Origin of the sequence: Amycolatopsis sp. NPDC098790 (genome assembly GCF_044759945.1) — a bacterium.
Classification (GTDB): domain Bacteria; phylum Actinomycetota; class Actinomycetes; order Mycobacteriales; family Pseudonocardiaceae; genus Amycolatopsis.
Genome location: NZ_JBIWAI010000006.1, coordinates 624,371 through 677,748, shown reverse-complemented (window position 1 = coordinate 677,748; position 53,378 = coordinate 624,371). Strand labels below are relative to the sequence as shown.

General features: G+C 71.9%; 65 protein-coding genes (2 of these 65 running past the window's edge). 29 read left to right on the top strand and 36 right to left on the bottom strand.

The annotated features are described in order from the left end of the window. The 3 genes from ACIQWX_RS40315 to ACIQWX_RS40305 all read right to left on the bottom strand — a co-directional run. On the bottom strand, positions 1 to 818 hold the start of the coding sequence (locus ACIQWX_RS40315; RefSeq protein WP_400882872.1) for an amino acid adenylation domain-containing protein. It extends 3,598 nt beyond the left edge of the window; 818 of the gene's 4,416 nt are visible here — the first part of the coding sequence; its start codon is at positions 816 to 818; its stop codon lies beyond the left edge, outside the window. 57 nt (positions 819 to 875) lie between these two features. Then, positions 876 to 2,648 (bottom strand): amino acid adenylation domain-containing protein, encoded by a 1,773-nt coding sequence (locus ACIQWX_RS40310; protein ID WP_400882869.1) that lies wholly within the window; start codon positions 2,646 to 2,648, stop codon positions 876 to 878. Between the two features lie 430 nt (positions 2,649 to 3,078). After that, on the bottom strand, positions 3,079 to 3,561 hold the full coding sequence (locus tag ACIQWX_RS40305; RefSeq protein WP_400882866.1) for a MarR family winged helix-turn-helix transcriptional regulator: 483 nt from the start codon (positions 3,559 to 3,561) through the stop codon (positions 3,079 to 3,081). Between the two features lie 211 nt (positions 3,562 to 3,772). On the opposite strand from ACIQWX_RS40305, the gene ACIQWX_RS40300 reads away from it, so the two are divergent. The 5 genes from ACIQWX_RS40300 (at position 3,773) to ACIQWX_RS40280 (ending at position 10,388) form a co-directional block, all read left to right on the top strand. Next, the gene (locus tag ACIQWX_RS40300; protein WP_400882864.1) at positions 3,773 to 6,058 is read left to right on the top strand and encodes an ATP-binding cassette domain-containing protein; all 2,286 of its coding nucleotides are present in this window, start codon (positions 3,773 to 3,775) and stop codon (positions 6,056 to 6,058) included. A gap of 179 nt (positions 6,059 to 6,237) precedes the next feature. Then, entirely contained in the window at positions 6,238 to 7,413 is a 1,176-nt protein-coding gene (locus tag ACIQWX_RS40295) for an LLM class flavin-dependent oxidoreductase (protein ID WP_400882861.1), read from the top strand. Further along, the gene (locus tag ACIQWX_RS40290; protein WP_400882858.1) at positions 7,410 to 8,855 is read left to right on the top strand and encodes a flavin monoamine oxidase family protein; all 1,446 of its coding nucleotides are present in this window, start codon (positions 7,410 to 7,412) and stop codon (positions 8,853 to 8,855) included. The genes ACIQWX_RS40295 and ACIQWX_RS40290 overlap by 4 nt, the downstream gene beginning before the upstream one ends. 90 nt (positions 8,856 to 8,945) lie before the next feature. Next, a complete protein-coding gene (locus tag ACIQWX_RS40285; protein ID WP_400882855.1) occupies positions 8,946 to 9,443 on the top strand; it encodes a hypothetical protein in 498 nt (165 codons plus the stop codon). A gap of 6 nt (positions 9,444 to 9,449) precedes the next feature. Beyond that, positions 9,450 to 10,388: a hypothetical protein gene (locus ACIQWX_RS40280; protein ID WP_400882853.1), complete on the top strand. Its 939-nt coding sequence runs from the start codon at positions 9,450 to 9,452 to the stop codon at positions 10,386 to 10,388. 3 nt (positions 10,389 to 10,391) lie between these two features. Here ACIQWX_RS40280 and ACIQWX_RS40275 read toward each other — a convergent pair whose 3' ends face one another. From ACIQWX_RS40275 to ACIQWX_RS40250, 6 genes are all read right to left on the bottom strand, one after another. After that, positions 10,392 to 11,165 (bottom strand): maleylpyruvate isomerase family mycothiol-dependent enzyme, encoded by a 774-nt coding sequence (locus tag ACIQWX_RS40275; protein WP_400882850.1) that lies wholly within the window; start codon positions 11,163 to 11,165, stop codon positions 10,392 to 10,394. Positions 11,166 to 11,205: 40 nt separating this feature from the next. Beyond that, positions 11,206 to 12,027 (bottom strand): serine hydrolase, encoded by an 822-nt coding sequence (locus ACIQWX_RS40270; protein WP_400882848.1) that lies wholly within the window; start codon positions 12,025 to 12,027, stop codon positions 11,206 to 11,208. Between the two features lie 31 nt (positions 12,028 to 12,058). Beyond that, positions 12,059 to 12,943 carry a hypothetical protein gene (locus ACIQWX_RS40265; RefSeq protein WP_400882846.1) on the bottom strand — a complete coding sequence of 295 codons (885 nt, stop codon included), beginning with the start codon at positions 12,941 to 12,943 and terminating at the stop codon, positions 12,059 to 12,061. Next, positions 12,943 to 13,437: a SigE family RNA polymerase sigma factor gene (locus tag ACIQWX_RS40260; RefSeq protein WP_400882843.1), complete on the bottom strand. Its 495-nt coding sequence runs from the start codon at positions 13,435 to 13,437 to the stop codon at positions 12,943 to 12,945. Before ACIQWX_RS40260 ends, ACIQWX_RS40265 begins: the two co-directional genes overlap by 1 nt. 332 nt (positions 13,438 to 13,769) lie before the next feature. Continuing rightward, positions 13,770 to 14,594: an alpha/beta fold hydrolase gene (locus ACIQWX_RS40255; RefSeq protein WP_400882840.1), complete on the bottom strand. Its 825-nt coding sequence runs from the start codon at positions 14,592 to 14,594 to the stop codon at positions 13,770 to 13,772. Between the two features lie 111 nt (positions 14,595 to 14,705). Further along, complete coding sequence (locus ACIQWX_RS40250; RefSeq protein WP_400882838.1) at positions 14,706 to 15,608, bottom strand: cupin domain-containing protein; 903 nt, start codon at positions 15,606 to 15,608, stop codon at positions 14,706 to 14,708. A gap of 114 nt (positions 15,609 to 15,722) precedes the next feature. On the opposite strand from ACIQWX_RS40250, the gene ACIQWX_RS40245 reads away from it, so the two are divergent. From ACIQWX_RS40245 to ACIQWX_RS40230, 4 genes are all read left to right on the top strand, one after another. Continuing rightward, on the top strand, positions 15,723 to 16,430 hold the full coding sequence (locus tag ACIQWX_RS40245; protein ID WP_400882836.1) for a dihydrofolate reductase family protein: 708 nt from the start codon (positions 15,723 to 15,725) through the stop codon (positions 16,428 to 16,430). A gap of 23 nt (positions 16,431 to 16,453) precedes the next feature. Then, positions 16,454 to 16,807: a YciI family protein gene (locus ACIQWX_RS40240; protein WP_400883129.1), complete on the top strand. Its 354-nt coding sequence runs from the start codon at positions 16,454 to 16,456 to the stop codon at positions 16,805 to 16,807. After that, positions 16,804 to 18,006 (top strand): RNA polymerase sigma factor, encoded by a 1,203-nt coding sequence (locus ACIQWX_RS40235; protein ID WP_400882833.1) that lies wholly within the window; start codon positions 16,804 to 16,806, stop codon positions 18,004 to 18,006. The genes ACIQWX_RS40240 and ACIQWX_RS40235 overlap by 4 nt, the downstream gene beginning before the upstream one ends. A gap of 62 nt (positions 18,007 to 18,068) precedes the next feature. Next, positions 18,069 to 18,467, top strand: coding sequence for a hypothetical protein (locus tag ACIQWX_RS40230; RefSeq protein ID WP_400882830.1), 399 nt, complete (start codon positions 18,069 to 18,071; stop codon positions 18,465 to 18,467). Positions 18,468 to 18,522: 55 nt separating this feature from the next. On the opposite strand, the gene ACIQWX_RS40225 is transcribed toward ACIQWX_RS40230, so the two are convergent. From ACIQWX_RS40225 to ACIQWX_RS40210, 4 genes are all read right to left on the bottom strand, one after another. After that, positions 18,523 to 19,275: a D-Ala-D-Ala carboxypeptidase family metallohydrolase gene (locus ACIQWX_RS40225; RefSeq protein ID WP_400882827.1), complete on the bottom strand. Its 753-nt coding sequence runs from the start codon at positions 19,273 to 19,275 to the stop codon at positions 18,523 to 18,525. Between the two features lie 115 nt (positions 19,276 to 19,390). Further along, entirely contained in the window at positions 19,391 to 20,368 is a 978-nt protein-coding gene (locus tag ACIQWX_RS40220) for an NAD-dependent epimerase/dehydratase family protein (RefSeq protein ID WP_400882824.1), read from the bottom strand. Between the two features lie 16 nt (positions 20,369 to 20,384). Beyond that, a complete protein-coding gene (locus tag ACIQWX_RS40215; RefSeq protein ID WP_400882821.1) occupies positions 20,385 to 20,834 on the bottom strand; it encodes a MerR family transcriptional regulator in 450 nt (149 codons plus the stop codon). Between the two features lie 19 nt (positions 20,835 to 20,853). Next, positions 20,854 to 21,435, bottom strand: coding sequence for a TetR/AcrR family transcriptional regulator (locus ACIQWX_RS40210; RefSeq protein WP_400882818.1), 582 nt, complete (start codon positions 21,433 to 21,435; stop codon positions 20,854 to 20,856). An 86-nt stretch (positions 21,436 to 21,521) separates the two neighbouring features. Here ACIQWX_RS40210 and ACIQWX_RS40205 point away from each other — a divergent pair, with 86 nt between their 5' ends. From ACIQWX_RS40205 to ACIQWX_RS40195, 3 genes are read left to right on the top strand one after another with little or no spacing between them, the layout of a single operon-like run. Next, positions 21,522 to 22,406, top strand: a complete 885-nt coding sequence (locus ACIQWX_RS40205) for an alpha/beta fold hydrolase (RefSeq protein WP_400882815.1) — start codon at positions 21,522 to 21,524, stop codon at positions 22,404 to 22,406. Then, positions 22,403 to 22,996: a VC0807 family protein gene (locus tag ACIQWX_RS40200; RefSeq protein ID WP_400882813.1), complete on the top strand. Its 594-nt coding sequence runs from the start codon at positions 22,403 to 22,405 to the stop codon at positions 22,994 to 22,996. The genes ACIQWX_RS40205 and ACIQWX_RS40200 overlap by 4 nt, the downstream gene beginning before the upstream one ends. Beyond that, positions 22,993 to 23,916 (top strand): aminoglycoside phosphotransferase family protein, encoded by a 924-nt coding sequence (locus ACIQWX_RS40195; RefSeq protein ID WP_400882810.1) that lies wholly within the window; start codon positions 22,993 to 22,995, stop codon positions 23,914 to 23,916. The genes ACIQWX_RS40200 and ACIQWX_RS40195 overlap by 4 nt, the downstream gene beginning before the upstream one ends. 119 nt (positions 23,917 to 24,035) lie before the next feature. Here ACIQWX_RS40195 and ACIQWX_RS40190 read toward each other — a convergent pair whose 3' ends face one another. From ACIQWX_RS40190 to ACIQWX_RS40180, 3 genes are read right to left on the bottom strand one after another with little or no spacing between them, the layout of a single operon-like run. Continuing rightward, positions 24,036 to 24,311: a DinB family protein gene (locus ACIQWX_RS40190; RefSeq protein ID WP_400882807.1), complete on the bottom strand. Its 276-nt coding sequence runs from the start codon at positions 24,309 to 24,311 to the stop codon at positions 24,036 to 24,038. Between the two features lie 54 nt (positions 24,312 to 24,365). After that, complete coding sequence (locus ACIQWX_RS40185; RefSeq protein ID WP_400882804.1) at positions 24,366 to 24,782, bottom strand: VOC family protein; 417 nt, start codon at positions 24,780 to 24,782, stop codon at positions 24,366 to 24,368. Positions 24,783 to 24,830: 48 nt separating this feature from the next. Continuing rightward, positions 24,831 to 25,169: a helix-turn-helix domain-containing protein gene (locus tag ACIQWX_RS40180; protein ID WP_400883126.1), complete on the bottom strand. Its 339-nt coding sequence runs from the start codon at positions 25,167 to 25,169 to the stop codon at positions 24,831 to 24,833. A gap of 163 nt (positions 25,170 to 25,332) precedes the next feature. Between ACIQWX_RS40180 and ACIQWX_RS40175 the strand changes: the two genes are divergently transcribed. The 3 genes from ACIQWX_RS40175 (at position 25,333) to ACIQWX_RS40165 (ending at position 27,161) form a co-directional block, all read left to right on the top strand. Then, entirely contained in the window at positions 25,333 to 26,403 is a 1,071-nt protein-coding gene (locus tag ACIQWX_RS40175) for a hypothetical protein (RefSeq protein ID WP_400882801.1), read from the top strand. An 85-nt stretch (positions 26,404 to 26,488) separates the two neighbouring features. Then, on the top strand, positions 26,489 to 26,902 hold the full coding sequence (locus tag ACIQWX_RS40170) for an ATP-binding protein (RefSeq protein WP_400882799.1): 414 nt from the start codon (positions 26,489 to 26,491) through the stop codon (positions 26,900 to 26,902). 103 nt (positions 26,903 to 27,005) lie between these two features. Beyond that, on the top strand, positions 27,006 to 27,161 hold the full coding sequence (locus ACIQWX_RS40165; RefSeq protein WP_310975985.1) for a hypothetical protein: 156 nt from the start codon (positions 27,006 to 27,008) through the stop codon (positions 27,159 to 27,161). A 48-nt stretch (positions 27,162 to 27,209) separates the two neighbouring features. Here ACIQWX_RS40165 and ACIQWX_RS40160 read toward each other — a convergent pair whose 3' ends face one another. Beyond that, entirely contained in the window at positions 27,210 to 27,533 is a 324-nt protein-coding gene (locus tag ACIQWX_RS40160; protein ID WP_400882796.1) for a DUF6204 family protein, read from the bottom strand. Between the two features lie 114 nt (positions 27,534 to 27,647). Here ACIQWX_RS40160 and ACIQWX_RS40155 point away from each other — a divergent pair, with 114 nt between their 5' ends. Further along, positions 27,648 to 28,412 carry a DUF1206 domain-containing protein gene (locus tag ACIQWX_RS40155; protein WP_400882793.1) on the top strand — a complete coding sequence of 255 codons (765 nt, stop codon included), beginning with the start codon at positions 27,648 to 27,650 and terminating at the stop codon, positions 28,410 to 28,412. Positions 28,413 to 28,419: 7 nt separating this feature from the next. Here the strand turns inward: ACIQWX_RS40155 and ACIQWX_RS40150 are convergent, their stop codons facing one another. Further along, entirely contained in the window at positions 28,420 to 29,106 is a 687-nt protein-coding gene (locus ACIQWX_RS40150) for a class I SAM-dependent methyltransferase (RefSeq protein ID WP_400882790.1), read from the bottom strand. Between the two features lie 46 nt (positions 29,107 to 29,152). Here ACIQWX_RS40150 and ACIQWX_RS40145 point away from each other — a divergent pair, with 46 nt between their 5' ends. Beyond that, on the top strand, positions 29,153 to 29,599 hold the full coding sequence (locus ACIQWX_RS40145; protein WP_400882787.1) for a MarR family transcriptional regulator: 447 nt from the start codon (positions 29,153 to 29,155) through the stop codon (positions 29,597 to 29,599). Positions 29,600 to 29,621: 22 nt separating this feature from the next. On the opposite strand, the gene ACIQWX_RS40140 is transcribed toward ACIQWX_RS40145, so the two are convergent. From ACIQWX_RS40140 to ACIQWX_RS40125, 4 genes are all read right to left on the bottom strand, one after another. Beyond that, a complete protein-coding gene (locus tag ACIQWX_RS40140; protein ID WP_400882784.1) occupies positions 29,622 to 30,212 on the bottom strand; it encodes a DivIVA domain-containing protein in 591 nt (196 codons plus the stop codon). Between the two features lie 138 nt (positions 30,213 to 30,350). Next, on the bottom strand, positions 30,351 to 30,521 hold the full coding sequence (locus ACIQWX_RS40135) for a hypothetical protein (RefSeq protein WP_400882781.1): 171 nt from the start codon (positions 30,519 to 30,521) through the stop codon (positions 30,351 to 30,353). Then, positions 30,521 to 30,793, bottom strand: coding sequence for a hypothetical protein (locus ACIQWX_RS40130; protein ID WP_400882778.1), 273 nt, complete (start codon positions 30,791 to 30,793; stop codon positions 30,521 to 30,523). The genes ACIQWX_RS40135 and ACIQWX_RS40130 overlap by 1 nt, the downstream gene beginning before the upstream one ends. 81 nt (positions 30,794 to 30,874) lie before the next feature. Next, on the bottom strand, positions 30,875 to 32,398 hold the full coding sequence (locus ACIQWX_RS40125; RefSeq protein WP_400882776.1) for an arabinofuranosidase catalytic domain-containing protein: 1,524 nt from the start codon (positions 32,396 to 32,398) through the stop codon (positions 30,875 to 30,877). 361 nt (positions 32,399 to 32,759) lie between these two features. Here ACIQWX_RS40125 and ACIQWX_RS40120 point away from each other — a divergent pair, with 361 nt between their 5' ends. Next, positions 32,760 to 32,942: a YegP family protein gene (locus ACIQWX_RS40120; protein ID WP_400882773.1), complete on the top strand. Its 183-nt coding sequence runs from the start codon at positions 32,760 to 32,762 to the stop codon at positions 32,940 to 32,942. 72 nt (positions 32,943 to 33,014) lie between these two features. Here the strand turns inward: ACIQWX_RS40120 and ACIQWX_RS40115 are convergent, their stop codons facing one another. Beyond that, positions 33,015 to 35,999: a family 16 glycoside hydrolase gene (locus tag ACIQWX_RS40115; protein ID WP_400882770.1), complete on the bottom strand. Its 2,985-nt coding sequence runs from the start codon at positions 35,997 to 35,999 to the stop codon at positions 33,015 to 33,017. 256 nt (positions 36,000 to 36,255) lie between these two features. Here ACIQWX_RS40115 and ACIQWX_RS40110 point away from each other — a divergent pair, with 256 nt between their 5' ends. Next, positions 36,256 to 36,627: a DUF742 domain-containing protein gene (locus ACIQWX_RS40110; protein WP_400882768.1), complete on the top strand. Its 372-nt coding sequence runs from the start codon at positions 36,256 to 36,258 to the stop codon at positions 36,625 to 36,627. A 27-nt stretch (positions 36,628 to 36,654) separates the two neighbouring features. Here ACIQWX_RS40110 and ACIQWX_RS40105 read toward each other — a convergent pair whose 3' ends face one another. Next, positions 36,655 to 37,488, bottom strand: a complete 834-nt coding sequence (locus ACIQWX_RS40105) for a DeoR/GlpR family DNA-binding transcription regulator (RefSeq protein WP_400882765.1) — start codon at positions 37,486 to 37,488, stop codon at positions 36,655 to 36,657. Positions 37,489 to 37,671: 183 nt separating this feature from the next. On the opposite strand from ACIQWX_RS40105, the gene ACIQWX_RS40100 reads away from it, so the two are divergent. The 5 genes from ACIQWX_RS40100 to ACIQWX_RS40080 are packed head-to-tail and all read left to right on the top strand — an operon-like array spanning position 37,672 to position 42,462. Then, a complete protein-coding gene (locus tag ACIQWX_RS40100) occupies positions 37,672 to 38,796 on the top strand; it encodes an SIS domain-containing protein (RefSeq protein ID WP_400882762.1) in 1,125 nt (374 codons plus the stop codon). Between the two features lie 3 nt (positions 38,797 to 38,799). After that, on the top strand, positions 38,800 to 39,771 hold the full coding sequence (locus tag ACIQWX_RS40095) for an N-acetylglucosamine kinase (RefSeq protein ID WP_400882759.1): 972 nt from the start codon (positions 38,800 to 38,802) through the stop codon (positions 39,769 to 39,771). After that, complete coding sequence (locus tag ACIQWX_RS40090; protein ID WP_400882756.1) at positions 39,768 to 40,700, top strand: DMT family transporter; 933 nt, start codon at positions 39,768 to 39,770, stop codon at positions 40,698 to 40,700. The genes ACIQWX_RS40095 and ACIQWX_RS40090 overlap by 4 nt, the downstream gene beginning before the upstream one ends. Next, entirely contained in the window at positions 40,697 to 41,638 is a 942-nt protein-coding gene (locus ACIQWX_RS40085; RefSeq protein ID WP_400882753.1) for a 1-phosphofructokinase family hexose kinase, read from the top strand. The genes ACIQWX_RS40090 and ACIQWX_RS40085 overlap by 4 nt, the downstream gene beginning before the upstream one ends. Beyond that, the gene (locus ACIQWX_RS40080) at positions 41,635 to 42,462 is read left to right on the top strand and encodes a class II fructose-bisphosphate aldolase (RefSeq protein ID WP_400882750.1); all 828 of its coding nucleotides are present in this window, start codon (positions 41,635 to 41,637) and stop codon (positions 42,460 to 42,462) included. Before ACIQWX_RS40085 ends, ACIQWX_RS40080 begins: the two co-directional genes overlap by 4 nt. 374 nt (positions 42,463 to 42,836) lie before the next feature. On the opposite strand, the gene ACIQWX_RS40075 is transcribed toward ACIQWX_RS40080, so the two are convergent. Next, entirely contained in the window at positions 42,837 to 43,784 is a 948-nt protein-coding gene (locus tag ACIQWX_RS40075; protein WP_400882747.1) for a LysR family transcriptional regulator, read from the bottom strand. Positions 43,785 to 43,884: 100 nt separating this feature from the next. Here ACIQWX_RS40075 and ACIQWX_RS40070 point away from each other — a divergent pair, with 100 nt between their 5' ends. From ACIQWX_RS40070 to ACIQWX_RS40050, 5 genes are read left to right on the top strand one after another with little or no spacing between them, the layout of a single operon-like run. After that, positions 43,885 to 44,121: a hypothetical protein gene (locus ACIQWX_RS40070; protein WP_400882744.1), complete on the top strand. Its 237-nt coding sequence runs from the start codon at positions 43,885 to 43,887 to the stop codon at positions 44,119 to 44,121. After that, entirely contained in the window at positions 44,118 to 44,984 is an 867-nt protein-coding gene (locus tag ACIQWX_RS40065; protein ID WP_400882741.1) for an AAA family ATPase, read from the top strand. Before ACIQWX_RS40070 ends, ACIQWX_RS40065 begins: the two co-directional genes overlap by 4 nt. Then, positions 44,977 to 46,071 carry a VWA domain-containing protein gene (locus ACIQWX_RS40060; protein ID WP_400882738.1) on the top strand — a complete coding sequence of 365 codons (1,095 nt, stop codon included), beginning with the start codon at positions 44,977 to 44,979 and terminating at the stop codon, positions 46,069 to 46,071. The genes ACIQWX_RS40065 and ACIQWX_RS40060 overlap by 8 nt, the downstream gene beginning before the upstream one ends. A gap of 10 nt (positions 46,072 to 46,081) precedes the next feature. After that, the gene (locus ACIQWX_RS40055) at positions 46,082 to 46,351 is read left to right on the top strand and encodes a hypothetical protein (protein ID WP_400882735.1); all 270 of its coding nucleotides are present in this window, start codon (positions 46,082 to 46,084) and stop codon (positions 46,349 to 46,351) included. Beyond that, positions 46,348 to 46,737: a hypothetical protein gene (locus ACIQWX_RS40050; RefSeq protein ID WP_400882732.1), complete on the top strand. Its 390-nt coding sequence runs from the start codon at positions 46,348 to 46,350 to the stop codon at positions 46,735 to 46,737. Before ACIQWX_RS40055 ends, ACIQWX_RS40050 begins: the two co-directional genes overlap by 4 nt. On the opposite strand, the gene ACIQWX_RS40045 is transcribed toward ACIQWX_RS40050, so the two are convergent. The 11 genes in view from ACIQWX_RS40045 to ACIQWX_RS39995 are tightly spaced (at most 13 nt apart) and all read right to left on the bottom strand, a layout consistent with a single transcriptional unit that may run on beyond the window. Continuing rightward, positions 46,734 to 47,081 (bottom strand): hypothetical protein, encoded by a 348-nt coding sequence (locus ACIQWX_RS40045; RefSeq protein WP_400882729.1) that lies wholly within the window; start codon positions 47,079 to 47,081, stop codon positions 46,734 to 46,736. The genes ACIQWX_RS40050 and ACIQWX_RS40045 overlap by 4 nt on opposite strands. Continuing rightward, entirely contained in the window at positions 47,078 to 47,335 is a 258-nt protein-coding gene (locus ACIQWX_RS40040) for a hypothetical protein (RefSeq protein WP_400882726.1), read from the bottom strand. Before ACIQWX_RS40040 ends, ACIQWX_RS40045 begins: the two co-directional genes overlap by 4 nt. A gap of 1 nt (position 47,336) precedes the next feature. Further along, entirely contained in the window at positions 47,337 to 47,579 is a 243-nt protein-coding gene (locus tag ACIQWX_RS40035; RefSeq protein WP_400882724.1) for a hypothetical protein, read from the bottom strand. Between the two features lie 10 nt (positions 47,580 to 47,589). Further along, entirely contained in the window at positions 47,590 to 47,817 is a 228-nt protein-coding gene (locus ACIQWX_RS40030) for a hypothetical protein (RefSeq protein ID WP_400882721.1), read from the bottom strand. A 13-nt stretch (positions 47,818 to 47,830) separates the two neighbouring features. Then, entirely contained in the window at positions 47,831 to 48,085 is a 255-nt protein-coding gene (locus ACIQWX_RS40025; RefSeq protein WP_400882718.1) for a hypothetical protein, read from the bottom strand. Positions 48,086 to 48,095: 10 nt separating this feature from the next. Then, entirely contained in the window at positions 48,096 to 48,668 is a 573-nt protein-coding gene (locus ACIQWX_RS40020) for an SRPBCC family protein (RefSeq protein WP_400882715.1), read from the bottom strand. Further along, the gene (locus tag ACIQWX_RS40015) at positions 48,662 to 49,561 is read right to left on the bottom strand and encodes an XdhC family protein (protein WP_400882712.1); all 900 of its coding nucleotides are present in this window, start codon (positions 49,559 to 49,561) and stop codon (positions 48,662 to 48,664) included. The genes ACIQWX_RS40020 and ACIQWX_RS40015 overlap by 7 nt, the downstream gene beginning before the upstream one ends. 10 nt (positions 49,562 to 49,571) lie before the next feature. Then, entirely contained in the window at positions 49,572 to 51,962 is a 2,391-nt protein-coding gene (locus ACIQWX_RS40010) for an aerobic carbon-monoxide dehydrogenase large subunit (protein ID WP_400882709.1), read from the bottom strand. Between the two features lies 1 nt (position 51,963). Beyond that, positions 51,964 to 52,476 (bottom strand): (2Fe-2S)-binding protein, encoded by a 513-nt coding sequence (locus ACIQWX_RS40005; protein WP_400882706.1) that lies wholly within the window; start codon positions 52,474 to 52,476, stop codon positions 51,964 to 51,966. Positions 52,477 to 52,486: 10 nt separating this feature from the next. Next, the gene (locus tag ACIQWX_RS40000; RefSeq protein ID WP_400882703.1) at positions 52,487 to 53,344 is read right to left on the bottom strand and encodes an FAD binding domain-containing protein; all 858 of its coding nucleotides are present in this window, start codon (positions 53,342 to 53,344) and stop codon (positions 52,487 to 52,489) included. 11 nt (positions 53,345 to 53,355) lie between these two features. Next, positions 53,356 to 53,378, bottom strand: the final stretch of a protein-coding gene (locus tag ACIQWX_RS39995; RefSeq protein ID WP_400882700.1) for a hypothetical protein. Its footprint extends 208 nt past the window's final position; the window shows 23 of its 231 coding nt (coding positions 209–231); its start codon lies off the right edge, out of view; it ends in the stop codon at positions 53,356 to 53,358.

The window sequence follows — 53,378 nt, the reverse complement described above, 5'->3', positions numbered from 1 at the left end:
AGGGGCAGCGGCCCGGCGAGCCGGGTCTCCCAGTGCGCGAGCAGCTCTTCCAGGCGGTCGCCGCGGACGGTTTCCCGTTGCCGGCGGGCGAAGTCGCGGTACTGCGGGCGGGGTTCGCCTTCGTCGTAGGCGTCCCCGGCGAGCGCGGCGTGGTAGCGGGTGAACCACTCGGTGAGGAACACCCCGGCCGAAGCCGCGTCGAAGACGATGTGGTGGATGACGCACACGACGTGCGCCGGCCCGTCGGGCTCGACCGCGCAGACGACCTTGACCAGCGGCCCGCCGGCGAGGTCGAACTCGGTGTCGACCACCTCGGCGACGACGTCGTCCAGCGGCCGCGTGGCGCTCAGCTCGACCGTCGAGAAGTCGCACACGGGCTCGGCGCCGACGTGCTGCTGGACATCGCTGTCCTCGGCGGTGAACGTGGTGCGCAGGATTTCGTGGCGCGTCAGCAGCGCGCGGAGGCTGTCGTGCAGCACGCCGGTGTCGAGCGGGGTCTTGACGGTGAACACGAACGGTGCGTTGTAGGCCGCCGGGCGGGGCGAGTACTGGTCGATGAACCAGATGCCGCGCTGGCCGTAGGACGCCGGGGCGGGCCCGTCCGCCGCGGTCGCGGTCAGCCCGGGCGGGCCGCCCCGCAGGTCGTCGATGTGCCGGGCCAGGTCGGCGGGATCATCGTGGCGCCGGACGTCCTCGGCCCCCAGGGTGACCCCCAGCAGCGCACTGAGCAGCCCGGCGAACTGCTCGTGGCCCGCCGCACCGTCGGCGGTGACGCCGGAGCGGGTCCGGCGGATCACCGACTCGAGTGGGTTTTCCATGGTGTCAGTACCTCTCCGATCATCGCGGCCCCCCGTGCGTCGGTTCGGTCTGCCGGCTCAGCGCGCGGGGGCGCCCGCGCGCAGCGACTCGATGTGCTCGGCCAGCCCGCGGACGGTGCCGTGCCGGAACACGTCTTCGGGGCGCACTTCGACCGCGAAGACCGACTGCAGCCCGGAAGCGAACTTCACGAAGTGCAGGGAATTGCCGCCGTGCCCGACGAACGGGTCCGTGGCGGAGTAGTCGTCGGTGCCGATGGTGTCCCGCCACATCTGCAGGATGACCGTTTCGAGGGGGCTCGTCATGGGCTGCTCCTTTTCTTCACGGGACCGGGCGCGCGGGTCGTGCAACGCGGCCCGGTCGATCTTTCCGTTGAGGTTCGCCGGCATCGCGTCGAGGCGGTGGAAGTCCGACGGGATCATGTACTCCGGCAGCGAGTCGGCGAGCTGCGCGATCAGTTCGCCGGCGCCGATCCCCTGCCCGCTCCAGGTGGTGTAGAACGCGACGAGGCTCTTTTCGTTGGCCTCGTTGCCGAACGCCTTGACGACGGCGTGCTCGACGTCGTCGAACGACTTCAGGGCCAGCTCGACCGCGCTGGTCTCGACGCGGAACCCGCGGATCTTGACCAGGCTGTCCCCCCGGCCGACGAGCACGACGTCGCCGTCGGGCGTCAGCCGGGCCAGGTCGCCGGTGCGGTAGCGCGTGCCGCCGTTGACGAACTTCTCCGCCTGGACCTCCGGCAGGTCCAGGTAGCCGTTGGCGACGCCGAGGCCGCCGATGACCAGCTCGCCGACGTCGCCGGGCGGGCACGGCCTGGCGTCCTGGTCGAGCACGTCCATGGTGACGCCGGCCAGGGGCTTGCCGACCGGCACCCGGTCGAGGTCGCGGACCTCGGGCGTGATCGGGTACAGCGACGAGATGGCCGAGTTTTCGGTGCAGCCGTAGCCGTTGAAGATCGCGGCGGTGGTGTGCTCCGCGGCGGTCGCCAGGTGCGCCGGCGACGGGAAGTCGCCGCTCACCATGATCACGCGCAGTTCGCGCAGGACGTCCAGTTCGTTGTCCACCAAGAGGTTGAACAGTCCACAAGGCAGGCTCAGCACGCTGACCCCGCGCTTCGTGATGACGTCCCGAAGATCGGACAGCGAAGGCAGACCGGGCGGCAGCAGGACGAGCTCGGCGCCGTTGAGCAGGCTCAGCCAGAACTCGTTGCTCGAAGCGGCGAAGGAGAACGCGGCCAGCTGGACCAGGCAGTCGTCCGGGGTGATGGTCAGCTTCGGGTCGGCGACCGCCAGCCGGGCGAGGCCGCGGTGGGCCAGCCGGACGCCCTTGGGCCGCCCGGTGGACCCGGAGGTGAACAGGACGAACGCGTCGTCGCCGCCGGCCGGGGCCGCGGGGAGGTTGCCGTCCTCCTGTGAAGCGCTTTCCCCTGCCAGCTCCTCGACGTGCGCCTGCCGGACCGGGAGGTCCGCTTCGGCCAGCGACGGTTGTCCCTGGTGGACGACCGTCCGCAGGCCGGTCGCCTCGACGATGTGGCGGATCATCCGGGCCGGGTAGGCCGGGTTGAGCGGGACGACGCACCCGCCGGCCTTGAGGACCGCGAGCAGCGTGACCACCAGGTCGGTCGAGCGGTCCAGGTAGAGGCCCGCCGGTGCGCCGTCGCGGACCTGCATCATGCGCAGCGTCCGGGCGAGCCGGTTGGCGCGGGCGTTCAAGTCCGAATAGGACACTTCGGGGCCGTCGCCGCTCAGCGCGGTCCGATGTGGATGGTCGGCCGCGGCGCGCTCGAACAGCCTCGGGAGCACGAGATCGGCCGGATTTCCGTCCACGGGCATGGGATCCCCCTGTCCGGTTTGCACCGCACGCACGGCGGCAGCAATGATCAATTCAGGCGAGATGATTTCTATTCAGCAACCAGTATGCAAAGCGCCCCAGTAGCTGTCAACCCGCCGGTAAATCGTCGAATGCTCAAATAACCGAGGGTCGCGTTTATCGGCTGAAATCGATTACCTGAGAAAGTGGTGAATAGTCGTGAATTCGCGCGCGTACGGTACCGGCGGCGATCGGCGCCGCAACCCGGGCGCGGGGATCCGATGTGGATTGACGGCAGTCAGGGGTGCGGACTGCTCCGATCGGCGGAGAGCCGCCTGGGAACGGCCGGCGTGCACGCCGGGTGACATCGCGGCGGCCGCGTTTGGGCGCGCGGGTACCCGGGCACCCGCAACACGGCGTGCACGACTGGGGGCCAGGCGTGACCAGCGCGGCTCAGACGTCGCGGAGCGGGAAAGGCTGGGGTGTGGAGTGCAGCGAGTCGGCGACCTTCCGGCAGAGCTCGGCGAACAGGCTCGCCTCGCCCGCGGTGAGCGCCGCGCCGGCGACCTTCGCGGTCTCCCGGCGGCCCTGAGCTGCGCGCATGAGGAACTCTTCGCCCTCTTCGGTCAGCGACGTGGTCTGCTCGCGCCGGTCGGTGCCGCGCGAGGTCTGCTCGATGAGGAACTGGTCCTTGAGCACGCGCAGCAGCTTGGACGTGCTCTGCCGCGAGATGCCGAGGGACTCCCCGATCGCCGAGGGCGTCATCGGGCCGTGGATGCGCAGCGTCTCCAGCACGTCGTACTGGGGCCAGGTGACCTTCTCCGGCGTCGCGCGCGTGCGCCGCGCCACCAGCACGCACTGCAGGTAGGAGAGCGCGTTCTCCAGTTCGCCGGGACGGCCCGGCGGGGCGGTCGGGGAACCGTGGAACTTCGTCATTGCCCACCTCAGCTTTCGAGGGAAAGCGCACCGCAGTCGGAAGATCAGAGGATATCACTTCCCGTTCGCCCGCAGGTCACCCTCGCGGCACAACGCTCCTCGCGCGGCCGCGAAGGCCTCAGGCTGGTAAAGTGATTGCCTGACGGAAACCAATCGTCCGATCGACCCCGGCGCCGCACCCGTGCCGCCCCGGGACGAGGAGGCGCAGGTCATGGCGAACGGGCAGACCCGCCGCACCGGCGGCCACATCGTGCTCGAGGGTGCGTGCGAGAACAACCTGAAGAACGTCTCGCTCTGCATCCCCAAGGGCGAGATCACCGTGTTCACCGGCGTGTCGGGCTCGGGCAAGTCGTCGATCGTGTTCGACACGATCGCGGTCGAGTCGCAGCGGCAGCTCAGCGAGACGTTCAGCTGGTTCATCCGCAACCGGCTGCCCAAGCACGAGCGGCCGCGCGCGGAGCGGATGAGCAACCTGTCCACGGCGATCGTGGTGGACCAGAAGCCGATCGGCGGCAACGCCCGCTCGACCGTCGGCACGATGAGCGAGATCCACGCGATGCTGCGCGTGCTGTTCTCCCGGTACGGCAAGCCGAGCGCGGGGTCGTCGAACCTGTACTCGTTCAACGACCCGCAGGGCATGTGCGAGGAGTGCCAGGGCCTGGGCCGCACCACGAAGCTCGACCTGGACCTGCTGATCGACTACGACAAGACGCTCAACGAGGGCGCGCTGGACTCGCCGCTGTTCGCGATCGGCAGCTACATGTGGCAGCTCTACGCCCAATCCGGGTTGTTCGACCCGGACAAGCCGCTCAAGAAGTTCACGAAGAAGGAATGGGACCTGCTGCTGCACGGCGGCGGGTTCCGGGTGGACCGCTCGGGCAAGCGGCAGAACTACTCGAACGAATACGAGGGCGTCGTCGTCAAGCTGACCCGCCGCTACCTGAAGAACGGCCTCGACACGCTGAAGGAGCGCGACCGCCGCGAGGTGGAGAAGATCGTGGCGGAGGGCCCGTGTGCGGTCTGCAAGGGCGGCCGGCTGAACAAGGCCGCGCTGGCGTCGAAGATCCACGGCAAGAACATCGCCGACCACTGCGCGATGGAGGTCAGCGAGCTGATCGCCGAGCTGAAGTCGCTCGACGTCCCGGCGGCGAAGTCGGTGCTGGCCGGCGCGCTGGCGGCGCTCGAGCGCGTCGAAGCGATCGGGCTGGGGTACCTGAGCCTCGACCGCGAGACGTCGACGCTCTCCGGCGGTGAAGGCCAGCGGCTCAAGACGGTCAAGCACCTCGGCAGCAGCCTCACCGACCTGACGTACGTCTTCGACGAGCCGAGCGTCGGGTTGCACCCGCGGGACGTGCACCGGCTCAACGAGCTGCTGTGCGAGCTGCGGGACAAGGGCAACACGGTGCTGGTCGTCGAGCACGACCGGGACGTCATCGCCATCGCCGACCACGTCGTCGACATGGGTCCCGGCGCGGGCACGCACGGCGGCGAGGTCGTCTTCGAAGGCACGGTCAAGCAGCTGCGGCGCTCCTCGACGCTCACCGGCAAGTGCCTGACGCACATCCCGGGGCTCAAGGAGGAGTTCCGCGAACCGACCGGGCAGCTGCCGATCGAGAAGGCGGATCTGCACAACCTGCACGACGTGACGGTCGACGTGCCGACCGGCGTGCTCACCGTGGTGACCGGGGTGGCGGGCTCGGGCAAGAGCACCCTCGTCTCGGGGGCCCTGCGGAAGCAGCACCCGGACGCCGTGCTGATCGACCAGTCGGCGATCGGGGTGTCGACGCGCTCGACGCCGGCGACCTACCTGGACGTCATGGACGTCATCCGGAAGCTGTTCGCCGAAGCCAACAACGCGCAGCCGGGGCTGTTCAGCTTCAACTCCGAAGGCGGCTGCCCGGAGTGCAAGGGCCGCGGCGTGATCGAGACGGACCTGGCCTACATGGACCCGGTGACGACGATCTGCGAAGCGTGCGACGGGCAGCGTTACCGGCCCGAGGTGCTGGACAAGACGGTGCGGGGCAAGAACATCGTCGACGTCCTCGCCCTGACCGTCGAAGAGGCGCTGGGCTACTTCTCCGAAGAGGCGATCACGAAGAAGCTGGACCTGCTGGCCGAGGTCGGCCTGTCGTACCTGACGCTGGGGCAGCCGCTGTCGACGTTGTCCGGCGGCGAGCGGCAGCGGGTCAAGCTCGCGCACCGGCTGCGCGAGACCGGCAACGTCTACCTGTTCGACGAACCGACCACCGGCCTGCACATGGCCGACATCGGGCACCTGCTGGACCTGCTGGACCGCTTGGTGGACGGCGGCAACACGGTGGTGGTGATCGAGCACGACCTCGACGTCGTGAAGCACGCCGACTGGGTGATCGACCTGGGCCCGGAGGCCGGCCGCCACGGCGGGCGCGTGCTGTTCGAGGGGACGCCGGAGAAGCTGTTGAAGGACAAGAAGTCCTACACGGCCGAGTACTTGCGCGCGGACTTGAAGAACGCTTAGCGGGCACTCACGAGCCGGGGGCGGCGAGCCTGATGATTTCCCGTCGTATTCGTTGACTGTCCACATCGGACTCGCTAATTCGCGGATTTTACTTGATCCACAAGGGAAGCGGTTGACATCTCACCCGATAGCGTGATTACCATGGTTGCCAGAAAGCAACCATCGGATAGGAGATGCGCATGTCCCGTGGCACGACCAAGGACCGCCTCCCCGACGGGCAGCTGCGATTCGGCTTCATGTGGCTCAGCTCGCCGACGCCCACCGCGACGTCCAAAGCGGTCGCCGACCGCAACCCGGACTCGCTCGACCCGGCCACCCAGATGGACCTGGCCCGCCGCGTCGAAGACATCGGCATGGACTACGTCTTCTTCGCCGACGGCTACATCACCCACGGCGAGAACAGCGCCCGCATCGGGCACGCCCAGCCGCACATCTCGGCGCCGATCTACGCGCCCGTCGTGATGGCCGCGACGCAGCACATCGGCGTCGTCACCACCATGCACACCCGGTACCTCTCCCCCGGCGTCATCGCCCGCCTCGGCGCGAACCTGGACGCGCTCAGCGGCGGCCGCTGGGGCTGGAACATCGTGCCCGGGTGGAAAACGCCGGAGGCCGAGCTGCTCGGCGCGCCCACCGACACCGACCACGACCTCCGGTACAAGATCACCACCGAGGCCGTCGAAGCCGTCAAGACGCTGTGGGCTTCGCGCGGGGAGCACGTCGAGTTCCACGGCGAGTACCACGACCTGCGCGGCAGCCTGATCGGCCCGCACATCGAGCAGCAGCCGTGGCCGTGCCTGTTCAACGCCGGCGTCTCGGCCGCGGGTCAGCAGCTGATCGCCGAGACCTGCGACTTCGCGTTCACGCCGCTGCCCGACGACTACTCGAAGGTCCGCAAGACGGTCGACTCGCTGGCCGAGCGGACCGAGGCCGCCGGCCGGGATCCCCTCGACGTCAACATGGCCGGTGCCGTCGGCGTGCTGCTCGGCAAGACCGACACCGAGGCCCAGGAGAAGTTCTCGTGGGTGCGCGACTCGCTCGACATGGGCGCCGCCCGCGACATCGCGACCGAGCTGATGGGCGGCAGCGAGACCTACCAGGAGAACTACGAAGGCGAGTTCGACGACATCGCCCGGACGCTCGGCCTGGCGTGCGGCAGCAAGGTGCTGGTCGGGTCGCCGGAGACGGTCGCCGGGCAGTTGCTGGACCTGCACCGCGAGACCGGCGTGCGCGGGTTCATGTTCCTGCCGGTGATGTACGAAGCCGAGCAGATCGAGCTGATGGGCGAGGTCTTCCCGTACCTGGAGAAGGCGAACGTCTGGACGCCGCCCGCGGAGCGCGGCTGGAGCTGGTGACGGTGCCCGCCCTCACCCCGGCCGACCTGCGCCGGCACCTCGGGAACGACCTGCGCGGCCTGCGCCCGCCCCGGACGGCGATCGTCGTCGGGGCGGGGCTGGCCGGCCTCGCCGCCGCCCACGAGCTGCACCGGGCCGGCTGCGAAGTCACCGTCCTGGAAGCCACCGAACGCCCCGGCGGCCGGGCCCGCACGCTGCGGCAGCCGTTCGCGGACGGCCTGCGCGTCGAGGCCGGCGCGATGACCGTGACCCCGGAATGCCACTACGTCACCCACTACCGGGAGCGGCTGGGCGTCGGGCTGGACCGGTCGGACCTGCTCGACCAGGACTTCTCCTACTTCGTCGACGGCAAGTTCGTCCGCCCGGACGCGGATTCCCTCACCACGGCCGAGCTGCCACTGGCCGAGCACGAGCGCGGACTGGGCGTACCCGAGCTGATCGCCCGGTACGTCACGGCGGCGGCCGAGGAGCTGGGCGCCGACCTGACCGCACCTCATTGGGCGCCGTCGGCGGCACTCGAAGAACTCGACCAGTCCTCTGTGGACGAAGTGCTGCGCGCTCGCGGGGCTTCGCAGACGGCGATCGACCTGATGGAACCGATGTTCCTGGAAATGCGCGGCGGCGACCTGCTTTCGGCCTCGGCGTTGTCGTGGCTGCGTCATGAAAGCGGTTACCGCTCGCTGCTGACGTCCACCGAGGGCTGGGGGAAGATCGGCGGCGGCACCGACGAGCTGCCCCGCGCGTTCGCCCACGAGCTGCGCGACCGCATCCGCTACCGCGCGCCGGTCGTGCGGCTCGACCAGGACGACGATTCGGCCACGGTCACCTACCTCGACCACGGCCGGCTGGCGCGGCTCAGCGCCGACCGGGTCGTCGTCACGGTGCCGTTCAGCGCGATCCGCCACGTCGACGTCAGCCACGCGCGGCTGACGGCCGCCAAGATCGAGGCGATGCGCAAGCTGCGGTACGCGTCGATCGTCCGGGTCTACCTGCAGGTGCGCGAGCAGTTCTGGAAGGGGCACAACGTCTCGGTGTCGACGGACCTGCCGATCCGCTGGGTCCGCGACGCGACGGCGAACCAGCCCGGCCCGAGGCGGATCCTGGAGGTCCTGATGACGGGCTGGCGCGCCCGCGCGGTCGCGGCGATGACCGGCGAGGAGCGCGTCCGGTTCGTGCTGGACCACGTGGACACGATGTTCCCGGGCGCGCACGAGCAGTTCGAACTGGGGGTTTCGGTGGCGTGGGACCACGAGCCGTGGATCGAAGGGTCGTACGTCCTGCCCGAACGCGGTCACAGCAGGCTGATGCCGGCGATCCGGGCACCGGAGAACCGCATCCACTTCGCGGGTGAGCACACGAGTTTCGAACCGAATGGGGGCTCGATGAACTACGCGCTCGAATCGGGCGTCCGCGCTTTCGTCGAACTGAGCACGGCGGGCTGAATTCCGGCAGTCACCGGATCGGTGGTTGTATTTTTCCGCGGATCCGCGCCTCCTCTACCAGTAAGTCCAGGTGAGAGGGGGCGAACTCCCATGAAGGTGTGGTGGAGCGCGGCGGCCGCGGCCGCGGCCGCGGTGCTCGTGGCGGGGTGCGGCGGGACGTCCGCGCCCGGAAACCCGGCGGCGACACCCGGTGAATCGGCTCCGGTGACGTCCGGGACTTCGGCGGAGCCGTCCGGGCAACCGGAATCGGATCCGCCGCGGAGCTCGGATCCGCCCGGCGCGGTGGGCAGTCCGATCGAGTACGACAGCACGCAGGTCGGGTCGCGCGACCGCCCGGCCGAAAAGGTCCGGGCTTCCATCGAGGGGAGACTGGACGACGACACCCGGGGCCTGGGGTGCCCGCGACCGCGGTGCGGGATCACCGTCCGGATCGTCGGCAGCGAAACCGCGTGCGCCGTGTTGCTCACCCCGCCCAAGGAAGTCCGGCGCGGCGGGGTCATCACCATCCACACCGATGCGTGCCCGCCCTCCGACGAACCCGTTCCGCCGGCGGAAAGCACGTCGGACTCGCCTTCGGGAACACCGTAGGTGCCCGTGCCCGGTCGCCGTGTCCGCCGCACCGGCCTGCGGCGGCCCGAACCCGGCGACGGCGACGGCGACGGCGACGGCCGCACGAAGGCCGGGGCTTCGCAGGCGCTCAAGGTCGTCGCGTCGGTGGCGGCGAACCTCGCGCTGTTCAGCGCGTTGCTGTACTTCTTCGGTCTCGTCTACACGCAGCAGTTCTTCGGCTATTTCCGGGTGCACTACACCGTGCTGGACCAGACCGCGGAAGAGATCCTCGCGCGCGGCGCCTTCGGGCTGCACCTGCCGATCGGCGCCGCGGCGGCTATCGGGCTCGTCCTGTTCGCCGTCGTCCGGCTCGCGCGGTTCCTGCTGCCGGACCGGATCCGGGCCACGCTGGCCCGCGTCGGTCCCCCGTTCGCGACGGTCGCGGGCCTGGCCCTGGTCGGGGTCACCGTGCCCGACGTGCTCGGCGGGGAGCTGTTCGGCTTCTACGCCGGGTTGCCGGGGCTCGCGTTCGCGGCCGGCGTGGTCCTCGCGGTGGTCGGCTGGCGCCGGCTGGTGCCCGGCACGCACGCCCCGGCGTTCCTCGTCGCCGAATGGGTCACCACGTACCTGCTCGTGGCGTTCGGGCTGTTCTGGGCGGTCTCCGACTACTCGGCCCAGGTCGGGGTCCGCGAAGCCTTCACCACCGCGGCGCGGATACCCGCGATGCCGGCCGTGACCGTCTACAGCGAGCGCAGCCTCAGCCTCGAGGCCGACGGTGTCCTCCAAGTCGTTTGCGGCCAGCCGGAAGCCGCGTACAAGTACCGGTACACGGGGTTGAAGCTGCTGCTGCAGTCCGGCGGGCAGTACGTGTTCGTGACCGCGCGGTGGCGGGCGTCGAACGGCGTGTCGTTCGTCGTCCCCCGCTCCGAGGCGCTGCGCCTGGAGTTCGCCCCGCCCGGCGCGAGGCCGAGCGGGACGTGCTGATCCTCAGAAGCCCGGGAACACCCGGCGCAGGTCGTCGAGGGTCACGTTCCCCTCGACCGTGACGTCCTTGTCGTACGGGGCCTTGAGCCGGCCGCTGATCAGCCGGACGAACGCCTCCGCCGACCCGGTGAACGTCGCGGACGGCGCCTCGAGGTGGTCCACCGCCGTCACCGCGTCGTCGATCACCAGGCCCCCACCGGGGACCGCGACCGACACCGGGTCGGCGAGCTCGGCCGGCTTCGCGAGCCAGCCCAGCATGAACCCGACCGGCCCGCTCAGGAGGTCGACGAGCACCTCCGCCGAGCCGGCGTCCACGCCGGCCGCCGAGTCGAACGCCACCCGGACGTCCCACGAGTGGTTGGCGACCTCGCTGAGCCGCATGCCCACGGCGGTCACCAGCGGGACCGGCTCCGGCAGGAAGCCGAGGTCGACCTTCAGCGACGAACGCTGCTCCGGCGTGAGCGCCTCGACCGTTTCGAGCCAGCGGGCGTTGTGCTCCAGGAAGCCTTCGGCCTGCGCGCGCGGCGTCGAGGAGTCCCAGCGGGCCCAGATCGCCTGGTTGTCTTCGGCCTCGACGGTCTCCCCCGCGGCCCGGGCGATGGGCGCGCGGCCGATCTCCGCGCCGCTGCCCAGGTGGGAGACGACCTGGGCGACGGTCCATTCCGAAGCGCCGCTGGGCGCGGCCAGCTGCTCGTCGGTGACGGTGCGGACGAGGCCGGCGAGCACGTCGTGCTCGGCGCGCAGGGCGGTGATCGTGCGGTCCACGAGTTGGGTCATGCCCCCTCCAACTCGCCGGTGGACGCGGATGTTCCGCCGATCACGCCCCGGTGCGGCCGAACAGCTGCTGGGCGACGCTCCGGCACACGTCCGCCCCGTACCGGTGCCCGTCACCCCGCTCCGGGTAGTGCACCATGACCGCGAGCACCCACCGGTCCCAGACCGCCAGGCAGTTCACCGCCCACCAGGTGCCGTGCCGGGTCCAGCCGTTCTTGACCGCCGGGCGCAGGCCCGCCAACGCCGGCGCCTCCGGGATGCCGAACGCGTCGCCGGGGTCGACCGACCGCATGAGGTCCAGCAGCTCGTCGCGCCACCGCGGGCTCACGCCCGGGCCGCGGGCCACGCACCGGCCGAGCGTGGTCGCGTCGGCCGCGGACATCGTGGTCTTGGACCACCAGCCCGGGTGGATCGCCGTCTCCCCCAGTTCGCAGGTCCGGATCATCCGCGCGATCGAGGCGTCCCCGCCGAGCCGCAGGTACAGCGTCTGCGCGGCGCGGTCGTCACTGCTGCGGATCATCCGGCTCACCCGGGCCTCGTCCTCGGCCGACACCCGCGAGTCCCGCGAGGCGAGGTAGTCCACGGCGAGCCAGATCTTGATCATGGACTCGGTCGTGTTGCGCAGGGTCCCGGCGCCGACCACGACACCGGAGCCGAGCTCCCGCAACGACCACGACCACTCGCCGCGGACGTCGACGGTCACCTCGGCTTCCGCCGGCACCGGCACGACCGGGGCCGGCGACGGCGGTACGTACGACACCGGCCGTTCCACCGCGGCGGGCGCCTTCGCGGGACGAAGGCAGACCGCCGCGGTGAGCGCGCCGAAGACGAGGCCGGCCAGGACGACGAGCACGGAAACACGCATCGGAACCCCCTCGGCCGGGCGACGCCCCCGCTTATCGGTTGAGCCGCACGGAATCCAGCAGGGCCAGCGCGGCCGCTTTGTTGGGGTACGAGCTGTTCAGTTCGAGCGTGTACCCGCCGAGTTTCCGGCTCTGGTGCGCGGGCAACGGGTCCTTCGGATCGACCCCGCCGGTCGATTCACCGGTGCCGGTCAGGAACACGAACAGGGAGAAGCAGCCGGGGGCGAGCGGCGCCATGTCCGCCTCGAGGTCGGGGCAGAGCACCAGGGTGTTGGTCTCGGGTTCGCTGGTGAACGCCGCGACCTTCTGCCCGGCGGGGACCTGCAGCGACTTCAGCGGTGACGCGAGCACCGGCGGCGTCGTGCCGATCTTCGCCAGCAGGCCGGCCATTTCCGCGGCCGTCACCGGTTTGGTGGTCCGCACCCGGATCCACCGCTGCGGGCCGTCCTGCCACATGACCGTCTTCGGGTTCGGGAGCTGCCCGGCGGCCGTGGGTTTCGCGGGCAGGGCGCTTTCGGGGGCAGTGCCGTCCTGGACGTCGATTTCGAGCCCGTACCGGCTGTCCTGCCGGTAGTGGAGGCTGGCGAAGTGCGGGTGGACGGCCCAGAACACCAGGTCCCAGGACTTGTCTTCGAGACTGATCGCCGGCGCGGGCGGGGGCACCTTCGCGGCGTCCGGCGCCTCCGCGGACGACGCCGGGGTCGCGAGCGTGGCGGGCGGCGTCACGGCCGGGGCACCCCGGTTCAGCAGCCCGACGGCGCCGACGCCGAGGGCCGCCACGGTGAGCGTCACGGCGGCGACGCTCGTCGCCCGGCGCCGCCGGATCCGGCGGGTGGCGGTGGTGAGCACGGCCGCCGGATCGGGGGCCAGGGACTCCCGGTCGCGCAGCACGCGGCGCAGCTCGTCGAGGTCGGTCATCACACGCTCTCCTTGCCTTCTTCGATCCCGACGCGCAGCGAGCTGAGGCCGCGCGAGATGTGGCTGCGCACCGTCCCGGGCGCGCAGCCGAGCACCGCGGCGATCTCGTCGTCGTCGCGGTCCTCGTAGAACCGCAGCACGATCGACGCCCGCTGGGCCCGGCTGAGCCGGGCGAGCAGCCCGCTGAGCTGGTCGGCGTCGGCGATCCGCCGCGCCGGATCGGGCGCGGTCGGCTCCCGGAACCGCGCCACGTCCGACGTGGGGTGCACGGACCGCTGGTACCACCGGCGGCGCCAGCCGAGGTAGCCGTTGACGACCATCTTCCGCAGGTAGAGCTCGGGCCGATCGGCCGCCGCCACCTGCCGCCACGCCCGGTGCGCCCGCACGAGCGCGTCCTGCACGACGTCCTGGGCCAGCTCACGATCCCCGGTCAGCACGGCGGCGAACCGCACCAGGCCGGGAAGCTGCGCGCGGGAGAACTCATCGAACTGCACACCCATAAGATGCCGATGCCCCGGGACTCTGTTGCAGTCGTGGCGGGGGAATTTCCGGGGCCCCGGGATCGGCCGGCGGGCAGCGGCTCGTCCGCCGTCGGCAGCGCGCTGCGGACGCCCACCGCCCCACCGGCGCGGCTACGACCGGACCGTGCGCGCATCGCACGCCCAGCCGCGGCCTCGATCGCCGGCAAGCTCGCGGGCAGCAGCCAGTGGCGGGCCGGGTGCATTGCCGGGCGACGCAAGGCCGCGCCCACAGCGTCTTTCTCCACGGCGCGGCCTCGATCGCCGGCGGCGGCCGGCGGCAGCCGGGGAATTTTCCGCGGCCCGGGTCAGCTGCGGATGAACTCCAGCAGGGCCGCGTTCACCGTCTCGGCGTGAGTCGTCGGCATGCCGTGCGGGAAGCCCTCGTACGTCTTGAGCGTCCCGTTCCTCAAGAGCTTCGCCGACAGCGGCGCCGAGTCCGCGTACGGCACGATCTGGTCATCGTCGCCGTGCATGACCAGCACCGGCACCGAAATCTTCTCCAGGTCGGCCGTGAAGTCGGTCTGGGAGAACGCCACGATCCCGTCGTAGTGCGCCTTCGCCCCGCCCATCATCCCCTGGCGCCACCAGTTGCGGATGGTCGCCTCGACCGGCTCGGCGCCCGGCCGGTTGTAGCCGTAGAACGGCCCGGCCGCCAGCGACAGGTAGAACGCCGACCGGTTCGCCAGCAGCTGCGCCTGCAGGTCGTCGAAGACGCTCTTGGGCAGGCCGCCGGGGTTGGCTTCCGTCTGGACCATCAGCGGCGGGACCGCGGCGATGATGGCCGCCTTGGCGACGCGATCCTCGCCGTGGCGGGCGAGGTAGCGCACGACCTCGCCGCCACCCGTCGAGTGTCCGATGTGGACGACGTCGCGCAGGTCCAGGTGCGCGGTCAGCGCGGCCAGGTCGTCCGCGTAGTGGTCCATGTCGTGGCCGTCGGCGACGTCGGCCGAGCGGCCGTGGCCCCGCCGGTCGTGGGCGATGACGCGGAACCCCTGCGCGGCGAAGAACAGCAGCTGGGTGTCCCAGTCGTCGGAGGACAGCGGCCAGCCGTGGCTGAACACGATCGGCTGCCCGGTCCCCCAGTCCTTGTAGAAGATTTCCACGCCGTCGGGGGTGGTGATGGTCGGCATCGGGTTCTCCGTTCGGGTCACGTCCCCGCCGGCGACGGGGGCGCGCCCATCATTCGACGGCGTCTCCGGAGACGACCACGCGTTACCGGCTCGTTTTCCGTCGGAATCGGCTCAGCGCCGGGCGGCTTCGCGGCGGTACTGCGCCGGCGTGGTGCCCAGCGCCGCCCGGAACGCCTGGCCGAACGCCGACTCCGACCGGTAGCCGACGTCGCCGGCGACCCGCGTCACCGAGTGCTCGGAGCGGGTCAGCAGGTCCGCGGCCACCATCATCCGGATGGCCGTCACCATCGCGGCGACCGTCGTCCCCGTGCGGGCGGTGAACCGGCGCAGGAACGTGGCCCGCGACATCGCCGCATCGGCGGCGAGCCGGTCGATCGTCCACGCTTCGCCGGGCCGCTCGACGACGTCCGCCAGCACCCGGCCGAGCACGTCGTCGCCGAGCGCGGTCCACAGGCCGGGCGTCTCCGGCCGCTGCTCCGGACGGCTGCGCAGCGCCATCGCCAGCAGCGCGTCGAGCAGGGCCGCGACGATCGCCGCCGTCCCGGGCCCGTCGAAGCGCGCCTCCCCGCGCAGCACCCCGGCCAGCGTGAGCGCGGGCGCGTCCAGCGAGACGTGCACGAGCGGCGGCATCAGCCGGAACAGCAAGGCACCGGCACCCGCGGCGAACCGGTAGTGACCGCAGAAGAGGTCGACCCGCGGTTCGGCGCCGGGCGTCCGGCGCGTCGGGAACGCGGCCCCGGGCTCCTCGGTGACGGGCAGCCCGGGGACGCCGGTCGCCGTCACGCGGTGCGCGTCGCCGTGCGGGAGCAGCAGCATGTCACCGGGTCCCAGGTGGACGGCCGCGCTCCCGGACGTCACGGTGCACCGGCCTTCGAGCACCAGGTGGAAGGGCACCAGCCCCGGCCCGGCCGCCGGGTTGTCGAGCACGAAGCTGCCGGCCAGCAGGCACCGGACGTCGACCTCGCCGTCCGGCCGCGCGAGCCGGACGAGCCTGCTCACGCTGTCCACGGGCACGCCGAACCGTAACACCGAAGTTTTTCGCCGGCCGGTGTCGAGAACGGACGGCCGGCTCCGACTGGGGGTCACCGGCGGCCGGAACAGGCTGCCACCACGGCAGGAGCACGAACGATGACCAAGGTGACCGCCCAGATGTCGGTGTCCCTCGACGGCTTCTACACCGGGCCGCGGGACCCGGGACACCCCAACGACGTGAACGGCCCCGAAGCGCCCGGGTTCTTCCGGGTCACCCGGTGGGCCGTCGACGCCATGGCCTGGCGGGAGCGGCAGGGCATCGCCGGCGGTGAGCAGTCCGTCGACTCCGAGATCGTCGCGGAGACGTTCGCGGCGGCCGGTGCCTACGTCATGGGCCGGCGCATGTTCGACGCCGGCGAGGTCCCCTGGGGTGACGAACCGCCGTTCCGGGCCCCGGTCTTCGTCGTCACCCACCGGCCCCGGGAGGTCCTCGAACGCCGGGGCGGCACGTCCTTCACCTTCGTCACCGACGGACCCGAACGGGCCGTCGAGCTGGCCCGCGAAGCCGCCGGCGGCAAGGATGTGGCGGTGGCCGGTGGCGGGGAGCTGCTGCGCCAGGTGCTGGCCGCCGGGCTGCTCGACCAGATCGAGCTGCACATCAGCCCGGTGCTGCTGGGTGACGGCCAGCGCCTGTTCGACTCGGGCCTCGGGCTCGGCGCCGACGACGGCATCGAGCTGGTCCCGGCCCGGGTCGTCGACGCGCCCGGGGTCACCCACATCCGCTACACCGTCGGCGGGCGGGCGAAGCTGGTGCTGGACGACCGGGGCGCCAGTGGCGACCTGGTCGCTCCGGCCGGGCAGTGAGAGAGGAACGACCCGTGAAGTACATGCTGCTGATCTACGGCAACGAGGAAGCCTTCACCTCGATCGGGGCGGAGGCGCTCGCCGAGGTCATCCGCGAGACCGACGCGCTCAACCGCGAGCTGTTCGAGTCGGGCGAGCTGATCGGCGCCTACGGCGTCGCCGACGAGGTGAACACCAAGATGGTCCGGGTCGCCGACGGGGCACCGGTGATCACCGACGGCCCCTACGCCGAGGCCAAGGAGTTCCTGGGCAGCTTCTCGATCGTCGACTGCGACAGCCTGGAACGGGCCCTGGAGATCGCGGCCCGCGCGCCGTCGGCGCGCTACTGGGGTGTCGAGGTCCGGCCGCTGATGGACGAGGCCGACGTCGCGCCGTGACCGGCTGGCAGGCCGTCCGGCGGCTGGTCCCGGAGGTCCTCGGTGCGCTCGTGCGCCGGTACGGCCTCTTCGACGCCTGCGAGGACGCCGTCCAGGAGGCGCTGGCGGAGGCCGCGGCCCAGTGGCCGGTGCGGGGGTGGCCGGACAACCCCCGGGCGTGGCTGGTGACGGTGGCGTCGCGGCGCCTGGCCGACCAGGTGCGCAGCGACGTCGCCCGCCGGCGGCGCGAGGAGGCGGACGCCCTCCGCACCCCGCCCGCCGGCGAGGTCGAAGCCGACGACGACACCCTGACGCTGCTGTTCCTCTGCTGCCACCCGGCGCTGACGGCGTCTTCGCAGATCGCGCTGACCCTGCGGGCCGTCGGCGGCCTGACGACCGCCGAAATCGCCCGCGCCTTCCTGGTGCCCGAGGCGACGATGGCGCAGCGCATCAGCCGGGCCAAGCACCGCATCAAGGCCGCGGGCGCCGCCTTCGAGCTGCCGCCGCCCGCCGAGCAGGCAGCGCGGCTCGGCGTCGTCCTCCAAGTGGTCTACCTCGTGTTCAACGAGGGCTACACGGCCACCTCGGGGACGCGGCTGGTGAAGGCCGAGCTGACGGCCGAGGCCGTCCGGCTGGCCCGCGAGCTGCACCGGCTCGTCCCCGGCGACGGCGAAGTGGCCGGGTTGCTGGCCCTGCTGGTGCTGACCGACGCCCGCCGCGGGGCCCGCACGGCCCCGGACGGGTCGCTGGTGCCGCTGAGCGAGCAGGACCGGACCCGGTGGGACGCCGAAGCGATCGCCGAGGGCGTGGCTCTGGTGACCGAGACGCTGCCGAGGGGCCCGATCGGCCCGTACCAGCTGCAGGCCGCCATCGCCGCCGTCCACGACGAGGCGCCCACCGCCGAAGCCACCGACTGGCCGCAGATCCTGGCGCTGTACACGGTTCTCGAGCGCGTGGCACCGAATCCGACGGTGACGCTCAACCGGGCGGTCGCGGTCGCCGAGGTCCGCGGACCCGCGGCCGGGCTGGCCGTGGTGGACGCGCTCTCGGCCGACGAGCGCATCTCGGCGTCCCACCACTGGGTATCGGTGCGGGCCCACTTGCTGGAGATGGCGGGCGACATCGACGCGGCACGCGCCGGCTACCGCGAGGCGGCCCGGCGCACCACCAGCGAACCCGAGAAGCGCCACCTCTTGACGCGAGCCGCCCGGCTGGCGTGACCGGTGCAACCCGCTGCCCGGGTCGTCCCGTCCAGGAAGCGACGAGATCGAGGAGGACTCCCATGCGAAGACTGGCCGCCGCGATCCTGCTCGTCCTGGGCGCCACCGCCTGTGGCCGCGGCGAGCAGCCATCCGGGGCTGGGGACGCGCTGTGCTCTCCGTCGTATGCGCCGAAAGAGCTTGTCGACAACGGGAACCGCACCACGGACGCCGACGCCATCAAGAAGGTCGCCGCGGCCGCGTGTTCCTTGCCGGCCCCGCCGCGAGACGTCGCCTGCACCCTCGAACTCGGGCCGACCTACGAACTCCGCTTCGTCGACGCCGGGGGCCGGACCACGACGCTCACCGCCGAGAGCTACGGCTGCCAGTTCGTCGAGGGGCTCGGTTCCCGCCGGTTCGACGCGAGGCCGCTCTGGGACGCCCTGATCGCGGCCGGTCTTCCCGCCCCGGACCGCCGCTGAGCCGCCGCCGGAGCGGTTCGCCCGGCGGCGGTCAGCGGCACCCGCGTCGGAAGCGTCAGATCCCGCAGGAGGACGCCGACCAGAAGCGGGTCGAGCGGTGCGCCACGTGGGTGTGGTCGCTGTGGCCCGGGTAGCCCGGCCCGAGGATCTCGCTGAACCCGTGGTTGCGGGCCTGCAGCGCCAGCCCGCAGAAGCCCTGCGCGCCCGCGCCGAGGTCGACCGCGTCCCCGTACAGGTGGCGGCTGGCGGCCGCGCCGCCGACCGCGTTGTTGCACGCGACGCTGCGGAACCCGCCGTTCACCACGATCGGGCGGTCGCCCATCGCGTGCCGCATCGCCTGCAGCTTCCACATCGACACCAGCGCGTTCGCCTTCGCGGTCGCCGCCGGGACGTTACCGCCCGCCCAGTCCGAGTTGCACCGGTTCAGCTCGGCGTAGGTGAAGTTGACGGGCGTGCAGTCGTCGTCCTGCAGCTGGTAGATCTTGCCGAACGTCGCGGGCCCGGCGATGCCGTCCGCGCCGAGGCCGTATGCCTGCTGGAACCGGGTGACCGCGGCCTTGGTCCCGGGCCCGAACTGGCCGTCGATCGCCAGGACACCGCCGTAACCCGGATACCCGGCGACCCGGATCTGCAGCTGCCGGACGTCGTCGCCGGACGCGCCCTGCGCCAGGGTGCGTCCCCAGGTGTAGCAGGCGTCGGTGACCGACCTGGCCGTCACCGGATCGGGATCGGCGGACGCCGGGGCGGCCACCGCCGAGGCGGCTCCGGCGACGAGGGCGAGCAGGGGCAGCAGAAGACGAACGCGCATGACAGGAACACCTTTCGAACGGGGAAGGTGAGACCCGCAGCCGGTCTGCGATTCACTGCCCAGCACGGTAGGACGTTCCCGGGCACCGCACTGTGGGGCGTTCGCACCACACGCGCTACCCGGCTCGGACGGCCGAGAGGCTGCGGGCGGTGTCGGCCACGGTCTCCTCGACCGGGCGCGAACGCCACCCCAGCACGCTCCGCGCCTTGTCCGTCCGGATCACCGGTACGCGCCCGAGACGGGCAGCCGCTTCCCGCATGGCCGGGTCGGTCTCGGCGGCGGCCCGCACCTGCTCCGCGGTCAGCTCCGTCGTGGTCACGTCGTAGCCGCTCGCGGCCAGGATCCGCGCCATACCGAGGAAACTGATCGCCTCGCCCGCCGCGGCCAGGAACCGCTCCCCCGCCGCACGCGGGTGGGTCATGGCCCGCACGTGCAGGTCGGCGGCGTCGCGGACGTCGACCACCCCGAAGTACAGCGGGGGCACCACGGGCATCGTCCCGTCGAGCATCCCGCGCACCAGCGCGACCGACGACGACACGCGCCCGCCGAGGACCGGGCCGAAGATGCCGGCCGGGTTGACCACCGTCAGCTCCGGGCCGCCGGCGGCCTGCTCCCACGCCGCGCGCTCGGCGATCACCTTCGACCGGACGTAGGCGCTGTTGGGGTCGGCCGGGTCGGTCCAGTCGGCCTCGGTGTACTCGTCCCGGGGAACCGCGCCGTAGCCCACCGCGGCGAACGACGACGTCAGCACGACCCGCCGCACCCCGGCCTCCCGGGCGGCGGCCAGGACGCGGACGGCGCCGTCACGCGCCGGGCGGATCACCTCGTCGTCGTCCTCGGGGGCGGCGGGCGGGAACGGCGAGGCGACGTGCAGCACGTAGTCGACGCCTTCGGTCGCCTCGGCCCAGCCGTCGTCGGCGCCGAGGTCCGCGGCCACCACCTCGACGTCGTCGGGCACGACGGCGGCCGCCCGGCCGGGGTCACGGACGGTGGTGCGGACCCGGTGCCCGTCGGCCAGCAGCCGCAGGACGGTGTGGCCGCCGAGGTAGCCGGTACCCCCGGTGACCAGGACGAGCGATCGGTTGTCGGTCATGCGCAAGAGTCCTTCGTCAGAATCGGTCGATGAGGGCGAGCAGGCGCGGGACGAGCCGCCGCGCCGCGTCGGTGTCGCCGCGGTCGCGGGCGTCCCAGAGCCGCGCCTTCAGGCGCAGGTAGTCCAGCCGCAGCCGCAACCGCTCGATCTCGGCCTCGAGCCGGTCGGCTTGCCCGTCGAACAGCTCACGCTGCTCGGCGGCGGCCGCGTCGCCGCGGGCGAGGAGGCCGAGGTAGCGGCGCAGGTCCTCCACCCGCAGCCCGGCCGAGCGCAGGCACCCCAGCGAGTCGAGGACGTCCATCGTCGCGGCGTCGTACCGCCGGTGCCCGCTGCTCGGGTCCCGCGGTACCGGCCCGACCAGGCCGATCTGCTCGTAGTAGCGCAGCGTCGGCTCGCTCAGCCCGCAGCGCCGGGACGCCTCGAGGATGGTCAGCCGGACCTGGTCGCCCGCGATTCCTGTCGCCATGGGACCAGCATGCGGACCTTCAAGTACTTGAAGTCAAGCCCCCGGTCCGCCGCAGCTGGACGTCGATCAGCTCGACGGCCTCCGCTCCGGTCCGGTGCCCGAGCAGGACCGCGTCGGCCAGGCCGGTCGTCAGCGCCAGGAGCAGGTCGGCTTCGCGGGCGGCGTCGACGCCGGTCAAGCCGTGCTCAGCCGCCACCAGGGCGGCGAGCGCCTCGCGCAGCTGCTCGTACCCGGTGCGGAACCACGCCGCGATCTCGTCGTCCTTGAACGCGCGCCAGACGAACGCGTTGGCCACCAACGCTTCCCGCCGGCTCTCCTCGTCGAGGGGCAGCAGCGCCACCAGGACCGTCCGCAGGTCCGGCGGCGCGTCCGCGGTCCCGGCCGCGACCTGGCGCTCGACCTGGTCGCGCAGCGTCCGGACCGCGTAGCGCAGCATCGCGTCCTTGTTCGGGAAGTAGTGCTGCACCTGGCCCTTCGAGATCCCCGCGGCCGCCGCGACCTGGCCCAGGCTGACCGCCTCGAGGCCCTCGTCGGCGGCGATGCGGCGCAGCGTCTCCGCGATCCGCCGCCGGCGCTCTTCGTGATCGACGACCTTCGGCACCCGGGCCCCTTTCCCAATACGGTCGGCTTGCGAACCCGCCCACGAGGTCTTTACAATTCGATCGTATCGCAAAACGAGGGGGCGCGATGAAGCAGAGTGGGTTCACCTCCGTGCGGGCCGAACGGGAGTACGACGCGGTGTACGAGCGCGGGCTGGCCGCGCTGCCCGCCCCGGCCGCCCAGCACGACGTCGAGACGTCCTTCGGGACCGCGCGGGTCTACCGGTTCGGCTCGGGGCCGGCGGTCCCCGCGGTGCTGCTGCCGGGACGGGCCGGCACCGCCGTCATGTGGGCGCCGAACGTCCCGGCGTGGTCGCGCCGCGGTCCGGTCTACGCGCTCGACCTGATCGGCGAGCCGGGCCGGAGCACCCAGACCGCGCCGATCCGCGACAGCGCCGGCCAGGCCGCCTGGCTCAGCGAGGTCCTCGACGCGCTCGGCCACGGGACCGTGCACCTCGTCGGCTACTCCTTCGGCGGCTGGCTCGCCGCCAACCACGCCGCTCGCTCGGGGCACCGGCTCGCGTCGCTGACCTTGATCGACCCGGTCCGCACCTTCGGCGAACTCCCGGTTCCCCTGCTCCTGCGCACGACCCTCGCGCTCGTGCCCGGCCTCAGCCACTGGGGACGCCCGGCCTTCATCCGCTGGATCTCCGGCGGCGCCGACGTCGCCCCGGACGACCCGGTCGCCGCGGTCATCGAGGCCGGCATGCGCACCTACCGGATCGCCTTGCCCACCCCGGAACTGCTGACCGACGACCAGCTCCGGTCGATCGGGATCCCCGTCCTCGCGCTGATCGCCGGTCGCAGCGTGATCCACGACGCCGCCAAGGCGGGCGCCCGCGCCCGCGCGCTGCTGCCGGACACGCGCGTCGAAGTCTGGCCCGACGCGACCCACGCCATCGCCGGCGAAGCCGCCGACGCGGTCAACGACCGGGTACTGGCGTTCCTCGCCGAAACGGAAGCGCGGACATGAGCCGGCCCCTGTTCGCACTCTTGATCTGGGACGTCGGACTGCCGCTGGTCGCCTACTACGGCCTCCGGCTCTCCGGGCAAAGCGAGCAGGTGTCCTTGCTGGCCGGCGCCGGGTTCGCCGCCGCGCGGCTGGTGTTCGTCGCGGTGCGGCGGCGGTCGTTCGACGGGTTCGCCGCCCTGCTCGCCGCGATTCTGGCGCTTTCTTTGGTGACCGGCGACGCGAAATTCCTCCTGGTGAAGGAGTCCTTCGGCACCGGAGCCGCCGCGCTCGTCGTGCTCGCCGCCTGTTTCACCCGGACGCCCCTGCTCCTGACCGCCGTGCGGGCGGGAGCGGGTGAGGCCCGGCGCGCCCGGATCGACCGGCTCTGCGCCGAGTCACCCGGCTTCGCCGCGTCCTTCCGGTTCATGTCGGTCGTCTGGGGTCTCGGGCTGCTGGCCGAGGCGCTGCTCCGGATTCCGTTGGTGTACCTGGTGTCCCCGGACGTCATGACGGCGCTCAGCACGGTCCTGCTCGTCGCGACGGTCACGGCGCTGTCGCTGTGGACCGTCGGCTACGCCAACCGCGCCCAGCGACGGTATACAGAGGTGTGAGTGCAACGCTGCCCGAGCGGGTCCTGCGCTGGGTGACCGACGCGGTGGGCGGCGACGTCCGAGTGGCCGCCGGCTTGCGCGAGGGAGCCAATCCGTGGTTGCTGGAGGTCGAGCCGGCCGGGTCCGTCGAGACGGCCGTCCTGCGGCTCGGCGACCCCACCGATCCCGAGCACGGCCGGCGGTTCGCCACCGAAATCGCGGCTCTGCGGGTCGCCGGTGACCACCAGCTGCCCGCGGCCCGGCTGATCGCGGCGGATCCCGACGGTTCCGCAGCGGGCGCTCTGGCGGTGCTGACCACGGTCCTGCCCGGGCACAGCCGGATCCCGGCGGTCGCCTCTCCTGCGCGGTTGCGCGGGCTGGGAGCCGTGGCGGCCGCGCTGCAGTCGGTCCCGCTGGCGCCCGGGCCCGCGCTGCCGCTGCGGACCCGCTCGATAGCGGACGTGGACTTCGCGGCCCGGCGCCGGGAAAAGGGCACGACCGCGCTGCTGACGGCCGCGGAGGAATGTCTGAACCAGCTGCCGGTGCCCGGTGGCCCGACGGTTTTCGTGCACGGCGACCTGTGGTTCGGGAACACGCTGTGGTCCGGCGACCGCTGCACCGGCCTGGTCGACTGGGACTGCGCCGGCGCCGGCTCGCCGGGCATCGACCTCGGCGCGGCCCGCTTCGACGCGGCCCTGATGTTCGGGCCGCCGGCCGCCGAGCAGGTGCTGGAGGGCTGGCAGCAAGCCGCCGGCCGGCGCGCGGAGGAGGTCGCGTACTGGGACGTCGTGGCGGCGTCGGGGACGTTGGCGGACATGGCGTTCTGCGTCCCGGCACTGCACGACCAGGGCCGGACCGACCTCGACGCCGGCCTCCTCGGCCACCGGCGGGACGCGTTCCTCGGCGCCGCCCTGAGCCGGCTGGGACGGTCAGCCGGCTGAGGCGCGCCTGATGTCTTCGAGGTGGTGCGTGACCTCGTGGGCGGCATGGCGGACCAGCCACCGGGCCGTGCGGTGCTCGCCGGGCAAGCGGGTCACGACGCGTTCGCTGTCCGCCGGGGTCAGCCGCTCGATCTCGTCCCCGAGCCCGGCGGCGCCGGCCGCGAGCTCGTCCCGCACTCCTTCGGGGAACGGTCGTTGTAGCGGAACCGCCGTGCGCGCAGATCGTTGAGCAACGGCTCGAGCACGGGCCGGTCCTCGGTGCGGGCGCGGTGCACCCGGATCGTGTACGTGACGCAGACGTCCCGCAGGTGGACGAGGCACTCCAGCGCCGACCAGCGTCCCGGCGCGGGCCGCCGCCGGAGGTCCTGCCGGGACGCGGCCCCGGACCAAGGCACCCACCGCACCGGGCAGCGACCCGACGATCGCTTTGCGCCGGCAGGGCTGCTGGGTCAGGAGCCGGACAGCGGCTGGCTGAACCGGATGCTGTTGCCGAACGGGTCACGCAGGCCGCAGTCGATCCCGTACGGGCGTTCGGTCGGCTCGTCGGTGAACTCGACGCCCTTGGCCAGCAGCGTCTCGTACGTCTTGCGGCAGTCGTCGCTGGTGAAGAACAGCGAACCGGCCATCGCGCCCTTCGTCAGCAGGTCGCGGACCTGGTTCGCCGTGGCCTCGTCCATCCGCGGCGGGCCGGGCTTCTCCAGCAGGATCTCGCGGTCCGGCTGCCCGGGCACGTTGACCGTCAGCCACCGCATGAAGCCGAGGTCGGCGTCGGTGTGGACCTCCAGGCCGAGCTTGCCGACGTAGAAGTCGAGCGCCTCGTCCTGGTCGAGCACGAAGATCTGGGAAATCGTGATTGCGTTGAGCATGGCGGCGACGCTAACGCACGAGCGCGCCGGGACGCTTATCCGAAACGATCAGGTCCGCGGCCGCATCCACGCCATGGCGAAGCAGGTCGGCACGCCGGCCAGCGGGCCACGCCGCCGGTAGGCCGTCGGCGACTCGCCGACGACGTCCCGGAAGGTCCGGCTGAACGTCCCGAGGCTGGTGAAGCCGACCTCCACGCAGATGTCGGTGACGCTCCGGTCGCCCGAGCGCAGCAGGAACATGGCGCGTTCCACCCGGCGGCGTTGCAGGTAGCGGTGCGGGGTCTCGCCGAAGGTGGCCCGGAAGGTCCGGCTGAAGTGCGGCACCGAGACGTGCGCGACCCGCGCCAGCGCGGCCACGTCCAGCGGCTTGGCGTAGTCGCGGTCCATGGTGTCGCGGGCACGCAGCAGGCGGCGGTTGGTCTCCTCCCCGGCACGGCTCACGTCCCGATCACACCACACCGCGGCCGTCCCGGTCGGACATTCCCCCGGGAAACCGTCATTCCGGTTCCGGTCGCTTGCTTCTGTTCCTGCGCTGGGAGAATCTTCGACGATGCGGCGTGTGGTGGTGCCCGTGCTCGCGGGTGTGGTGATCGCGGCGTGCGCGTCGGTCGCGCTGGTGCTGAGCACCGGGGACCGGCTGACGTCGTCGTTCGGCAGTCGGTTCCTGACCTACGACTCGACCCAGCAGCTGACCGGCGGCTCCGGCAGCCTGTGGCTCGTCGCCGGCACCGTGGTGCTGCCCGGGATCGGGTTCTCGCTGGCCTACCGGACGGCCCCCGCGCGCTGGCGGCCGGCGGTCGCGTCGGTCTGCCTGGGGCTCTTCGCACTGGACCTCGTGTTCCTGCTGAGCGCGGTCCTGTGGTTCGCCGGTACCGGCCACAGCGCCGACCAGCTGTTCGGGATGTCCGGCGACGCGAGCGGCAGCGGGTCGATCGTGTTCGTGCTTGTCATGGTGATCATGACCAGCGCCCCGCTGATCATGGTGTGGCTGAGCGCGGGCTCGGACTTCGACGCCCGCAGCGGCGAGTACTTCGCGACCGGGTCGGCGCGGGTGAGCGTCACCGGCATCGGCGTCCGGCTGCACGCCTGGTTCCTCTTCGCGCTGTCGGTGCTGTGGCTGCTGGTGCTCGTCCCGGTGGCCGTGGCCGCCGGCTCGTTCGGCGCGGACTCCGCCGACCCCCACGCCCGTCCGTGGGGCAGCGGCCACAGCGGCGAGGTCGGCAGCGGGCTGTCCGGGATTTCGCTGCTGTTCGGCCTGACCGCCGGGCTCGCGCTGTCGACGCTGCTGGGCAAGCTCCTCCACCGCGGACCGTGGCGAGCGCGCGCGGCCCGCCGCCCGCCGCACGAGCCCGGCCGCGGGCGGCGGCTGGTGGTTTCGCTGCGGCACTGGCCGATCACGCTCGCCACGGCGATCGCCTTCGTCGGGACAGCCGCGTGGCTCACCAGCGAGGACCGGTTCTCCGACACCACCGGGATCGCCGTCTACGCGGCGACGATCGTCGTCCTCTCCGGCTCGCTCACCGCACTCGGGATCTGGTGGCAGGGGATGACGTGGCGCGTCCGCGACCCCCGCCGGCCCCGGCAGCGCACGCTGCGGCAAGCCCTGGGGAGAGCCGGCTGACGGGGCCTCCGGACGCCAACCCGTGTGTCACGGCGCCGATCACGGGTATCCGGCCCCCGAAGACCGACGAGGAAAGCGGGGTCCGATGCCGACCAAGTACGCGCACGCGACCGGCCAGCAGGTCGAAACCCGGGTGCTGGACGTCGAGGACGATCTGGCCGAGCTGTCCTGGGTTCGCCGGTGGGCCCGCTCCGCGCTGAGCGACCTGTCCGAAGCGGACCTGACCGACACGATCATGGTGCTGGACGAGCTCGTGTCGAACGCGCTGCGGCACGGAACCCCGCCCCGGCAGGTGCGGTTGCTGCGCCGGACCGGCTGGCTGCGCATCGAAGTGGACGACTCGTGCCGCGATCCGGCGTGCCCGCGCCCGCCGTCGGAAACCGGCGGGCGGGGCCTCGCGCTGGTCGAGCACTGCACCATCGCCTGGGGGCAGGACCAGCGGCCGGCCGGGAAGACGGTCTGGGCCGAGATCGTCCCCACCGCCCGGCCGTCCGGATGAGAACGCCTGTTTGACCGGCGGGACGGGCGGGTAACTCCGCGCTCGACACGAGCCGCCACCCGCTCCGGGGTGGCGGCTCCCCCGGAAAAGGAGCTCCCCCACCGTGATCGTCCTCGGCGTCATCCTGATCATCATCGGCTTCCTCATCGGCATCCCGGTGCTCTACACGATCGGCACCGTGCTCGCCGTCGCGGGCGTCGTCCTCGCGATCCTCGGCGGAACCGGCCGCAAGATCGGCGGCCGCGCACACTGGTACTGAGCCGGGTGCGGGGCCGGGACCCCCGGGTTCCGGCCCCTCGCAAACGGCTCAGCGGCGCGTGGTCCGGACGTCGTCCAGGCAGGTCGAGCTGACCGTGATGTCGCGGTACGGATACCCTTCGCGCTCCAGCAGGTCCATCGCCCGCAGTTCGGCGTCCTCGTGCGCCCGCTGCTCGGCGCCTTCGCCCGCGGCGACGTCGATCCGGACGCGGAAGCTGAACCCGCCCAGGTGCCGGCTGTAGGTCAGCTTTCCCGTTTCACCGAACGACAAGTCGGCCAGGTCACCGTCGCTCGCGTTGGCCAGGAGCTTCTCGCGGACGGCACCGGCGGGCCGGTCGAACTTGCCACGGACGAGAACGCGGTAGGTCGGCATGGGCGTCAGGATAGTGACGCCGGTTCCGCGGACGAACCCGTTTTTTCGCGGGGCACCGACGAAAGTCGCAGCGGAGCCTGGTCAACCGGGCCGGGATGAACCAGTATCCCTCGGGTGCCCGACTTCAGAGGTTTCACCCTGATCGCCCGAATCGGCCTGACCTGCTACGCCTTCGTGCACCTGGTCGTCGCGTGGCTGGCGGCGCAGGTGGCCCTCGGCGACAACGAGAAGGCCGACAAGGCGGGCGCCCTGCAGATCGTCGCCGCGGGCGGCGGCGCGTGGCTGCTCTGGCTGATCGCCGCCGGCACCGGCCTGCTCGCGCTGTGGCAGCTCACCGAGGCGATCACGGGCCACCGGCACGCGGCACCCCGCCGGCGGTGGGTGCGGCGGGCGACCAGCGGGGTCGAGGTCGTCCTGTACGGCCTCGTCGCCTACAGCGCCGGCAAGATCGCGACCGGCGGCTCCGGCAAAGCGGGTTCGGTGGTGGCCACGGTCCTGGCCCAGCCCTGGGGAGCCGCCGCGGTGATCACGGCCGGCGGCGCCGTGATCGCGGTCGCGGGCTTCCTCGCCTACCGCGGGATCAAGAAGAAGTTCGTCCACGACCTCGACTTCGGCGGGACGTCCCGGACGATCCGGCGGTCGACCGAGCGGCTGGGGCAGGTGGGCTGGTGCGCCATGGCGGTCACCTACGGCACCGTGGGCGCGATGTTCATCGTCGCCGCCGTCGACTACGACCCCGCCAAAGCCGGCGGCCTGGACCCCGCGCTCAAGACGCTCGCGGTCCAGCCCTACGGACAGGCCCTGCTGCTGGCGCTGGCCGCCGGCATCGCCGTCTTCGGCGTGTTCGCGTTGCTCGAAAGCCGGTACCGCAAGATCTGAGGGCTCGTCAGGACAGGTGCGCCGACAGCAGCCAGGCGGGTACCGACTTGCGGCCGTTGCCCTCGTCCCGGACGTCACGGCCGGCGAAGCCCGCGAAGTCGGGGAAGTCCTCGGGGACGTCGGCGTGGATGCGGGCCGGCCGGATCTCGTCGATCGTCCAGTACGCGCCCACCACCTCCCGCAGTTCCGCCGCCGAGACCGGGTTGACCTTCCCCGACGGCACGGTCGCGCTGTCGAAGACCAGCACGAAGTAGGACGCGCCGGGCGCCGCGGCGCGCACGATCGATTCCTGGTACCCCCGGCGCAGCCCGACCGGGATCGAGTGGAACAGGGTGCTGTCGACGACGGTGCCGAACCGGCCGTCGTAGCCGGTGAACGTACTGATGTCGGCGACCGCGAAGCCGGCGTTGCCCAAGCCGCGGCGGGCGGCTTCCGCACGCGCGAGCTCGATCGCGGCGGGCGACCGGTCCAGCCCCACGGTCGTGAAACCCTGCTCGGCGAGGTGGAGCGCCGTCGCGCCTTCACCACAGCCGGCGTCGAGGACCTCGCCGTGGACCACGCCCGCGTCGATGAGCGCGGCGATCTCGGGTTGCGGTTCGCCGATGCTCCACGGCGGCCGCAGGCCCGGCCCCATCTCGGGAGCCTGGCCACGGTAGGCGGATTCGAACAACGCGTCGCTCGATGAGCTCGTCATGCACCCCAGAGTGTCAACCAGGTTGATATATGTCAACATGGTTGACATGGACGGTCTCCGGGACGAGCCCCTCGGCTACCTGCTGCACCGGGTCACCGCGGCCTTGCGCGCCGAGGTCGCCGCCACCGTGCTGGGGCCGGCGGAGCTGGCGGCACCCGAGTACCTCTGCCTACGGATGCTGTCGCAGGCGCCGAAGTCCAACGCCCAGCTGGCCCGCGAGGCCCAGGTGTCGCCCCAGGCGATGAACAAGGTGGTTCGCGAGCTGCAGGACCGCGGCCTGGTGACGCGGCCGGCCACGGTGTCGTCCGGCAGGTCCTTGCCGGCCACGTTGACGCGCGAAGGCGCGACCCTGCTCGCGCGCCTCGACCCCGAGGTGGCCGAGGCCGAGGACCGGGTCCTGGCCAAGCTCGGCGAGCGGGATCGGCGCGAGCTCCGGAGGCTCCTCGTCGCCGCCGGCCAGGTGGTGTCCCGGCGGCCGGAACACCACCCGTGACGCGAACACGGCCCGGTCACGGTCACGCCGGGGAAGGCACGGGGTCCGCGGTCTCCGGCTCGGCCGGGCTCTCCCCACCGGCATCGGCGTCGGGGTCGGTGTCGCCGCCGAACCGCTCACGCAGTTCCTCGACGACGTCGACGATCCGGCCCAGCTGGTCCAGCACCGCCCGGTGGGTGGCCCGGATGGCGGCGGCTTCGTCCTCCGCGCGGGAAATGACGAGCTGGGCGTCCCGCTGCGCGGCGCGGTCGGTCTCCGCGGCGGCGCTTTCCGCCTCGGCGACGGTTTTCTCCGCGGCCGCCAGCAGTGCCTCACTCTCCTTGCGCGCCTGGTCCTTGATCTCCGCGGCCTCGGTTTTCGCGACCTGGAGGATCTTTTCGATCCGCTTGCCCAGCCCGGCGGCACCGTCCGGTTCCGGCGCCCGCGGGGCGGGCACCTGCGCCTTGGCCAGCCTGCGCTCCGCGACCCGCCGCGCTTTCTCGTGCCGGTCCACCCGCTTCTCCGCGATCCGCACGTACTCGTCCACCTGACGGCGGTCGTAACCCCGCAGGACCATCGGGAACCGGACGTCGGGCTCCGGCGCTGCCTCGGGTTCGGAAACCGTGTTCTCCATGCCCCGAGTGTCGGCAAGTTCGCGATGACCGGCAATCCGAAAACACCGATCGGTGCGCCAAGAGCACTTTCGGTGGAATCATTCGTTCTGCCCGGCGGAAAAGGGCGAAGAGACCCGCATTCACCCGATGGTGACGTTTTATTTCCCGCTCTCCTGGCCGGGCTCGGTCCGGGACGCCGACTCATCAGCCAATCCGGCTACCCACGCGGCCCGGTCGGCGTCGCGGCGTTCGGTGTAGGCGCGGAAAGCGTCCGGATCGACGATTGCCGACACCCGCACCACGATCTCGCCGAGGTGCCCGGCGAACATCAGCTGCCCGGCCGGGCCGCCGGTGACCTGGGTGAGGCCCAGCAGCCCCGCCCACGCCCGCGCCAGGCCGGCCGGATCGCCGCCCCCTCGTCGGCCTCGCCGCTCACCATGACGTGCGGCCGGAGGTACGACGTCGGCCCGAGCTGCGTGCTGACCTGCATCGGGGCCAGCTTCCACCGCAGCGGCGCCAGGTCCCGCCCGAGCGCGTTCAACCCGGCGGTCACGGCTTCGTCGAGCACGAGCTCCAGCGAGAACGAGGTCGGAGACGTCATGGGCTTCCCTTCGGACCGGCGCGGCCGCTTCCGACGGTAGCCCTGGCACCCCCGTGGTGCCAGGGCCCGATCAGCCGGCGCCTACGACGAGAACGACCAGAGCTGGCAGGTGTTGTTCAGCCACATCCACATCTGTGTCTTCGTGCCGTTGGCCGTGCCGCAGTTCTGGTCGTCGAGGACCATGCCGCTGTTCTCCACCACCAGCTCGTAGCGGCCGTTGCCGGCGGGGATCACCGCCCACTGCTGGCACTTGTTGCCGAGCGACTGCCAGAGATCCGTGGCGGTGCCGAGCGCCAGGCCGCAGTTGACCGCGTCGAGCACCTTGCCCGAGTTGACGTTGGTGATGGTCCACTTGTTCGCACCGACGTTCGTGAAGCGCCACTGCTGGCAGGCGTTGTTCAGGTTCTGCCACACCTGGACCGCGGTGCCGTTGGCGGTGCCGCAGTTCGCCGCGTCGAGCACCTTGCCCGCCGCCAGGTTCGTCAGGCGGTAGGCCGCGCCGTCGACCGGGAACGTGACGCTCTTGGCGTAGCCCACCGAGACGATGTTCGCCTGCACCGAGTTCTCCGTGGCGTCCGACGGGTAACCCGAGGTCATCACGCCTTCGAAGAACGAGCCGACCGAGCCGTTGCTGTTGTCGCCGCCGATGCCGAGGATGATGGCGCCCTGCTTGGTCATCGGCTGGTAGCCGCCCTGCGTCGGCAGGGATCCGTTCCACCGGGTCGAGAGGCCGCCGGACTGGGCGTTGCCGTCCTTGATCGCGTACGTCGAGGTGCCGTTGTTCTTGGTCACCGCCGTGACGAACGCGCTGCTGCGACCGGTGTTCGCGGTGTTCGAGCCGTTCCCGCCGGCGAACAGGCCGTTCTCCAGGTCGGCCATCACCTTCGGGGCCGAGCCGCTGCACGGGGAGAACCAGCACAGGGTGCCGAAGTAGATGGCGTCCATGTCACCGTTGCCGGTGTCGTTGTTGCTGGTTTCGGCGTTGCCGTAGTCGAAGCAGCAGCGGTCGTTGAAGTGGGTGCCCTCGGTGACCATGTACATGCCCTCGGGTGCGCTGCCGGTGGCGACGCCGTTGGTGTTGTTGTTGCGGTAGCCGTTGCCGGCCGAGATGTAGACGCCGTACACCTTGTGGCCGCCCGCGGTCACCGGCAGGGCCGCGGCGTTCGCGCCCTGGTCGGCGGTGGGGTTGGCGCCGCCGCCGGGTGCGATGGTCAGGTCGTTGTGGCGCGAGGTCTGGTCGTAGATCCGCACGATCGTGCAGTACGTGCCCGAGCAGAACGAGTCCTGCGTCGCGGCGTTCGCGTAGCCGCCGGCGCTGAGCACGCCGATGTTGGCGGTGGCGCCGTCGGACCAGCGGCGCACCTGGTAGAGCGACCCGCCGTAGGAGCCGAACAGCGCGCGGGTGGTGCTGTGCGCGGCGACGCAGGGCGTGCCACCGGAGGCGTAGATGTCGCACGGCCCGGTGCCGGCAGCCGTCGCCGTACCCGTCGCGACGGTCAGCGCCGCGCCGGTGAGCAGAGCGGCGGCTCCGGCCGCGAGCACCTTTCGCCAGCGGCTGCGGAGAAACCGGAAACCCCTTGCCGTGACGTTCGCGTGAGTGTTCATGCACCGCCTCCTTGCGAGCAGACCACCGGAAAACACAGACAGCACGATAACGGCCCCGGACAGTGGCGACAAGGAGTTCTTGTTATCGCTAACAGTCCATGTTCAGGCGATGAGCCCGACGATCCGGGCTGAACATCCCGTAGAACTGGGCAAACGTGAGGCCGGCTCCGAGCGCGCGAGCAGGTAAATCGCCGTCGAATGTTCGCGCTAACACCACCGGCGGCCGATGCCTCCCCGACTCCGCACCGGCCCCCGGACGCCCGATGGACGAATCGATCTGCCGCAAAATGGCGGAGCCTTCTCCTGCCTTTTGGCGTTAACGTCGACTGACACCGAACGATCGCGGGACAAGGAGGTCACCGTGGCCGGAAAGTTCGAGGTCTACCAGGACAAGGCCGGTAAGTACCGCTTCCGCCTCAAAGCCGGCAACGGCGAAGTGGTCGCCACCGGCGAAGCCTACGAAAGCAAGTCGAGCGCCCAGGCCGGCTGCGAAGCCGTGCAACGAGCCGCCGCGGGGGCGTCGATCGTCGAAGCGGATTCCTGATCCGGCACCGAAGCCGCGAAGGAGATCGAACCGGACGGCGGGACTCGCCGAACGAGCCCCGCCGGCCGGTGGTCAGCCGATCGGTTCGATCCAGATGGTGCGGAACCTCGGGTTCTCGCCGGCATCGCCGTGGTCCTGCAGCCGGATCGCGCCGAGCCCGGCACCCTCCGGGTCACCGCCCCCGGTCGAGCCGGTGATGGCGACGTCGTTGTGGACGGTCACGCCGTTCCAGACGACGGTCACCCGGGCGTTGTCGGTCTTGGCCCCGGCGCTGTCGAACCGCGCCGCGCGGAACGTGATGTCGTAGGTCTGCCACGTCAGCGGCGCGGTGGCGGCGTTGACGTCCGGCGCCTTCTGCGAGTAGATCGCGCCGGCTTCGTCGTTGGCGGGACTGGTGTCGCCGTAGGAGTCGAGCACCTGCAGCTCGTACCGGTCCTGCAGGTAGACGCCGCTGTTCCCGCGTGCCTGCCCGGTCACCTCCGGCGGGTAGTTCGGCTCGTACCACTCGACGTGCAGCTTGAAGTCGCCGAACTTCTGCCGCGTCCGGATGTCGCCACCCAGGGCCTCCATCGAGCCGCCGGCGACCGGCCACGGGGCCGCGCCCCCGGAACGCAGTTCCCAGGCGTCCATTGTGGACCCGGTGAACAGCTGGACGCGGGTGGCCGCGGTGACGGTGATGTTGTCGAGGTTGACGTTGCCGGCGTCGCCGCTGTCGAACCGGTAGGAGATCGAGTTCGCGCCTGCGGCGAGCGGCAGCGCTTCGGGTTGCAGCGCCCAGCTGTCCCACGTGGTCGTGCTGGCCAGCCGCGTCTGCCGGACCTTGTTGCCGTTGACGTAGACGCTCACCGACTTGGTGCCGGCGCTGGGGTTCGGGCCGTTCGAGTACCGCAGGCCGACGTTGTAGGACCCGGCCGCCGGCACGTTCACCGCGAACGTCGTGGCGGCGCCGGCGTTCCAGTACCCGTCGACGAACCCGGTGGCCTGGTAACCCGCGTGGTCGGTGTTGACGCTCGCGCCGCCGGTCAGGGTCGCCCGCTCCGCTTCGTAGGTCACGCTCGCCGGCGCTCCGCCCGGGATCGAGTTCAGGGTGTACCACGCTTCCGTGCTCCACAACGCGGCACCGGATTCCGACGTGAACGGCCGCGGCGACCGCACGTGCACGATCCGGCCGGCCTGGAGGCCGGCGATCTGCAGGGTGACCTTCTTGCGGTCGGCCGAAACCGTCGCGCCGGTCACGGAAAGCGCCTGTTCGTCCACTTTGGGGCCGCCGTAAGCGGCGGTCGGCACGTACCGCCATTGGGAGGCCTGGTACTTCCCGCTCAGGTTCTGCACGGTCGCGGCGGACAACGGCTGCGTGTACTCGATTTCGAAGCCGCCCGCGACAGCTCGCATGGCGAGGGTGTCGAAAGCGTTGGTGCCGTTGGGAGTCAGCTTCTGCAGGCCGTAGGCGAGCTTGCCCGGCTGGCCCCAGTTGCCGCCGCCGTCGATGCCGCCGGTGTAGATGGCGCCGTCGGGGCCGAGGCTGATCCGGCTCACGCCGGACTCGAGGCCCTGGGTCATCCGGAACACCGCGCCCTGGTACTCGCCGTTGACCTTCTCCAGGTAGACCCGCTGCAGGCCGCCGTAGGTCACGTCGCCGTAGACGAGCTGGCCGGCGAAGGTGCCCTGGGTCAGCTGGACCGGGTTGCTGGGCGAGTTGGCGATTTCGTTGTGCGGCAACCACACCACCGGCGCGGTCACCGGCTGCGCGTCGAACGGGCCCGCCGGGTTCGTGTAGTGGTTGAAGAACCGGTTCTGCTTGACGCGCACCAGCTTGTTCGCGGGCAGCCAGCCGCCCTGGTTGTCGGTCACGAAGATGTCGCCTTCGGGACCCCAGCCGATGCCGTGCGGGGTGCGCAGGCCGCCGGCGATGGTGGAGACGGCGCCGGTGTTCTTGTCGACCTTGATGGTGACACCGCGGCCCGGCGCGGGCTGCGGGTTGGTGGTCGCACCGCCCTGGTCGATCGCCACCGACAGGTTGACGTAGAAGAACCCGTCCTTGTACAGCAGGCCGAACGCGAACTCGTGGAAGTTGCCGCCGAACGGCCACGTCGCCACCGTGCGGTAGACGTCGGTCACGCCGTCGCCGGTGGTGTCGGTCAGTTCGACGAGCCGCGTCTTCTCCGACACGTACAGCTTTCCGTCGACGTACTTGATGCCCATCGGTTCTTTGAGGCCACTGGCGATCCGCTGCGTCTGCACCCGCGACGGATCCGTGGTGCCGGTGGCGCCGGTGATCAGGTGGACCTCACCGGCGGTGTTGTTCGAACCACCCCAGGTCGCGATGGCGAGCCGGCCGTCCGGCAGCCAGTCCATGCCGGTCACCTGCGGCTGGAACCCGTTGGGGCGCAGGTTGGTCAGCGTGTAGCCGGGGTGGACGCCGGTCAGCGGGAGGCCGTCGCCAGGCGAGTCGGTGGTGCCTTCGCATTCCTTCTTCCCCGGTGACGTCACCCGGACGACGCCGGCATCGGTGCTGAGCACGGAGTTGGGCACGACCGTGAAGGCCGACGAGCCGGGCGGCTGCCATTCGAGCAGGAGCTGCTGTTCGCCGGCGTTGTCGAAGTGCTCGATCCGCAGCGCGTGGTAGCCGGTGCCCAGCTGGACCGAGCCGGTCACCGCGGCCGAGCCGTGCAGCCCGTCGTTGGTGATCACCGGCTGCCCGTCGATGCTCAGCCGGGAACCGTCGTCACTGGTCAGCCGGAATTGGTGGGCGCCGGCGGTCGCGACGCTGATGTTCCCGGTCACCTCGGACACGAAGAAGTCGCCGACACCGAAGTCGGCGGTGCCGCTCCAGTTGACCGTCGGCATCAGCTTGTCGACGTTGGGGGTCAACCCGGGCTTGATGGTGCACAGCTTGTTCAGCTCGGTTTGCATGTCGAACACCCGAAGGGTCACACCCGGCTCTTGAGGCGGCACGGCGGCGTGAGCGGGCACGGCGATGACCGCTGACAAGGCTGTGAACAGGGCTGTTGTTATCAGAAGCGCTCGGCGGCAGCGTTCGCGGACGGCAAGAAGCATCGTTGCTCCCCGGGGAAGAGCCAGGGTCTCTACCTGACGCTCGGTGAGCGTAGGGAGGACTTTTGCACGAAGTCAACGAAAGTATGTCTGATTTGAGCGAAATTACGCCGTCCAGACGCACAAGTCGAGTGCGGCCTGGCGGCATCGGGAAGCCGGGCGCCGACCGTAACCAGCCCCTACCCGTTCGGTCGATTGCCGACGATCGGCCGACCGGCGAATGATTTCGAGCAGTCGACAGTTTCAGTGAGGAGCCGAAGTGGAGCCGGCGTTAGGGCTCGACCCGGACACGGCAGATCTTGTCCGTCCGTACTTCCGCACCCATGGACGTACGCGGCCCACGCGCACGCTCCCCGTCGAAACACTCATCGCGGCCACCGAACTGGGCCGGGCTCCCGAGCACGGCTGTTCCCGGGAAGAGGCCGCGATCTGCCTCCTGTGCCGCTCGTCGCAGTCCGTCGCGGAAATCGCCGCGTACCGGCGGATTCCCCTGGGCGTCGCCCGGGTCCTGGTGTCCGACCTCGCCGACCGCGGCCTGGTGGCGATCCAGGACACTCAGCCGACGACCGGCGATCGACCCAGCATCGACTTCATGGAGCGGGTTCTTCGCGGTCTGCACGCGATGGCGTAGCCACTCCCGCCGCGACGACGGCCGTCGTCAGTCCACAAGGGATCGCCTGGTGTCCGGTGTGGACACTTCGACGACCGTCACCCGCACCCCTGCCGCCCGGATCGCCGCCACGCTGCCCGCGTCGGCCGACGAATCCGTGATCAGCTCGTCGACCTCGGTCACGTCCCCGATGCGCGCCAGTGTGCGCCGGCCCAGCTTGCTGCCGTCCGCGATGACGACCACCCGTTGCGCGCGGCCGAGCATCGCGCGGTTCGTCCTCGCTTCGTTTTCGTCGTGGGTCGTGATGCCGCCCGCGGCGTCGATGCCGTCGACCCCGAGGAACGCCGTGCCGATGTTGATCGACGCCAGCACCTGTTCCGCCCACGGCCCGACGAGCTCGTAGGACCGCGGGCGCGAGACGCCGCCGACCACGACGAGCTTCACCCGGGGCCGCAGCACGATCTCCATGGCCGTGTTCAGCGCGTTGGTCACGACCGTGAGGTCCGCCCGGTCGGGCAGTTCCTTCGCCAGTTCGCCCGTCGTCGTGCCGCCGGTCAGCGCGATCACGTGCGGACCCGCGGGCAGCCCGCGGACCGCCTGCCGGGCGATCGCCCGTTTCGCGTCCCTCGACCGGCCTTCCCGGTAGCGGACCGGCAGCTCGGCGGCCGCCCCCTGGGCCAGCGCGCCGCCGTGGGTCCGGGTCAGCAGCCGCTGCTCCTCCAACGCCGTCAGGTCCCGCCGCAGCGTCGCCTCGGAGACGCCGAACCGGCGCGCGAGCTCACCGACGCGCAGGCGGCCCGTTTCGCCCAGTTCGCGCACCATCTCCGCCATCCGCTCGGACCGGGACGCGCGCTCCCGGGGCCGCACACCAGCAAGGCTCATATCTGCACACTATACGACAGTTTCGAGCACTTTCACGCATCGATCCGACAACTCACCAGCGACAACGCCGCAAACGAACATCCGCGATGCTCGTTTGCGCGCCAACTCTTGCTCACCGGACACGCCACGACGTACCAAGAGCGGAGCCGGCCCGGAGCCGGCCCCGACCGAAAGGTGATGTGGGTGTCAGTGCACCAAGAACGACCGGGGCACCGGCAGCAGCCGGGCGAAAGCCGCACCGCCGGGGAGATCCGGCAGCAACCCGGCACGTGGCCCGAGGTGGCGCGGACCGTCGCCGCCGTGCGCGCCGACATCGACCGCCTGCTCGGCGACGCGCTCGTCGACCCGCGGACCCGGATCGTCCTGACCGGCGCCGGAACCTCGGCCTACATCGGGGAAGTCGTGGCCCCCGACCTCGCCCGGCACCTCGGCCGGCCGGTCGAACCGATCGCGACGACGGACATCGTCGCCGACCCGCACGCCGCGGTCGCCGGCGACCGGCCGGTGCTGCTGGTGTCCTTCGCCCGCAGCGGCGACAGCCCCGAGTCGACGGCGGCGGCCGAACTGCTGCAGCGGCTGACCCCCGCGCTGCACCACATCGTCATCACCTGCAACGCCGCCGGCGCGCTCGCCCGCCGCTGGGCCGACGCCAAGAACGCCGTCGTGCTGACGCTCCCCGACCGGTTGAACGACCGCGGCTTCGCCATGACGTCGTCGTTCACCGGGATGACCCTGGCCGCCCTGCTCGCCCTCGGCCTCGAGGTCGACGTGGACGCCGCGGCCAGGGCGGCGGAAGACGTCCTGCGCACCGCGGCCGGCCGGGCGGAAGCGGTCGCCGCCACCGATCCGGCCCGGCTGGTCTACCTCGGCTCCGGCGCGTTCAAGGGACTGGCCCGCGAGGCCGCGCTGAAGTGCCTCGAACTCACCGCCGGCGCGGTCGTCGCGGTCGCCGACACCCCGCTGGGCTTCCGGCACGGGCCCAAGTCGGTCCTCGACGACCGGACCGTCGCCGTCGTCTTCCCCTCCGGCGATCCCTACACCCGCCGCTACGACGACGACATCGCGCGCGAACTGGTCGAATCCTTGGGCCCGGACCGGGTGCTGATGATCGGCGCCGATGCGTGGCCGATTCCCGGGATCTCGGACCTGCCCGACGCGCTGCGGGCCATCGTGGCGGCCATCCCGGCGCAGTCGATCGCCTTGGCGTGCTCGCTCGCCCACGGCCTGACCCCCGACAACCCGTTCCCCGGCGGTCAGGTCAACCGCGTGGTCCGCGGGGTCGTCATCCACGAGTTCCCGGAGGGCTGAGCCGTGTTCCTCGGTGTGGACGGCGGCGGGACGAAGACCGCCTACTGCCTGCTCGACGCGCGGGGCCGCGTCGTCGCGGAAGCCCGCACGGCCGGCATCTACTACCTGGTCCAGGGCATCGGCATCGTCGAACCGTTGCTGCGCCGGGGAATCGGCGAGGTCTGCGCCACCGCGGGCATCGACGTCGGCGAGATCGTCCACGCCTTCTTCGGCATCCCTTGCTACGGCGAGATTTCCGCCGACGTGCCGGTGCTCGACGCGCTCCCCCGCCGGATCCTCGGCGAGGTCGGGTACGCGTGCGGCAACGACATGATCTGCGGCTGGGCGGCCTCCCTCGGCGGCGCGGACGGGATCAACGTCGTCGCGGGCACCGGGTCCATCGCCTACGGGGAACGCCGGGGACGGCAGTGGCGGGCCGGCGGCTGGAGCGAGCTGTTCGGCGACGAGGGCTCCGGCTACTGGGTGGCGGTCCAGGGGCTCGGCGCGTTCTCGCGGATGAGCGACGGGCGCCAGCCGGCGAGCGCGCTGGCCGAAGAGATGCGCCGGACCCTCGGGGTGACCACCGACCTCGACGCCATCGACATCGTCATGAACCGGTGGCACGGGGACCGCGGGAAGATCGCGGACCTCAGCAAGGTCGTCACCCGCGCCGCGGAAGCGGGCGACCCCACGGCGGCCGTGATCCTCGGCCGCGCCGGGCGCGAGCTCGCTCTGCACGTCGAAGCCGGGGCCGTCGCGCTGGGGTTCGAGCCGGGCGAGACCGTGCCGGTTTCCTACTCCGGCGGCATGTTCGGCTCGGCGCACCTCCTGGGCTCCTTCCGCGAAGCGCTCGAGCACGGCAGCCACGGCTACGAGCTGCGCGAGCCGCTGCTGCCCCCGCACGTCGGCGCGGCGGTGTACGCCGCCCGGCTGGCGGGCCGGCCCATCCCGCTCGACCGGATTTCCGCCGTCCCCACCTTGGAGGGGTTGTCATGAGCGCATCGAAGCGCCGCGCCGCCTGGATTCCCTACGCCGGCCTGCTGGTCCTGTTCTGGGGTGTGTGGGGCGCGTTCTCCAGCCTGCCCACCTCCCGCTACGGCTACCCCGACCCGATGGTCTACGTCATCTGGTCGATCACCATGCTGATCCCCGCGTACTTTTCGTTGCGGGGACAGAAGATCGACCGCCGTCCGATCGCCGCGGTCTACGGGCTCCTCATCGGACTGACCGGCGCCGGCGGGCAGCTGGTGCTCTTCAAGGCGCTCACCATCGGACCGGCCTACATCATCTTCCCGATCGTGGCGCTGTCCCCGGCGATCACCGTCCTGATGGCGTTCGCAGCCCTGCGGGAACGGCTCACCGCGCTCAGCTGGACCGGCGTCGCGCTCGCCTTGGTCGCCATCGTCCTGTTCTCGGTGTCGTCGGGCGACTCGCAGGAGACCAGCGGAACGTACCTGTGGCTGGCGATCCTGGTCTGCATCGCCTGGGGCGTGCAGGCGTACTTCATGCGCAAGGCCGCGGTCGTCGGGGTCAACGACGCGACGACGTTCGGGTGGATGACCGTCAGCGGGCTCCTGCTGATCCCGGTCGCGCTGATCATGATGGGCGGGCTCCCGCTGGCGTTCCCGTGGCAGGCGCCCGCGTTGACCGCGATCACGCAGCTGCTCAACGCCGTGGGCGCGCTGTTCCTCGTGATGGCGATGAGCCGGGGCAAGGCCACGATCGTCGCGCCGATCACCAACGCGCTCGCCCCCGTGCTGACCATCGTGCTCTCGCTGATCGTCTTCCAGACCTTGCCGAGCGGGTTCCAGATCGGCGGCATCGTGCTTGCCCTCGTGGGCTCCTCGCTCATGGTGTACAGCACGGAAAAGAGCGGCGAAGAGCCCGTTGCCGCGCCGGCCGACCGGCGGGAAGCCGCGTCGTGATCCTCACCGTCACCCTGAACCCCGCGATCGACGTCACCTACCGGGTGGCCGGGCTGGCGGTCGGCGAAACCGTCCGGGTGGCGGACGTGCGCAGCCGCGCCGGCGGCAAGGGCGTGAACGTCGCCGCGGTGGTCCGGCAGCTGGGCAGCGAAAGCGTCGTGCTGGCGTTGACCGGACGGGACGAGCCGGACGAGTTCCGGGCCGGTCTCGACCGGCTCGGTCTGGCGCACCGGCTTGTTCCCGCGTTGCCCGCGGTGCGCCGGACCGTGGCGGTGGTGGAGGACGACGGCGTCACGACGAGCCTGCAGGAGCGCGGCCCGGCCGTGGCGGCCGGAACCCGGGACGAGGTCGTGGCCGCCTTCCGCGCCGAGCTGGCCGCCGGGGTTGACGCGGTGGTCGTCTCCGGAAGCGTGCCGCCCGGGCTCGGCGACGAGGTGCCCGCCCGGCTGGTGGAACTCTGTGCCGAGTCCGGCATCCCGGTGATCGCCGACGTCTCCGGCGCGGCCCTGCGCGCCGCGGTTCCGGTGGGAGCGGTGCTCCTGCCCAACCGCGACGAGCTGGCCGAGCTGGCGGGAAAGCGCCTTCACGAGCCCGGCGAGATCGCCGCGGCCGGGCGGCGGCTGGTCCGCGACGGCGCCGCCGCCGTGGTCGCCACGCTCGGCGAAGAGGGTGTGCTCGCGGTGACCGCGGACCACGAATTCCTGGTCCGGCCGGTCGAAAAGGTCGTCGGCAACCCGACCGGCGCCGGCGACGCGGCCGCCGCCGCGCTGGCCCGCCACCTGGCCCGCCCCGGTCTGTCCGAAGTGGACTGGCCGGCCGCGCTGGCCGACGTCGTCGCGACGTCGGCCGCCGCTGTCCTGCGCCCCGTCGCGGGCGAAGTCGATCTCGAGGCGCGAGCCGGCTGGCTCGACGCGCTCGCCGTGAAGGAGACCGCGTGAACACCGACGCCAAGACCCTCTTCGCCGGCCCGCACGGGGCGGTCGGGGCGTTCAACGCGATCCTGCTGGAGCACGCGGAGGCGATCGTGGCGGGCGCCGAGCAGGCCGGTATCCCGGTCATCCTGCAGATCTCCCAGAACGCCGTGCGCTACCACGGCTCGCTCGACCCGTTCGGCACCGCGTGCCTGAGCATGGCCGGCGCGGCCGCGGTGCCGGTCCTGGTGCACCTCGACCACGTCGAGGACGAAACCCTGGTCGAGCAAGGCCTCGCGCTGGGCATCCGGTCCATCATGTTCGACGCGGCGAAGTCGGCCTACGCGGAGAACGTGACACGGACCCGGGCGGTCACCGAGCGGTGCCACGCCGCGGGGTGCTGGGTGGAGGCGGAGCTCGGCGAGATCGGCGGCAAGGACGGCGCGCACGCCCCGGGAGTCCGCACCGACCCGGCCGAAGCGGCCGCGTTCGTCGCGGCGACCGGCGTCGACTCCCTCGCGGTGGCCGTCGGATCGTCCCACGCGATGGCCGGCCGCGACGCGGTCCTGGACGACGAGCTGATCGCCCGGCTCGCCGAAGCGGTGCCAGTACCGTTGGTCCTGCACGGTTCGTCCGGAGTCCCCGACGACGGCGTCCGGCGCGCGGTCGAGCACGGCATCCGCAAGGTCAACATCGGCACGCGGCTCAACCAGGTGTTGACGGGAGCGGTCCGCGCGACGCTCGCCGAGAGGGAGAGCCTGACCGACCCGCGCCGGTACCTGTCCCCCGGCCGCGACCGGATGCGCGACGAGGTAGCGAGGCTGTTGACCCTCCTGGCCGGCGCGCGCTGAGGCTCCTATCGGATGTCGCCGCGGCAAAGCGCACGCCGCTCTTCCCGCACCGACTCCGCCTTGAACCGCGACAGCGCTACGCGCTCGGAGCACCGGCGGCCGCCGACGTCGACCAGCACCCCGCCGGCCGTCCACACCGACCCACTGAGGTTTCCTCGAACAGCTGAGCCAGCCGGACGGAAGAAGGGAGCGGCGGCTGCGCATCGCGCAGCCGCGGCACCGCTCTCACCAAGGCCGGTGCGCCGGGAAAACGGCTCCGGAGGCAGGCCGGCCAGCCATGACGGTCGGTCCGGGTGCACCGCGTGGGTCTTGCCGCACTGCGGACCCGCGCGGAGAACCCGAGATCAGCCCGATGCCGTGGCCACCGACCGGGTTCAGCTCCAGATCGTCACGTAGACCGGCGGCCGGAAGCGCGACGGCGGCACCCCGCTCCCCGGCGCCCGCATCACCTGCATCGCCGCCGGCATTCCCAAGAAATGCCGCAACGAATTGGCCGCCCCCGAACGGCGGTCCGTCGGCAACGTCGTCACGTGCCAGCACACCGACTTCGGCGTCCCGCGCGTCGGCACCACCGCCAGCTCCTTGCGGCGCAGTTGCGGGGCCACCAAGTGCTCCAACGCCACCGACACCCCCGAGCCGCTCGCCGCGGCCGACCAGGCCGCCGTCTGGTTCGGGAAGATCTGGATGCCCTCCTCCGCGACGCCCAGCCTGCGCAGCAGGCGTCCCGTGTCGCTGCCCGGGTCGGCGCCCGCCGGGTCGAGCAGCCACGGCCAGTGCGCCGGGCCGCCCTGGTGCCTGCTGTGCGGCGACCCCACCACCACGAGCGAACCCCGGAAGACCGGCGTGCAGTCGAGTCCCTCCGCCGCGTCGCCGGCGAGCTCCGGGCCCAGGGCCACGTCGGCCAGCCGGTTGGCGATCAGGACCGGCAGCTCCGTCGTGCGGGCCACCCCGGCCGACGCGTCGATCGCGTTGCCCGCGCGCCTGCTGAACGCCTCCAGCAACGGGTTCGCCACGAACTCCGCGATCTCGCTGGTCACCGCGAGCTGCAACCGCGCCGCCACGCCGTTGGCCTGGCGGACGGCCGCGTCCGCCTCCGCGCCGAGCGCCACCATCTGGGACGCGATCGGCAGCAGCCGGCTGCCGCCCGCGGTCAGCGTCATCCCGCCCGAGCGCTTGATCAGGAGCTTGTCGCCGTGGTGCAGGCGCAGTGCGGCCAGTGCCTGGGACACCGCGGGCTCGCTCACGCCGAGGGCCTTCGCCGCGTCCGTGACCGAGCCGAGCCGGGCCACCAGGACGAACGCGTTGAGCTGACCCAGTGTCATGGTCCCAGGTTCTCCGTCGAGCCGATCACCGGACACTACAACTTAAGCGAAGCATTAATCGAGCCCCACCGGCCGCGGAAAGCGCTTCTAACCTCGGCTGATGGCCGATTCCCCCGAGACCCTCCGGGTGCTGCGCGAGATCTGGGCCGCCGCCGGACGCAGCAGCGAAGACGTCGAAGAAGCGTGCGGGCCCCAGAAGGCGTGCAAGAGCACGCGGGCGGTCGGCTTCGACGGGCTCACCTCGAGCTGGCGGGACCAGCTGGCCGCCGACGGCAAGCTCGACGCCGGTGCGAGCACCGTCGGCGACCTCGTGTTCGGCCCCGGCCGGCACCCGTGACGCGGGAGTACCCGGACACCGTCGCCGGCCTGACCGAGCAGCTGCGCACCGCCGGCTACCTCGCCGACCGCGGCCTGGCCACCGCTCTGCTCGTGGCCACCCGGCTGCACCGCCCGATCCTGCTCGAAGGCGAGGTCGGCGTCGGGAAGACCGAGCTGGCCAAGACGGTCGCCGAGGTGTTCGGCCGCCGGCTCGTCCGGTTGCAGTGCTACGAAGGCATCGACACCGCGCAAGCGCTCTACGAGTGGGACTACGCCCGGCAGCTGCTGCACATCCGGGCGCTGTCGGCCGCGGACGCGGGTGACCGCGCCGTGGCCGACCTGTTCGGCCCCGAGTTCCTGGTCGAGCGGCCGCTGCTCACCGCCGTCCGGCAGGGCGCGCACGCGGTGCTGCTGATCGACGAGGTCGACCGCGCGGACGACGAGTTCGAAGCCTTCCTGCTGGAGCTGCTGGCCGACTTCCAGGTGACCGTCCCCGAGATCGGCACGATCCGCGCGCCGAGCCCGCCGCTGGTCGTGCTGACCTCCAACCGCACCCGCGAACTGCACGACGCGCTCAAGCGCCGGTGCCTCTACCACTGGCTCGACTACCCCGACGCCGGCCGCGAGGTCGAGATCGTGCTGGCCCGCGAACCCGGGCTGCCCGAAGCGCTGGCGCGCAAGGTGGTCGCGGCCGTGCGACGCCTGCGGGAACTGGATCTGGCGAAGCCGCCGGGCGTCGCGGAAACCATCGACTGGGCGCGGATGCTGCGGTTCCTCGGCCTGGACGAGCTCGACGCCGACACGCTCGGCGCGGTGGTCAAGGACCGCGACGACCTCGACGTCGTCCGCGCGAACCTGGCGGAGCTCACTTCCGGTGGCTGACCCCGCGCTCGTGGCCCTGCTGGTCGGCTTCGCCCGCGCGCTGCGGGCCGCCGGGATCGCGGCCGGCCCCGGCGACGCGCTGAGCTACTGCCGGGCCATGACCGTGCTGGACCCGGCCGACCTGACCGACCTGTACTGGGGCGGCCGGGTGACCCTGCTCGGCCGGCGCGAGGACGTCCCCCGCTACGACGAGGTGTTCCGGCGCTACTACCTCGGCGACGTCGCCACACCCGGAGAACGGCAGCTGCCGACGGCGGAAGCCGATGCCGTGTTCACCCTGCCGGAAACCGAAGGCACCGGCCCGGACCGGGAATCCGAGGCGCTGCTCGGGCTCACGGCGTCCGGCGTCGAGTCGGTGAAGGTCAAGGCGTTCGGCGCGTGCACGCCGGAGGAGCTGGCGGCCATCCGGCGGATGATCGCCCGGATGCGCGTGACCCCGCCGCGGCGGCGCACCCGCCGCACCCGGCCCGCCCGCCGCGGGCCGATCCCCGACCTGCGCCGCACCGTGCGCGGGACGCTGCGCCGCTACGGCGAACCCGGCGAGCTGCACCGCCGTCGTCGTCGCGTCCGGCTGCGCGCGCTCGTGCTGGTGCTGGACGTGTCGGGCTCGATGGCGGACTACTCGCGGCACCTGCTGCAGTTCGCCTACTCCGCCCGGCGCGCGGCGGCGCGGGTCGAGGTGTTCTGCTTCGGCACCCGGCTCACCCGGATCACCGACGAGCTGGGCAGCCGGGACGCCGACGTCGCGCTCGCGAAGGCGGCCCGCACGGTCGTCGACTGGGAGGGCGGCACCCGCATCGGCGAGTCGCTGACCGAGTTCGTCCGGCGCTGGGGCCGGCGCGGGCTCTGCCGCGGCGCGGTGGTGGTCGTCTGCTCCGACGGGCTCGACCGCGGCGATCCGGAGGTGCTGGCGAAGGCCGTCGAACGGCTTTCGCGGCTGTGCCACCGGCTGGTGTGGACGAACCCGCACCACCGGCCGGGCGCGGTCGGGATGCTGGTCGCCGCGCCGCACGTCGACCTCGTCGTGCGCGGGAACGACCTGCGCAGCCTGGAAGAGCTGGCGGCGCTGCTGCCGCGGCTGGGGTAGGAGGACGCGGATGCGCTGGAGCGTGGCGATCGAGGCGGCCGGGGACCGGGTGCTGACGCGGGAGGAGATCGTCGAACTGGCCGACGCGGTCGCCGCGAGCGGCGGCATCGCGAGCGGGATCGGCACCCCGCGCTACGGCGCGCAGCTGCTGGTCGAAGCGCCGGACCGGGCCACCGCGATCGCCGTGGCCACCGCGGACTTCGGCCGGGCGGTGGCGGCCGCCGGGCTCCCGCCGTACCCGGTGGTGCGCACGGAGGCGCTGGGCGAGGACGAGGAGTGATCCGCCTCGGTTCGGCGGCGGGCTACCCGTTCGAGGGGCCGCGGCTGCTCGGCGGCTGGACCCCGCCGGCGACGGCCGCGGTGTACGCCGTGCTCCGCCGACCGGCTCCGGACGAGCACCCGGACCGCTACGCCGTGGTCTACATCGGACACAGCGATGACCTGACGCGCGAAGGGTTCCCGTTCCGGCACGCCCGGGCCGCGTGCTGGATCCGGCGCGCCGGGTCGCGCTGGAAGGTCCACATCGGAACGTACGAGCCGCCCGGCGCGGGCCGGGCGCACCGCGAGCAGATCGTGCGCGAGCTGCTGGCGGTCTACCGCCCGCGCTGCAACACCGAGCGGTTCGAACACGACTGGCCCGCGCATTGGATCGGCCACAGCACTTAGCGCGGCGTGAACCCGACCATCTCGTGCAGCCGCGAGCGGCGGGTGCCCGACGCCGGCCGCGCGGGCGCGCGCTCTTCCGCCGGTGGCTGGTACACCGCTCCGGCCACGACCTCCTCGGCCATGCCGTACAACAGCGGCAACGCGCCCGCCACCACCCCGCCGGTGCGGTTGATGTGCTCGACCCCCGGCACGATCAGCTCGGCGTGCCCGGTGATCTCCCGGACCTGCTCCGCGCAGTCCTCGAGGTTCGCCGCGATCCGGCCGAGCAGCGTGCCCGCCGCGTACAGGCCGGCCGCGAGCACCGCGATCAGCAGCACGACGTCCACCACGGTCAGCAGCGTCATGACTTCGCCCTCCCCAGGAACAGGTGGTGCCGCAGGCCTTCCGCGAGCACCCCGTCGACGCGTCCCGCGGTTTCCGCGATCAGGGCGGTGTCCCGGGTGTTCGACGCCGCCGCGTGCAGCGTGTCCCGGATGCCCGCGACGCGCTCGTCGACGACCCGCACGGACCGGATCAGCAGGCCCAGCAACGCGGCCACCGCGAGCACCACCACGAACCCGGCCGCGATCGCGGTCCACCACAGCGTTTCGTCGGACACCTCAGCCTCCCAGTCGTTCCCGGCCGCGGCGCAGGCCCGCGGTGATGACCTCGGCGTGGTCGACGGTCGTGCGCAGGCCGGCCAGCGCCGCCGTGTGCCGCACCGCCGCCTTCAGCTCGTCGTCGATCAGGGGTGCCGCGCGGCCGATCGACCGCGCCAGCACCAGGATCGGCACGACCAGCGCGACCACGGCCAGCACGACCACCACGCCGATCGCGTACCCGACGATCCAGCCCGTCGTCATCCCCGCCTCCTCACACCGTCTCGCAGAAGTCGCGCACCGGTTTCAGGTCCGCGTTGACGCTCTCCAGGGCCCCGGGCACCGGCGCGGTGCGTTCGGCCACCAGCCGGACCCCGCCGAGGACGGAACCCAGCGTCCGCCGCACGTGCACGAGGTGCAGGACGACCCGGAAGAGGCCGACGGCGGCGAACAGGACGATCAGGGCGGCGACGGCGAGCGTCGTCCAGGCGGCTGCGGGCATGGCCGTTCTCCTTTCAGCCGAGCAGTTTCGCGACGCTGCCGGCGTACCGGGTCGCGCCCGCGGACACTTCCCCGATGGTCGACGCCGTGACGGCCAGCGCGGCCGGCACCGGCTCCAGCTGTCCGGCGAGGCGCGTGCCGCCGGCGAGGATGTCGTCGGCCGCGGCGCGGATGCGTTCCACGGCGGCGAGGACCCGGTTCAGCAGGGCGATCACCACCGGCAGGACCACGAACAGCAGCACGGCGTTGCCGATCCACCACAAGGCCACGACGTCCTCCTCAAGCGCTCTGGTAGGGCAGGAAAAACCGGCTGAACACGCGGCGCAGCGCCAGAAGCGCCGCCTGCACGCCGATCCGGAACCCGCGGGCGGGCGCGGCCCCGGCGGTGAGTTCTTCCCCGCGTTCGACGCGGTCGATGCCGTCCTGCAGGTTTACGGCGAAGTCGCGCATCAGCACCGACGAGACGTCGGCGATCATGCCGCGGCCGTACTGCGCGGCGGCGCCGGAGATCTGCAGGTCCTGGTCGACGTCCACGCGGGTGCCCGTGCCGGAGCGCACGAGCGTCGCCGTGAGCGTCATGCCCGCCGTCCCGCGGCCCTTCTCTTCCGCCCCTTCGGCGACGACGACGATGCGCTTGGCGACGTCGTCGCGTTCGCTGATCTCCGCCGTGCCGCGGAACTTGAGCGACACCGGGCCCATCCGGACGCTGACCCGGCCGCGGTAGTGCTCGTCGCCGAGGTCCTCGGTCAGCTCCGCGCCGGGCAGGCAGACGGCGACGCGCGGGACGTCGTCGAAGAACCGCCAGACCTTCTCGACCGGCTGGGCGACGTCGAACCGGTTCCGGATCAGCATCGGGCGTCCTTCCTCGCGTGGGCCGCGGGGTCGCGGCGGAACGCGTCACGGCAGCCGGGACAGCAGAAGTAGTAGGTCCGGCCCTCGTGCTCGACCGGCTCGCCGAGCGGTTCGACGGTCATCCCGCACACCGGGTCGACGAGGTCCTCGACCGGCGGCGCGGGTGCCCGCGGTGCGGCGCGGAACGCGACCAGCTCGGCCAGGATCGCGACGGCGATCTCCCGGTGCGGCACCGGCCCGAGGTCCAGCCCGCACGGCACCCGCACCCGCTGCAGATCGGCCACCCCGCGATCGGCCAGGTACCCCAGCACGGCCTCCCCCCGGCGGCGCGACCCGACCAGCCCGACGTACGCGGGCCCCGCACGCAACGCGCCTTCGACGGCGTCTTCGTCGAAGTGCCCCTGCGTCGCCACGACGACCATGGTGCGCGGGCCGACGTCGTCGAACTCCGCCCGGGCGATGAGCTCGGCGCACCAGCCGAGCGCGGTGGCGAGGGCGACGAGCGTGCGCGCCATCGGCGACTTGCCGACGACCAGCAGGTGCGGGGCCGGCTCGACCGGCTCGACGTAGATTTCGAGGGCTCCTTCGCTCTGGCAGGCGATCGGCACCACCGTCATGCCGTCCGGCACCGCCTCGCCGAACTGGCCGGACTTCCCGAGCAGCAGCAACCGCGGTTCGCCGTCGGCGATGGCTTGCCGCGCTTCGCGGACCACGACCGGTTCGGCGCAGGCGCCGCCGATCCAGCCGTCGAGGACGCCTTCGGCGGTGACGATCGCCCGGCTGCCCTCCTGGCCCGACGACGGGCCCTGGCGCCAGACCACCGTGGCCCACGCGAACGTCTCGCCCCGGTCGGACAGCTCCCGCGCCCGGTCGAAGATGCTCCAGTCGTGCATGGAAGTCCCTTCAGTCCGCGGTCCGCAGCGGCGGCATGCCGGAGACGTCGCGGCGGTCCCGCAGCGCTTCCCAGACGCGGTCGGGCAGCACCGGCATGTCGATGTTGCGGACGCCGGTGTCGCCGATCGCGTCCATGACCGCGTTGACGAACGCCGCCGGGCCGCCGACGGCCGCGCACTCCCCCACGCCCTTGGCGCCGATCGGGTGGTGCGGCGACGGCGTGACGACCTCGCTGTGCAGCTCGAACCCCGGGGTCTCCCACGCGGTCGGGAGCAGGTAGTCCATGTAGTTCGACCCGATGCAGTTTCCCTCGGCGTCGTAGGTGATGAACTGCATGTTCGCCATCGCGTAGGCCTCGGTGAGCCCGCCCATGATCTGGCCTTCGACGATCATCGGGTTGATCCGGACCCCGCAGTCGTCGACGGCGACCAGGTTCAGCACGTCCCACACGCCGGTCTGCGGGTCCACCTCGACGGTGACGATGTAGACGGCGAACGGCCAGGTCAGGTTCGGCGGGTCGTAGTAGGCGGTGTTCTCCAGGCCGGGTTCCATGCCGTCGGGCATGTTGCCGTACGCGGCCATCGCGCACTCCTGGATCGTCACGCCGCGCTCGGGCGCGCTGCGGACGTAGAACCGGCCGAGCTCCCACTCGATGTCCTCTTCGGACACTTCGAGCAGGTGCGCGGCGAGTTTCCGCGCCTTGGCGCGGATCTTGCGCGCCACCATCGCGGTCGCCGCACCGGCGACCGGCGTGCTGCGGGACGCGTAGGTGCCCATCCCGAACGGCGCGGTGTCGGTGTCGCCGTGCTCCACGACGATGTCGTCGGCCGGGATGCCCAGCTCGTGCGAGACGATCTGGGCGAACGTCGTTTCGTGGCCCTGCCCCTGGCTCTGCGCGCCGATCCGCAGCAGGGCCTTGCCGGTGAGGTGCACGCGCAGCTCGGCGGAGTCGAACATCTTGATGCCGAGGATGTCGTACTCGCGGCTGTTGCCCGCGCCGAGCGGCTCGGTCATGGTCGAGATGCCGATGCCCAGCCGGCGCCCGCGGGCGCGGGCTTCCTCCTTCTGCCGCAGGAAGTTGTCGTAGCCGATCGCCTTCAGGCCGACGTCCAGGCACTTCTCGTACTGCCCGGAGTCGACGAGGAAGCCGTAGGGCGTGCGGTGCGGGAACTGGTCGTCGCGCACGAAGTTGCGACGCCGGAACTCCGCCTGGTCGATACCGAGGTCCTCGGCGGCCTGGTGGACCATGCGCTCCTGGAAGAACATCGCCTCGGTGACCCGGAACGAGCACCGGTAGGCGACGCCGCCGGGTGACTTGTTCGTGTACGTGCCGCGCGCGGCCAAGTGTGCGTGCGGGACGTTGTAGCAGGCGAACGCCGAGTGCAGCAGGCCGATCTTGAACTTGCTCGGCTGGGCGTCGGCGAAGAACGCGCCGTGGTCGGCCACCGCGCGCATGCGGACGCCGAGGATGCGGCCGTCGTTCGTCAGCGCCATTTCGCTGTCGAGGTACATGTCGCGGGCGAACCCGGTCGAGATCAGGTTGCCGGTCTTGTCCTCGATCCACTTCACCGGGCGTTCCAGCAGGATCGAGCAGAGGATCGCGCACACGTACCCCGGGTACACCGGCACTTTGTTGCCGAAGCCACCGCCGACGTCCGGGGAGATGATCCGGATCAGGTGCTCGGGCAGCTCGGCGATCATCGCGACGGCGGCACGGACGATGTGCGGTGCCTGGGAGGTCAGGTAGACGGTGAGCTTCGACGTCGCCCGGTCGAAGTCGGCCACCGCGCCGCAGCACTCGATCGGCGACGGGTGCGAACGCGGGTAGTGCAGGCGCAGTTTCGAGACGCGGTCGGCCTTGGCGAAAGCGGCATCGGTGCCCGCGCGGTCGCCGACTTCCCAGTCGTAGATGACGTTGTCGCGCTGGCCCGCCTTGTCGTCGCGGATGACCGGGGCGTCCTCGGCCATCGCCTGCTCGGGGTTGACGACCGGCGGCAGGGGCTCGTACTCGACGTCGATCGCGTCGCAGGCGTCCTTCGCGGTGTACGGGTCGTCGGCCACCACGCAGGCGACCTCCTGGCCCTGGAACCGCACCTTGTCCGTAGCCAGCACGGCCTGGGTGTCGTACGACAGCGTCGGCATCCAGGCAAGGTTGCGGGTCGCGGCCATCTCGCCGGTCAGCACCAGCCGGACGCCGGGGATCTCCCAGGCGCGGGTCGTGTCGATCGACTTGATCCGCGCGTGGGCCAAGGGGCTGCGCAGGATTTCCATGTGCAGCATGCCGGGCAGCACGATGTCGTCGGTGTAGGTGCCCTTGCCGCGCAGGAAGCGGTTGTCCTCCACGCGGCGGCGGCTCGCGCCGAGCCCGCCGATCCGGTTTTCGTCCAGCGCTTGTGACACGTCAGGCCTCCGGTTCGCCGCGCAGCCGCGCCGCGGCCCACAGCACGGACTTCACGATGTTCTGGTAGCCGGTGCAGCGGCAGAGGTTGCCCGACAGCGCCCAGCGCACCTCGTCTTCGGTCGGGTCCGGGTTCTCCGCGAGCAGTGCCTTCGCGGCCATCAGCATCCCGGACGTGCAGAACCCGCACTGCAGGCCGTGTTCCTCCTTGAACCCCTCCTGCAGCGGGTGCAGCCCGCTCGGCGTGGCCAGGCCTTCGACGGTCGTCACCGCGCGCCCGTCGGCCTGGACCGCGAGCATCGTGCAGGACTTCACCGGCCAGTCGTCGACGAGCACCGTGCAGGCACCGCAGTTGGTGGTGTCGCAGCCCATGTGGGTGCCGGTGAGCTGCAGCCCCTGGCGCAGCAGGTGCGAGAGCAGCAGCCGGGGCTCGCACTCGACGACGCTGCGGCGGCCGTTCACGGTGACGGTGATCCGCCGCGTGGGAACGTCTTCCGACTCTTCGATCACGCGCACGCTGGTCATCTCACGCCGCCGTTCGTTCGAGGATGCGCCGCACGAAGACGCGCACCACGTGCCGTTTGAAGTCCGCCGAGCCGCGGTGGTCGCTCTTCGGCCGTGCGGCCTGCGCGGCGAGACCGGCCGCGTGGTCGATCACGTCGTCGGTGAGCGGTCCCCCGACGAGGGCCTGCGCCGCGTCGGCGGCCTCGATCGTCTGCCCGCCGACGCCGGTGAGCGCGATGCCGGCGCGGGTGACCGTGTCGCGATCGCGTTCGACCGCGACCGCGACGCCGACGGTCGCGAAGTCGCCGACCCGCCGTTCCAGCTTGAGGTAGCCGCCGTCCGGGATCCCGCGCGGCGCGGGGATGACGGCCTCGACCGCGACTTCGTCGTGGGCGAGGGCGTTCTGGAACGGGCCGTGCACGAAGTCGCGCACCGGGATGCTCCGCCGTCCGCCGGGTCCGGCGGCCACGACCGAGCCGCCGAGGGCGAGCACGACCGACGCCCAGTCGCCCTGCGGGTCGGCGTGGCAGAGCGAGCCGACGAGCGTGCCGCGGCTGCGCACGAGCGGGTCGGCGACCAGCTTCGCGGCGGCCGCCATCACGGGCTGGGTGCTCGTCAGCAGGTCCGAGCGTTCGAGGTCGCCGTGCCGGCACAACGCGCCGACGTGCAGGTTCCCGTTCTCGTCGACGTCGAGGCGGTCGAGGCCGGGCACGGTGTTGAGGTCGACCAGCAGCGTCGGCGAGGCGAAGCGGAGCTTCAGCAGCGGTACGAGGCTCTGGCCGCCGGCGAGGATCTTCGCGTCCTCGTCGCCGTCGTGCAGGGTGCCGATCGCCTCGTCGAGCGAGCGGGGTGCCTCGTAGCGGAACCGGGTCGGGTACACGGGTGTTCCCCTCAGTCTTCCGGGTCGGGCACGG

Bases quoted from the DNA above. Each gene is read 5' to 3' on its own strand.
- ACIQWX_RS40310 (WP_400882869.1), bottom strand. From the start codon at position 2,648: ATGCCCGTGGACGGAAATCCGGCCGATCTCGTGCTCCCGAGGCTGTTC.
- ACIQWX_RS40305 (WP_400882866.1), bottom strand. From the start codon at position 3,561: ATGACGAAGTTCCACGGTTCCCCGACCGCCCCGCCGGGCCGTCCCGGC.
- ACIQWX_RS40300 (WP_400882864.1), top strand. From the start codon at position 3,773: ATGGCGAACGGGCAGACCCGCCGCACCGGCGGCCACATCGTGCTCGAG.
- ACIQWX_RS40295 (WP_400882861.1), top strand. From the start codon at position 6,238: ATGTCCCGTGGCACGACCAAGGACCGCCTCCCCGACGGGCAGCTGCGA.
- ACIQWX_RS40285 (WP_400882855.1), top strand. From the start codon at position 8,946: ATGAAGGTGTGGTGGAGCGCGGCGGCCGCGGCCGCGGCCGCGGTGCTC.
- ACIQWX_RS40275 (WP_400882850.1), bottom strand. From the start codon at position 11,165: ATGACCCAACTCGTGGACCGCACGATCACCGCCCTGCGCGCCGAGCAC.
- ACIQWX_RS40270 (WP_400882848.1), bottom strand. From the start codon at position 12,027: ATGCGTGTTTCCGTGCTCGTCGTCCTGGCCGGCCTCGTCTTCGGCGCG.
- ACIQWX_RS40265 (WP_400882846.1), bottom strand. From the start codon at position 12,943: ATGACCGACCTCGACGAGCTGCGCCGCGTGCTGCGCGACCGGGAGTCC.
- ACIQWX_RS40255 (WP_400882840.1), bottom strand. From the start codon at position 14,594: ATGCCGACCATCACCACCCCCGACGGCGTGGAAATCTTCTACAAGGAC.
- ACIQWX_RS40245 (WP_400882836.1), top strand. From the start codon at position 15,723: ATGACCAAGGTGACCGCCCAGATGTCGGTGTCCCTCGACGGCTTCTAC.
- ACIQWX_RS40240 (WP_400883129.1), top strand. From the start codon at position 16,454: ATGCTGCTGATCTACGGCAACGAGGAAGCCTTCACCTCGATCGGGGCG.
- ACIQWX_RS40230 (WP_400882830.1), top strand. From the start codon at position 18,069: ATGCGAAGACTGGCCGCCGCGATCCTGCTCGTCCTGGGCGCCACCGCC.
- ACIQWX_RS40225 (WP_400882827.1), bottom strand. From the start codon at position 19,275: ATGCGCGTTCGTCTTCTGCTGCCCCTGCTCGCCCTCGTCGCCGGAGCC.
- ACIQWX_RS40220 (WP_400882824.1), bottom strand. From the start codon at position 20,368: ATGACCGACAACCGATCGCTCGTCCTGGTCACCGGGGGTACCGGCTAC.
- ACIQWX_RS40215 (WP_400882821.1), bottom strand. From the start codon at position 20,834: ATGGCGACAGGAATCGCGGGCGACCAGGTCCGGCTGACCATCCTCGAG.
- ACIQWX_RS40205 (WP_400882815.1), top strand. From the start codon at position 21,522: ATGAAGCAGAGTGGGTTCACCTCCGTGCGGGCCGAACGGGAGTACGAC.
- ACIQWX_RS40200 (WP_400882813.1), top strand. From the start codon at position 22,403: ATGAGCCGGCCCCTGTTCGCACTCTTGATCTGGGACGTCGGACTGCCG.
- ACIQWX_RS40185 (WP_400882804.1), bottom strand. From the start codon at position 24,782: ATGCTCAACGCAATCACGATTTCCCAGATCTTCGTGCTCGACCAGGAC.
- ACIQWX_RS40180 (WP_400883126.1), bottom strand. From the start codon at position 25,169: ATGGACCGCGACTACGCCAAGCCGCTGGACGTGGCCGCGCTGGCGCGG.
- ACIQWX_RS40175 (WP_400882801.1), top strand. From the start codon at position 25,333: ATGCGGCGTGTGGTGGTGCCCGTGCTCGCGGGTGTGGTGATCGCGGCG.
- ACIQWX_RS40170 (WP_400882799.1), top strand. From the start codon at position 26,489: ATGCCGACCAAGTACGCGCACGCGACCGGCCAGCAGGTCGAAACCCGG.
- ACIQWX_RS40160 (WP_400882796.1), bottom strand. From the start codon at position 27,533: ATGCCGACCTACCGCGTTCTCGTCCGTGGCAAGTTCGACCGGCCCGCC.
- ACIQWX_RS40150 (WP_400882790.1), bottom strand. From the start codon at position 29,106: ATGACGAGCTCATCGAGCGACGCGTTGTTCGAATCCGCCTACCGTGGC.
- ACIQWX_RS40145 (WP_400882787.1), top strand. From the start codon at position 29,153: ATGGACGGTCTCCGGGACGAGCCCCTCGGCTACCTGCTGCACCGGGTC.
- ACIQWX_RS40140 (WP_400882784.1), bottom strand. From the start codon at position 30,212: ATGGAGAACACGGTTTCCGAACCCGAGGCAGCGCCGGAGCCCGACGTC.
- ACIQWX_RS40135 (WP_400882781.1), bottom strand. From the start codon at position 30,521: ATGTTCGCCGGGCACCTCGGCGAGATCGTGGTGCGGGTGTCGGCAATC.
- ACIQWX_RS40130 (WP_400882778.1), bottom strand. From the start codon at position 30,793: ATGACGTCTCCGACCTCGTTCTCGCTGGAGCTCGTGCTCGACGAAGCC.
- ACIQWX_RS40125 (WP_400882776.1), bottom strand. From the start codon at position 32,398: ATGAACACTCACGCGAACGTCACGGCAAGGGGTTTCCGGTTTCTCCGC.
- ACIQWX_RS40115 (WP_400882770.1), bottom strand. From the start codon at position 35,999: ATGCTTCTTGCCGTCCGCGAACGCTGCCGCCGAGCGCTTCTGATAACA.
- ACIQWX_RS40105 (WP_400882765.1), bottom strand. From the start codon at position 37,488: ATGAGCCTTGCTGGTGTGCGGCCCCGGGAGCGCGCGTCCCGGTCCGAG.
- ACIQWX_RS40090 (WP_400882756.1), top strand. From the start codon at position 39,768: ATGAGCGCATCGAAGCGCCGCGCCGCCTGGATTCCCTACGCCGGCCTG.
- ACIQWX_RS40075 (WP_400882747.1), bottom strand. From the start codon at position 43,784: ATGACACTGGGTCAGCTCAACGCGTTCGTCCTGGTGGCCCGGCTCGGC.
- ACIQWX_RS40070 (WP_400882744.1), top strand. From the start codon at position 43,885: ATGGCCGATTCCCCCGAGACCCTCCGGGTGCTGCGCGAGATCTGGGCC.
- ACIQWX_RS40055 (WP_400882735.1), top strand. From the start codon at position 46,082: ATGCGCTGGAGCGTGGCGATCGAGGCGGCCGGGGACCGGGTGCTGACG.
- ACIQWX_RS40045 (WP_400882729.1), bottom strand. From the start codon at position 47,081: ATGACGCTGCTGACCGTGGTGGACGTCGTGCTGCTGATCGCGGTGCTC.
- ACIQWX_RS40035 (WP_400882724.1), bottom strand. From the start codon at position 47,579: ATGACGACGGGCTGGATCGTCGGGTACGCGATCGGCGTGGTGGTCGTG.
- ACIQWX_RS40030 (WP_400882721.1), bottom strand. From the start codon at position 47,817: ATGCCCGCAGCCGCCTGGACGACGCTCGCCGTCGCCGCCCTGATCGTC.
- ACIQWX_RS40020 (WP_400882715.1), bottom strand. From the start codon at position 48,668: ATGCTGATCCGGAACCGGTTCGACGTCGCCCAGCCGGTCGAGAAGGTC.
- ACIQWX_RS40015 (WP_400882712.1), bottom strand. From the start codon at position 49,561: ATGCACGACTGGAGCATCTTCGACCGGGCGCGGGAGCTGTCCGACCGG.